The 57,671-nt window shown below is 56.2% G+C and carries 48 protein-coding genes, 2 tRNA genes, 1 pseudogene and 1 riboswitch (1 of these 52 running past the window's edge); of the genes and pseudogenes, 34 read left to right on the top strand and 17 right to left on the bottom strand.

The window, feature by feature from the left end; all coding sequences use genetic code 11:
• Positions 1-242, top strand: the 3' portion of a protein-coding gene (gene pgl / locus GHO41_RS05675) for a 6-phosphogluconolactonase (protein ID WP_153433138.1). Its footprint begins 472 nt before the window's first position; only the last 242 of its 714 coding nucleotides appear in the window; its start codon lies beyond the left edge, outside the window; its stop codon occupies positions 240-242.
• 17 nt (positions 243-259) lie between these two features.
• Positions 260-925: a bifunctional 4-hydroxy-2-oxoglutarate aldolase/2-dehydro-3-deoxy-phosphogluconate aldolase gene (locus tag GHO41_RS05670; protein ID WP_153433137.1), complete on the top strand. Its 666-nt coding sequence runs from the start codon at positions 260-262 to the stop codon at positions 923-925.
• A 149-nt stretch (positions 926-1,074) separates the two neighbouring features.
• Here the strand turns inward: GHO41_RS05670 and GHO41_RS05665 are convergent, their stop codons facing one another.
• Complete coding sequence (locus GHO41_RS05665; RefSeq protein WP_048367925.1) at positions 1,075-1,311, bottom strand: DUF3820 family protein; 237 nt, start codon at positions 1,309-1,311, stop codon at positions 1,075-1,077.
• Between the two features lie 206 nt (positions 1,312-1,517).
• Here GHO41_RS05665 and GHO41_RS05660 point away from each other — a divergent pair, with 206 nt between their 5' ends.
• Positions 1,518-1,985 (top strand): PA2169 family four-helix-bundle protein, encoded by a 468-nt coding sequence (locus GHO41_RS05660; RefSeq protein WP_048367924.1) that lies wholly within the window; start codon positions 1,518-1,520, stop codon positions 1,983-1,985.
• 119 nt (positions 1,986-2,104) lie between these two features.
• On the opposite strand, the gene GHO41_RS05655 is transcribed toward GHO41_RS05660, so the two are convergent.
• Positions 2,105-2,575 (bottom strand): MaoC family dehydratase, encoded by a 471-nt coding sequence (locus GHO41_RS05655; RefSeq protein WP_048367923.1) that lies wholly within the window; start codon positions 2,573-2,575, stop codon positions 2,105-2,107.
• Positions 2,576-2,650: 75 nt separating this feature from the next.
• Entirely contained in the window at positions 2,651-3,595 is a 945-nt protein-coding gene (locus GHO41_RS05650; protein ID WP_153433136.1) for an alpha/beta hydrolase, read from the bottom strand.
• Between the two features lie 199 nt (positions 3,596-3,794).
• Between GHO41_RS05650 and fadD2 the strand changes: the two genes are divergently transcribed.
• Together fadD2 and fadD1 are read left to right on the top strand one after the other, a co-directional pair.
• Entirely contained in the window at positions 3,795-5,483 is a 1,689-nt protein-coding gene (gene fadD2 / locus GHO41_RS05645; RefSeq protein ID WP_153373732.1) for a long-chain-fatty-acid--CoA ligase FadD2, read from the top strand.
• A gap of 361 nt (positions 5,484-5,844) precedes the next feature.
• A complete protein-coding gene (fadD1, locus tag GHO41_RS05640) occupies positions 5,845-7,536 on the top strand; it encodes a long-chain-fatty-acid--CoA ligase FadD1 (protein ID WP_153433135.1) in 1,692 nt (563 codons plus the stop codon).
• A gap of 151 nt (positions 7,537-7,687) precedes the next feature.
• Here the strand turns inward: fadD1 and GHO41_RS05635 are convergent, their stop codons facing one another.
• The gene (locus tag GHO41_RS05635; protein ID WP_153433134.1) at positions 7,688-8,068 is read right to left on the bottom strand and encodes a hypothetical protein; all 381 of its coding nucleotides are present in this window, start codon (positions 8,066-8,068) and stop codon (positions 7,688-7,690) included.
• Positions 8,069-8,266: 198 nt separating this feature from the next.
• On the opposite strand from GHO41_RS05635, the gene GHO41_RS05630 reads away from it, so the two are divergent.
• From GHO41_RS05630 to def, 3 genes are all read left to right on the top strand, one after another.
• Positions 8,267-8,458, top strand: a complete 192-nt coding sequence (locus GHO41_RS05630; RefSeq protein WP_048367915.1) for a CsbD family protein — start codon at positions 8,267-8,269, stop codon at positions 8,456-8,458.
• 178 nt (positions 8,459-8,636) lie between these two features.
• Positions 8,637-9,581 (top strand): YihY/virulence factor BrkB family protein, encoded by a 945-nt coding sequence (locus GHO41_RS05625; protein WP_048367914.1) that lies wholly within the window; start codon positions 8,637-8,639, stop codon positions 9,579-9,581.
• A 2-nt stretch (positions 9,582-9,583) separates the two neighbouring features.
• Positions 9,584-10,123, top strand: a complete 540-nt coding sequence (gene def, locus GHO41_RS05620) for a peptide deformylase (RefSeq protein ID WP_048367913.1) — start codon at positions 9,584-9,586, stop codon at positions 10,121-10,123.
• Here the strand turns inward: def and GHO41_RS05615 are convergent.
• Positions 10,077-10,529, bottom strand: a complete 453-nt coding sequence (locus tag GHO41_RS05615; protein ID WP_153433133.1) for a GNAT family N-acetyltransferase — start codon at positions 10,527-10,529, stop codon at positions 10,077-10,079. The genes def and GHO41_RS05615 overlap by 47 nt on opposite strands.
• Before the next feature lie 391 nt (positions 10,530-10,920).
• On the opposite strand from GHO41_RS05615, the pseudogene GHO41_RS30655 reads away from it, so the two are divergent.
• Positions 10,921-11,688 (top strand): annotated as a pseudogene (locus tag GHO41_RS30655) (PAS domain-containing protein); the annotation flags it as partial.
• Complete coding sequence (locus tag GHO41_RS30650) at positions 11,668-12,240, top strand: methyl-accepting chemotaxis protein (RefSeq protein ID WP_241486389.1); 573 nt, start codon at positions 11,668-11,670, stop codon at positions 12,238-12,240. The pseudogene GHO41_RS30655 and the gene GHO41_RS30650, both read left to right, overlap by 21 nt.
• A gap of 137 nt (positions 12,241-12,377) precedes the next feature.
• On the opposite strand, the gene GHO41_RS05605 is transcribed toward GHO41_RS30650, so the two are convergent.
• Positions 12,378-12,857: a hypothetical protein gene (locus GHO41_RS05605; RefSeq protein ID WP_153433132.1), complete on the bottom strand. Its 480-nt coding sequence runs from the start codon at positions 12,855-12,857 to the stop codon at positions 12,378-12,380.
• A gap of 144 nt (positions 12,858-13,001) precedes the next feature.
• Entirely contained in the window at positions 13,002-14,033 is a 1,032-nt protein-coding gene (locus tag GHO41_RS05600; RefSeq protein WP_153433131.1) for a LacI family DNA-binding transcriptional regulator, read from the bottom strand.
• Between the two features lie 228 nt (positions 14,034-14,261).
• Between GHO41_RS05600 and GHO41_RS05595 the strand changes: the two genes are divergently transcribed.
• Together GHO41_RS05595 and GHO41_RS05590 are read left to right on the top strand one after the other, a co-directional pair.
• The gene (locus GHO41_RS05595; protein WP_048367908.1) at positions 14,262-14,795 is read left to right on the top strand and encodes a gluconokinase; all 534 of its coding nucleotides are present in this window, start codon (positions 14,262-14,264) and stop codon (positions 14,793-14,795) included.
• An 85-nt stretch (positions 14,796-14,880) separates the two neighbouring features.
• Positions 14,881-16,233 (top strand): GntP family permease, encoded by a 1,353-nt coding sequence (locus tag GHO41_RS05590; RefSeq protein WP_153433130.1) that lies wholly within the window; start codon positions 14,881-14,883, stop codon positions 16,231-16,233.
• 186 nt (positions 16,234-16,419) lie between these two features.
• On the opposite strand, the gene alaC is transcribed toward GHO41_RS05590, so the two are convergent.
• The 4 genes from alaC to GHO41_RS05570 all read right to left on the bottom strand — a co-directional run bounded on the left by alaC (position 16,420) and on the right by GHO41_RS05570 (position 20,022).
• The gene (gene alaC, locus GHO41_RS05585) at positions 16,420-17,628 is read right to left on the bottom strand and encodes an alanine transaminase (protein WP_123749785.1); all 1,209 of its coding nucleotides are present in this window, start codon (positions 17,626-17,628) and stop codon (positions 16,420-16,422) included.
• A 202-nt stretch (positions 17,629-17,830) separates the two neighbouring features.
• Positions 17,831-18,328: an N-acetyltransferase gene (locus GHO41_RS05580; protein ID WP_153329595.1), complete on the bottom strand. Its 498-nt coding sequence runs from the start codon at positions 18,326-18,328 to the stop codon at positions 17,831-17,833.
• Position 18,329: 1 nt separating this feature from the next.
• Positions 18,330-19,523, bottom strand: coding sequence for a GAF domain-containing sensor histidine kinase (locus tag GHO41_RS05575; RefSeq protein ID WP_153433129.1), 1,194 nt, complete (start codon positions 19,521-19,523; stop codon positions 18,330-18,332).
• 193 nt (positions 19,524-19,716) lie between these two features.
• Positions 19,717-20,022 carry a PepSY domain-containing protein gene (locus tag GHO41_RS05570; protein WP_048385414.1) on the bottom strand — a complete coding sequence of 102 codons (306 nt, stop codon included), beginning with the start codon at positions 20,020-20,022 and terminating at the stop codon, positions 19,717-19,719.
• A gap of 186 nt (positions 20,023-20,208) precedes the next feature.
• On the opposite strand from GHO41_RS05570, the gene GHO41_RS05565 reads away from it, so the two are divergent.
• Complete coding sequence (locus GHO41_RS05565) at positions 20,209-20,532, top strand: DUF2025 family protein (protein WP_048367896.1); 324 nt, start codon at positions 20,209-20,211, stop codon at positions 20,530-20,532.
• On the opposite strand, the gene GHO41_RS05560 is transcribed toward GHO41_RS05565, so the two are convergent.
• Complete coding sequence (locus GHO41_RS05560) at positions 20,529-21,602, bottom strand: diguanylate cyclase (protein WP_048367894.1); 1,074 nt, start codon at positions 21,600-21,602, stop codon at positions 20,529-20,531. The two genes, GHO41_RS05565 and GHO41_RS05560, sit on opposite strands and share 4 nt — an antisense overlap.
• A 229-nt stretch (positions 21,603-21,831) precedes the next feature.
• Here GHO41_RS05560 and GHO41_RS05555 point away from each other — a divergent pair, with 229 nt between their 5' ends.
• Positions 21,832-22,884: an MBL fold metallo-hydrolase gene (locus GHO41_RS05555; RefSeq protein WP_153329598.1), complete on the top strand. Its 1,053-nt coding sequence runs from the start codon at positions 21,832-21,834 to the stop codon at positions 22,882-22,884.
• Positions 22,885-22,896: 12 nt separating this feature from the next.
• On the opposite strand, the gene GHO41_RS05550 is transcribed toward GHO41_RS05555, so the two are convergent.
• Together GHO41_RS05550 and GHO41_RS05545 are read right to left on the bottom strand one after the other, a co-directional pair.
• Positions 22,897-23,214: a helix-turn-helix transcriptional regulator gene (locus GHO41_RS05550; protein ID WP_048367892.1), complete on the bottom strand. Its 318-nt coding sequence runs from the start codon at positions 23,212-23,214 to the stop codon at positions 22,897-22,899.
• A gap of 402 nt (positions 23,215-23,616) precedes the next feature.
• A complete protein-coding gene (locus GHO41_RS05545) occupies positions 23,617-24,867 on the bottom strand; it encodes a ribonucleotide-diphosphate reductase subunit beta (RefSeq protein WP_048367891.1) in 1,251 nt (416 codons plus the stop codon).
• A gap of 551 nt (positions 24,868-25,418) precedes the next feature.
• Here GHO41_RS05545 and GHO41_RS05540 point away from each other — a divergent pair.
• The gene (locus GHO41_RS05540) at positions 25,419-30,764 is read left to right on the top strand and encodes a dermonecrotic toxin domain-containing protein (RefSeq protein ID WP_153433128.1); all 5,346 of its coding nucleotides are present in this window, start codon (positions 25,419-25,421) and stop codon (positions 30,762-30,764) included.
• Positions 30,765-30,850: 86 nt separating this feature from the next.
• Here the strand turns inward: GHO41_RS05540 and GHO41_RS05535 are convergent, their stop codons facing one another.
• Entirely contained in the window at positions 30,851-31,114 is a 264-nt protein-coding gene (locus tag GHO41_RS05535; RefSeq protein WP_048367889.1) for a DUF2790 domain-containing protein, read from the bottom strand.
• A gap of 417 nt (positions 31,115-31,531) precedes the next feature.
• On the opposite strand from GHO41_RS05535, the gene acs reads away from it, so the two are divergent.
• The 6 genes from acs to argR all read left to right on the top strand — a co-directional run bounded on the left by acs (position 31,532) and on the right by argR (position 38,429).
• A complete protein-coding gene (acs, locus tag GHO41_RS05530; RefSeq protein WP_048390147.1) occupies positions 31,532-33,487 on the top strand; it encodes an acetate--CoA ligase in 1,956 nt (651 codons plus the stop codon).
• A 734-nt stretch (positions 33,488-34,221) separates the two neighbouring features.
• Positions 34,222-35,007 (top strand): ABC transporter substrate-binding protein, encoded by a 786-nt coding sequence (locus tag GHO41_RS05525; RefSeq protein ID WP_048367886.1) that lies wholly within the window; start codon positions 34,222-34,224, stop codon positions 35,005-35,007.
• Between the two features lie 103 nt (positions 35,008-35,110).
• Positions 35,111-35,800 carry an ABC transporter permease gene (locus GHO41_RS05520; protein ID WP_048367884.1) on the top strand — a complete coding sequence of 230 codons (690 nt, stop codon included), beginning with the start codon at positions 35,111-35,113 and terminating at the stop codon, positions 35,798-35,800.
• Positions 35,797-36,495: an ABC transporter permease gene (locus GHO41_RS05515; protein ID WP_048367882.1), complete on the top strand. Its 699-nt coding sequence runs from the start codon at positions 35,797-35,799 to the stop codon at positions 36,493-36,495. The genes GHO41_RS05520 and GHO41_RS05515 overlap by 4 nt, the downstream gene beginning before the upstream one ends.
• A 52-nt stretch (positions 36,496-36,547) precedes the next feature.
• Entirely contained in the window at positions 36,548-37,312 is a 765-nt protein-coding gene (locus GHO41_RS05510; RefSeq protein WP_048367881.1) for an ABC transporter ATP-binding protein, read from the top strand.
• A 127-nt stretch (positions 37,313-37,439) separates the two neighbouring features.
• Positions 37,440-38,429, top strand: coding sequence for a transcriptional regulator ArgR (argR, locus tag GHO41_RS05505; RefSeq protein WP_153433127.1), 990 nt, complete (start codon positions 37,440-37,442; stop codon positions 38,427-38,429).
• Between the two features lie 2 nt (positions 38,430-38,431).
• On the opposite strand, the gene GHO41_RS05500 is transcribed toward argR, so the two are convergent.
• The gene (locus GHO41_RS05500) at positions 38,432-42,601 is read right to left on the bottom strand and encodes a leucine-rich repeat domain-containing protein (RefSeq protein WP_153433126.1); all 4,170 of its coding nucleotides are present in this window, start codon (positions 42,599-42,601) and stop codon (positions 38,432-38,434) included.
• Positions 42,602-42,998: 397 nt separating this feature from the next.
• Between GHO41_RS05500 and GHO41_RS05495 the strand changes: the two genes are divergently transcribed.
• From GHO41_RS05495 to astE, 7 genes are all read left to right on the top strand, one after another.
• Positions 42,999-44,216, top strand: coding sequence for an aspartate aminotransferase family protein (locus GHO41_RS05495; RefSeq protein WP_048367876.1), 1,218 nt, complete (start codon positions 42,999-43,001; stop codon positions 44,214-44,216).
• Positions 44,217-44,338: 122 nt separating this feature from the next.
• On the top strand, positions 44,339-45,358 hold the full coding sequence (gene aruF / locus GHO41_RS05490) for an arginine/ornithine succinyltransferase subunit alpha (RefSeq protein ID WP_153330479.1): 1,020 nt from the start codon (positions 44,339-44,341) through the stop codon (positions 45,356-45,358).
• A 55-nt stretch (positions 45,359-45,413) separates the two neighbouring features.
• Entirely contained in the window at positions 45,414-46,451 is a 1,038-nt protein-coding gene (astA, locus tag GHO41_RS05485; protein WP_153433125.1) for an arginine N-succinyltransferase, read from the top strand.
• On the top strand, positions 46,448-47,917 hold the full coding sequence (astD, locus tag GHO41_RS05480) for a succinylglutamate-semialdehyde dehydrogenase (protein WP_178110087.1): 1,470 nt from the start codon (positions 46,448-46,450) through the stop codon (positions 47,915-47,917). Before astA ends, astD begins: the two co-directional genes overlap by 4 nt.
• A gap of 153 nt (positions 47,918-48,070) precedes the next feature.
• A complete protein-coding gene (gene astB / locus GHO41_RS05475) occupies positions 48,071-49,417 on the top strand; it encodes an N-succinylarginine dihydrolase (protein WP_153433124.1) in 1,347 nt (448 codons plus the stop codon).
• 59 nt (positions 49,418-49,476) lie between these two features.
• Positions 49,477-49,770: a hypothetical protein gene (locus GHO41_RS05470; RefSeq protein WP_048367870.1), complete on the top strand. Its 294-nt coding sequence runs from the start codon at positions 49,477-49,479 to the stop codon at positions 49,768-49,770.
• A gap of 13 nt (positions 49,771-49,783) precedes the next feature.
• Positions 49,784-50,794, top strand: a complete 1,011-nt coding sequence (gene astE, locus GHO41_RS05465) for a succinylglutamate desuccinylase (RefSeq protein WP_153433123.1) — start codon at positions 49,784-49,786, stop codon at positions 50,792-50,794.
• An 82-nt stretch (positions 50,795-50,876) separates the two neighbouring features.
• Here astE and GHO41_RS05460 read toward each other — a convergent pair whose 3' ends face one another.
• Entirely contained in the window at positions 50,877-51,371 is a 495-nt protein-coding gene (locus GHO41_RS05460) for a 6,7-dimethyl-8-ribityllumazine synthase (protein WP_048367866.1), read from the bottom strand.
• 106 nt (positions 51,372-51,477) lie between these two features.
• Positions 51,478-51,650: riboswitch (FMN riboswitch) on the bottom strand.
• A 158-nt stretch (positions 51,651-51,808) separates the two neighbouring features.
• Between GHO41_RS05460 and ltaE the strand changes: the two genes are divergently transcribed.
• The 6 genes from ltaE (at position 51,809) to GHO41_RS05430 (ending at position 57,669) form a co-directional block, all read left to right on the top strand.
• Positions 51,809-52,813, top strand: coding sequence for a low-specificity L-threonine aldolase (ltaE, locus tag GHO41_RS05455; RefSeq protein WP_153433122.1), 1,005 nt, complete (start codon positions 51,809-51,811; stop codon positions 52,811-52,813).
• 213 nt (positions 52,814-53,026) lie between these two features.
• Positions 53,027-55,645 carry an alanine--tRNA ligase gene (alaS, locus tag GHO41_RS05450; RefSeq protein WP_153433121.1) on the top strand — a complete coding sequence of 873 codons (2,619 nt, stop codon included), beginning with the start codon at positions 53,027-53,029 and terminating at the stop codon, positions 55,643-55,645.
• An 83-nt stretch (positions 55,646-55,728) separates the two neighbouring features.
• The gene (locus GHO41_RS05445) at positions 55,729-56,964 is read left to right on the top strand and encodes an aspartate kinase (RefSeq protein WP_048367860.1); all 1,236 of its coding nucleotides are present in this window, start codon (positions 55,729-55,731) and stop codon (positions 56,962-56,964) included.
• Between the two features lie 183 nt (positions 56,965-57,147).
• Positions 57,148-57,336 carry a carbon storage regulator CsrA gene (gene csrA, locus GHO41_RS05440; RefSeq protein ID WP_003175645.1) on the top strand — a complete coding sequence of 63 codons (189 nt, stop codon included), beginning with the start codon at positions 57,148-57,150 and terminating at the stop codon, positions 57,334-57,336.
• A 61-nt stretch (positions 57,337-57,397) separates the two neighbouring features.
• A tRNA-Ser gene (locus GHO41_RS05435) sits at positions 57,398-57,488 on the top strand.
• Between the two features lie 107 nt (positions 57,489-57,595).
• Positions 57,596-57,669 (top strand) — tRNA-Arg (locus GHO41_RS05430).
• Positions 57,670-57,671: the final 2 nt, after the last annotated feature.

Here is a 57,671-nt window from a genome sequence, read left to right as displayed (position 1 = left end):
TGGCCGAAGCGTTGAACCCGGACAATACCCGTCGCTGCTGGCCGATGCTGGCGCCGACTGTGCCGCATCAGCGTTTGAGCATGAGCCGCAGTCTGTTGGCGAGCGCAAAAAACAAGGTCCTGTCGATTAGCGGTCAGGGCAAATTGAACACCCTCAACGATGCGCTGGGAGGCACCGACATTGCCGCCTTGCCGATTCGTGCCTTTCTGCAACCTACGTTAGAGATTTACTGGTGCCCATGAGCCAAGGATCAGCTGCCATGACAACACGCATTGCCAACGTCTCGATGGCGGAAAAAGTCGCCCTGATCGACGATTTGTGCGCCAAGGCGCGCATTTTGCCGGTGATTACCATTGCGCGTAAGCAGGACATTTTGCCGTTGGCCGATGCGCTGGCGGCTGGTGGCCTGACAGCCCTGGAAGTCACCCTGCGTTCAGAGTTCGGCCTGGAAGCCATCCGCGTACTGCGTGATCAGCGCCCTGAGCTGGTGACCGGTGCTGGCACCATTCTGGATCGCCACATGCTGGCGGCTGCCGAAGAGGCCGGTTCGCAATTTATCGTCACGCCGGGCATTACCCGTGACCTGCTCGAAGCCAGCGTGGCCAGCGATATCCCGCTGCTGCCGGGCATCAGCAACGCCTCCGGCATCATGGAAGGCTATGGCCTGGGCTATCGCCGATTCAAGCTGTTCCCGGCTGAAGTCAGCGGTGGCGTCGCCGCCATCAAGGCGCTGGGCGGCCCGTTTGGCGAAGTGAAATTCTGCCCGACCGGCGGCGTAGGCCCGGCGAACATCCGCAATTACATGGCATTGAAAAACGTTATGTGCGTGGGCGGTAGCTGGATGCTCGACAGCGAGTGGATCAAAAACGGTGATTGGGCGCGCATTCAAGAATGCACCGCCGAGGCACTGGCACTGCTGGATTGATGACCTAGTAACGAATTGTTGTGTGTTCTACGGTTTTTGGTGCGCTTGGTCGGCGCACCTTTTTTTTGCCTGTCGATTGGGGCCTTATAACCTTTCGGATCAAGATCAAAAGATCGCGAGGCAAGCTCGCTCCTACAGGATTTGTGGCGTTAATGACGTGGCTTGGGCTTGCCATGTTTGGCCCGCAACGGGTCCAGCAGGTCCGAGAGGCCGTTGTGATCGATCTCTTGCATCAACGCCAGCAAACCACCCAATTCTCCTTTAGGGAAGCCTTCGCGGGCAAACCAGTTCAGGTACTGCCCCGGCAGGTCGGCAATGATTCGGCCTTTGTATTTGCCGAAGGGCATTTCGTGGGTGATCAGCAGTTCGAGTTTTTCGGGGTTCATTCCTGGGCCTTCAGTGCGTGCAGCAACAGGTGGAAAATACAGGCATTTTGCATGCAGGCCAATTGACAGATCATGCAAAACCGCCGGAAGCTAATTTTTGATAAATGGTTAACTTATTGATTTATAAGGTTTTATTTTTATTCAAAAGCTGGCACGAGGACTGCAATCTCTATTGCACGATCCTCAACTCAGCAAGGAATTGAAAAATGACTGACCTTAATAAAGAAGCCATCTCTGTCCTGAACGACCTGATCGAAACCAGCAAAGATGGCCAGGAAGGCTTCAAGACCTGTGCCGAAGATATCAAGAACCCTGAGCTCAAAGCGCTGTTTGTAAAGCGTTCTGCAGATTGCGGCACGGCCGCAGCTGAGCTTCAGGCCGAAGTGCGCAAGCTTGGCGGTGACCCGGAAACCAGCACCAGCGTAGCCGGTGACCTGCACCGTCGTTGGGTCGACGTTAAGTCGATCTTTACCGGCAAAGGTGAAGAGGCTGTGCTCAACGAAGCCGAGCGCGGTGAAGACCATGCGCTGAAAGCTTATAAAGAAGCGCTGGAGAAAATCTCCAAGCACAATCTGGTCGGCATCCGTGATGTGGTTGAGCGTCAGTACTTGAACGTACAGCGCAACCACGACCAGGTTAAAGCACTGCGTAATCAGGCGCGTGCCCGGGCTTAACCTCAGCCCTTAAGCCAATGTGGGAGCGGGCTTACCCGCGATAGCAGCAACGCGGTCTCTAACAGGACCGCGTTGTTTGTATCGCGAGCAAGCCCGCTCCCACTTTTTTTGGCGCTCAATCAGCCAATGCTGATGGCTGGCAACACCGGCAGGTTCACGGTTTGTTGCTTGCGTGGCGCAATGATCTCGGCTTCGCCGTCGACCACGATTTCTTCGCGCTGGTTGAACACACGGGTGGCAATGCGCACGCGAAACTTTGGCAGCTTTTCCAGAATCTCCAGACGCACAGTCAGGGTGTCGCCGATTTTGACCGGCTTCTGAAAGCTCATTTGCTGACCAACATAAATAGTGCCCGGGCCGGGCAGCTCGCACGCTACGGCAGCGCTGATCAGTGCACCACTGAACATGCCGTGGGCAATGCGCTCTTTGAACATGGTGGCTGCGGCAAATTCAGGGTCGAGGTGCACCGGGTTGTGGTCACCAGACATGGCCGCAAAAAGCTGAATATCACGCTCTTCGACGGTTTTGCTGTAGCTGGCAGTCTGGCCGACTTCGAGGGCTTCGTACGGGGTGTTGGTAACCTGGGTCATCTAGCGCATGTCCTGTGACGGGTGATTAGTTTCAAGATTTTGATTTTAAAGTCTTTTTTCTAAAATATGGTTCGATTATTCGCTGCGCGGCGGGCGTGAACAGCTTAGCGCCTGATTCAGCCATGCGATGACATCAGCCGTCACATCGTCGCGGTTGGTTTCATTAAATAGCTCATGACGCGCGTGGGGGTACAGGTTGAGTTGCACCTGTTGAATACCCGCCTTGCGCAAAGCGTCGCTCAGATCTACCAGACGCTTGCCTTCACTGACCGGGTCACAGGTGCCGCCGATAACCAAAACCGGAAGTGAAGAGTCAATCTGGACGAGATTGGACGCTTTGCTGATTTGCTGCAAGCCACCGAGCAGGTCGACCCACAACTGATTGGTGCACCTAAAACCGCACAACGGGTCATTGGCGTAGGCGTCGACCTCGACCGGATCGCGGCTAAGCCAGTCATAACGTGTGCGATTGGGCTTGAAGGCTTTATTGAATGAACCGAACGACAGCCACTCGATCAGCGCGCTGCGACCTTTAGGCCCTTGGCGCCAGCGTTCGAAACGGGCAATCAGGCTGGCGCTGCGATACAGCGCCACCGGCTGAAAATTCGAAGCGCTGAGAATCGCACCCTGCACGCTGGCACTGTGATGCAGCAAGTACGCCTGGGCGATGTAGCTGCCCATGCTGTGACCGAGAATAAACACGGGTGTGCCGGGGTGAGTCTGGCCAATGTGGCGGTTAAGGGTCGCCACATCGCTGACTACGGCGCACCAGCCGTCTTCATCGGCGTAATAGCCCAGTGTGCCACGTTCTGCCGTCTTGCCATGCCCACGCTGGTCGTGGGCATACAGCCCGAAACCGGCCTCACTCAAGGCCTGGCCCAAACGTGAATAGCGCCCACTGTGCTCGGCCATGCCATGGGCCAGCAAGACAATCGCCTTGGGCTTACCTTCAGGCAGCCACTGGTGCACGAAAAGCCCTGTACGGTCATTCGTCTCCAGCCAAAAGGTGTGTGGGTTCATGGCAGTTCCTTTACACGGTGTCGTAGCACTGTATAGCGCATTAACGGCACCACAGGCGAAATCACAGTAATAAGATTCAAGATGTAAATGGCGAAGATCGCCTTATTTGCCTACTACTTGATAACTGTTAACGTCCGGATGCTGTGCTTTTACTGCATCACGATGCAGCCAGACATGCTCAGGTAAGAGGATAAAAACAATGCATCCTGATTTCTGGAACGACAAACGTCCCGCAGGCGTACCGCTGGACATTGATATGACTGCCTTCACCTCAGTGGTGGATGTCTTTGAGCGCTCCTGCAAAAAATTTGCAGACCGGCCTGCCTTCAGTAACCTCGGGGTCACCCTGACCTATGCCGAGCTTGATCGCCATAGCGCGGCGTTTGCCGGTTATTTGCAGCAGCACACCAACCTGGTGCCCGGTGATCGCATCGCGGTACAAATGCCCAATATCCTGCAGTACCCGATTGCGGTGTTTGGTGCGTTGCGTGCGGGCCTGGTGGTGGTTAACACCAACCCGTTGTACACCTCGCGTGAAATGCGCCATCAGTTCAAGAGTGCGGGCATACGTGCATTGGTCTACCTGAACATGTTTGGCAAGCGCGTGCAGGAGGTGCTCGAAGACACCGAAATCGAATACCTGATCGAAGCAAAAATGGGCGACCTGATGCCCACCGTCAAAGGCTGGGTTACCAACCTGGTGGTCGACAAGGTTAAAAAGCTCGTGCCGTCTTACCGGTTGCCGCAGGCCATTCCTTTCAAGCAGGTGTTGCAGCAGGGAGCAGGGCATCCGTTGCGGTCGCTGCAAGTCAGGCTGGACGACATAGCTGTGCTGCAATACACCGGTGGCACCACGGGTTTGCCCAAAGGCGCAATGCTCACCCATGGCAATCTGGTAGCCAACATGCAGCAGATTCGTGGCTGCTTGTCCCAGCATGCCGAAGATGGTTTGCCGCTGCTCAAGGAAGGCCAGGAAGTGATGGTGGCGCCGTTGCCGCTCTACCATATCTATGCGTTCACCGCGAATTGCATGTGCATGATGGTGACCGGCAACCACAACATCCTGATCACCAACCCGCGTGATATCGCAGGCTTTATCAAGGAGCTTAAAAACTGGCGGTTCACTGCATTTTTGGGCCTGAACACCCTGTTTGTGGCACTCATGGATCACCCGGAGTTCAAGACCCTGGATTTCTCCTCACTCAAACTCACCAACTCGGGCGGCACGGCGCTGGTCAAGGCCACGGCTGAGCGTTGGGAAAAACTCACCGGTTGCCGCATCGTCGAGGGCTATGGCCTGACCGAAACCTCGCCGGTTGCCAGTGCTAACCCCTACGGCGGGTTTGCCCGCTTGGGCACGGTGGGCATGCCGGTGCCGGGCACGCTCATGAAAGTCATCAACGATGACGGGGCTGAACTGGGGCTGGGGGAGCGCGGCGAACTGTGTGTCAAAGGCCCGCAGGTCATGAAAGGCTACTGGAAAAACCCCGAGGCCACGGCCGAGGTGCTGGATGCCGAGGGCTGGTTCAAAACCGGCGATATCGCGGTGATTGATCCCGATGGGTATGTGCGCATCGTTGACCGTAAAAAAGACCTGATCATCGTCTCGGGTTTCAATGTGTACCCCAACGAAATCGAAGACATCGTGATGGCTCACCCCAAGGTGGCGAACTGTGCCGTTATCGGAGTACCCGACGAACGGACAGGCGAAGCCGTCAAATTGTTCGTGGTGCCGCGTGCCGGCGGGGTGAGTGTTGAAGAGCTCAAGGCGTACTGCAAAGACAATTTCACCGGCTACAAAGTGCCCAAGCAGATTGTGGTTCGGGATTCATTGCCCATGACGCCGGTGGGCAAGATCCTGCGCCGCGAGTTACGAGATACCGTCTGATTCGTTCAGTCAGGCGACAAATGCCCGTGTGCCTTTGGCACGCGGGCTTTTTTATTGAGTGTTAAATCAACCGGGTCGCGTCTTGAAAAGGCCGTTGATGGCGCTGTAAGCCCTTGTTTAGACGGGTTTTGACAAAAATAGAGTTATGGCTCTAATGGTGACTTAGGATTGTAGGACAGTCAGAAAAGTGACGCTAAGGGCCTTTTTTGGCTCTAGGCGGCCTCTGGCAAAGCTGCTACTCTCGGCGCGCTTTGTGACTTCTCGGTAAGTAAAAAAGCCAGAATTACCATTACAAAAATCAAACAAATAATAACCGCATCAAATGCGGTGAAGAATTCGCGACGCTGAGGAGTGGGCTTCCATGATTGAAGACTTTTGGAAGGATAAGTACCCAGCTGGGATTGCTGCTGAAATCAATCCTGACGAATACCCAAATATTCAGACGGTATTGCGCCAATCTTGCCAACGTTTCGCCGATAAGCCGGCCTTCAGTAACCTCGGCAAAACCATCACCTACGGTGAGCTTTACGAGCTGTCAGGCGCCTTTGCTGCCTGGTTGCAACAGCACACCGACCTGCAACCTGGCGACCGTATCGCCGTACAACTGCCCAACCTGTTGCAATACCCGATTGTTGTGTTCGGAGCCATCCGCGCCGGTTTGATCGTGGTCAACACCAACCCGCTGTACACCGCGCGGGAAATGGAACACCAGTTCAATGACTCCGGCGCCAAGGCGCTGGTGTGTCTGGCCAACATGGCGCACCTGGCCGAAAAGGTCGTGCCGCAGACTTCGGTCAAGTATGTGATCGTCACCGAAGTGGCCGACATGCTGTCGCCGTTCAAGCGTGTGCTGATCAACAGCGTCATCAAGTACGTGAAAAAAATGGTCCCGGCGTACCACTTGCCGAACGCCATCAAGTTCAATGACATCCTGAGCAAAGGTCATGGCCAGCCCGTCAAGGAAGCCAACCCGATCAGCAGTGATGTTGCGGTGCTTCAATACACCGGCGGTACCACCGGCGTGGCCAAGGGCGCGATGCTGTCCCACCGCAACCTGATCGCCAACATGTTGCAGTGCAAGGCGCTGATGGGCTCCAACCTCAATGAAGGCAGCGAGATCCTCATCACCCCGTTGCCGCTGTACCACATCTACGCGTTTACCTTCCATTGCATGGCGATGATGTTGCTGGGCAACCACAACATCCTGATCAGCAACCCGCGCGATCTGCCGGCGATGGTTAAAGAACTGTCGAAGTGGAAGTTCTCCGGCTTTGTCGGGCTAAACACCTTGTTTATTGCGCTGTGTAACAGCGAGGCTTTCCGCAAGCTGGACTTTTCGCACCTCAAGGTCACCTTGTCGGGCGGTATGGCGTTGCAATTGTCAGTGGCTGAGCGTTGGAAGACCGTGACCGGTTGCCCGATCTGCGAAGGTTACGGCATGACCGAAACCAGTCCGGTGGCGTCGGTCAACCCGATCCAGAACATCCAGGTGGGCACCATCGGGATCCCGATGCCTTCTACCTTGTGCAAAGTCATCAACGATGCGGGCGAAGAGTTGCCGTTGGGTGAAATTGGCGAGCTGTGCATCAAAGGCCCGCAGGTCATGAAAGGCTACTGGGAGCGCCCTGACGCCACCGCCGAAATCATGGACAGCGATGGCTGGTTGAAGTCCGGTGACATTGCGGTGATTCAGCCGGATGGCTACATGCGCATCGTTGACCGCAAAAAAGACATGATCCTGGTGTCGGGCTTCAACGTGTACCCGAACGAGCTGGAAGACGTCATGGCCTCGTTGCCAGGTGTTTTGCAGTCGGCGGCGATTGGTATTCCGGATGAAAAAACCGGTGAACTGATCAAGGTCTTCATCGTGGTCAAGCCGGGCATGACCCTGACCAAAGAACAGGTCATGGCGCACATGCGGGCCAACCTGACGGCTTACAAAGCACCCAAGATCATCGAGTTCCGTGAGAGCCTGCCAACGACCAACGTGGGCAAAATCTTGCGTCGCGAATTGCGCGATGAAGAACTGAAAAAACTGGGCCTCAAAAAGTAACCTCGCCCAGACACAAAAAAGCCCCGCATTGCGGGGCTTTGTTGTTTTTGCATGCTTGCTTTGATGTCTCCCTGTAGGAGCTGCCGAAGGCTGCGATCTTTTAAGATCTAAAGATCGCAGCCTTCGGCAGCTCCTACAGAGGGTGTAACAATTACTTCTGCAGGAACTGCGCGAAATTGACGCCGGTGCCTGTCGGACGCACGTCCTGCAGGAAGGAGTCTTTGTCTGCGCTCAGTTCAAGGCTCATGGTCGGCGTGCGCTTGTGCGTCGCGCGGACCACCATGCCTTCGCGTTTTTCACGCAGGAAAGCGGTAGTGACCTTCAAATGCAGCAACTCATCGGTGCTCGGGGTGTGCAACAGCAGGTGCACCCATTCGTATTGACCGATGGCCAGGCGGGCCAAAGGAATATCGAACCACCAGATGTTCTTGTTGGTGTTCAACGTAGCGAGATGGCAGTTGTTGACGCCCAGTACCGCGCCGCCAAGTTCCTGGTTTCTGCGGGCGATGGCCTGCTTTTTATCGAGTTTCATAACCTTCCTACAATTGCGGATCTTCAGCGCCATAGCCTGAATACGTTGCGCATTCTCAGGGGTTAGCGGGCAAACATAAAGCTCAACCTGCGCTGCGCGACGAAATGAGCCACAGAAAATAAATGAAACTCTGCTCGACGTCTGCGGGTCAACCTAGATGTCGAGAATGACATCCGAACTTTCACTAGGAGAAATCCCATGAGCAGCACTGGCGATAAGATCAAAGGCATGGCGAACGAAGCAGTAGGCAATGTCAAACAAGCGGTGGGTAAAGCCACCGACAACGACAAGCTGCGCGCAGAAGGCAAAGCCCAGGAACTGAAGGGCGAAGCGCAACAGACTGTCGGTAAAGCCAAAGATGCAGTGAAGAACACCGTCGATAAAGCGTAATCGGGTACTTCGTCACCAGCCCTGAAAACGGCCATCCTTGAGGTGGCCGTTTTTATGGGTTTTGCGGTTAAGTATTTCCAAAGTCGCCATTTGAACTACTTTTGAGGTAAAACCCCCGTACTGAACCCGTTGCAGAGGGTGTGTCGAACTCAATTTATAAGCGGCGAAAGGAGACGCTATGATTTTTCCGGTCTTGAATGGCCTGCCGTTAGGCAAAGTGTTGGTGCGTACGGTCAAAGAATTTATCGACGATGAAATGTCGACCTACGCCTCGGCTTTGGCCTATCAAATGCTCTTCTCGCTGTTCCCGTTCATCCTGTTTCTGATCGCACTGATCGGCTTTTTGCATTTGCCCGACTTTTTCAGCTGGCTGCGTTTGCAGTCCGAGCTGGTGCTGCCGCCACAAGCGCTGGAGCAGGTAAACCCGGTGATTGACCAGTTGGAGCAATCGAAGGGTGGCTTGCTGTCTTTCGGTATTGTCGTCGCGCTGTGGACCGCTTCGGCGGGCGTGCGCTTGATGATGAGTGCCATGAACGCCGCCTACGACGTGGTGGAAGGGCGGCCGATCTGGAAGCGCTTTCCGCTGTCGATTTTCTACACCATCGGCATTGCCGGGATGCTCCTGGCTGCTGCCGCGTTGATGGTGCTTGGGCCGCAAGTGATGGGCTGGCTGGCGGGGCAGGTGGGGCTTGAGGAGTTTGTGGTCACGTTGTGGACCATCCTGCGGTGGCCGGTGATTATCCTGCTGATGATGGTGGCGGTGGCGGTCATTTATTACGTGATGCCAGACGTTGAGCAGAAGTTTCGTTTTATTACGCCAGGCTCGGTGCTGGCCGTGGTGGTGTGGATCGCCGCGTCGTTGGGTTTTGCGTTTTATGTGAAAACCTTCGCCGATTACAACGCGATGTATGGCAGCATCGGGGCGATCATTGTGCTGTTGCTGTATTTCTATATTTCGTCAGCCGTATTGTTGTTGGGGGCTGAAATGAACGCTGTTATCGAGCACATGTCAGCTGAAGGCAAAGATCCGGGTGAGAAAACCTTCGAAGAGTCCGACGATACACCGCATGTGTCCGGGCTTGGGCGCGACCACTCCCTTAAATCCACTTCAGATGAAGCCTGATTATGATTCGTGAAATTTTGAAAATGGGTGATGAGCGCCTGCTGCGAGTTGCCAAGCCAGTGCCTCCCGAGATGTTTGATACGCCAGAGCTGTGGCAACTGATCGACGACATGCTGCAGACCATGGAGCACGCCGGTGGCGTTGGTCTGGCGGCTCCGCAAATTGGCGTTGATTTGCAACTGGTGATCTTTGGCTTCGAACACAGTGAGCGTTACCCGGACGCCGAACCCGTGCCGCAAACCATCTTGATCAACCCGCTGATCACGCCCTTGAGCCCTGCAGTTGAAGAAGACTGGGAAGGCTGCTTGTCAGTGCCAGGGCTGCGCGGTGTAGTCGAGCGCTTCGAGAAGATCCGTTACGAAGGTTTTGACCCCAAGGGTGATCCCGTCGTACGCGTTGCTGATGGCTTTCATGCGCGCGTGGTGCAGCACGAGTGTGATCACCTGATCGGCCGTCTGTACCCTTCACGCATCAAGGACTTCAGCAAGTTCGGCTTTATTGAGGTGTTGTTCCCGGAGCTGGCGCCGGGCACGCAAGAGTAGGCTCAAGGCCCATCGCTATCATCGCTTTATTGCGTTGATAGCGAACCAGCCGCTCATGCAGCACATAAGGCAAGTCGACTTCCACGCTAAACCCCAGCCTTTCATAAAAGCCTTGCAACTCGGGGTCGCAGAACAGCCACACCGGTCCCTCGCAGGCGGCCACCGACGCCTTCACCAATGCCCCGGCAACCCCTTGCCCACGCAGCGCGGGCGCAACAAATAACCCGGTCAGCCAATAACCATGAGCAATTGAGCGCAGGCACAACCCGCCAATGATGTCTTGCTGACGTGCAACCCACAGTTGTGCGTCTTTACTGGCCTTCATCGACGACTGATGCGCGCGGTAAAACTTGTTCATTAATGGCCACAATGGCGCTTCGAGCGGGGCGTAAACAATGGCGGTCATGTCGTCCACGGGCGTTAAAAATAAGCGCGCAGTATATACACAGCGCTGAATCATTTAAGTCTCTCGATTTGTATTCGTTTGAGTGTTTATTGGTCATTGGAAAGTGCACTTTGCGAGCTTTTTTGAATATTCACCTTTAAACATAAATTAGCCAGCTAACTGAATCGAGCAGATGCGTGCAGCCCGTGCTGTGCGTTTCGTCGCCCCTTGCTGGCAATTTGCTTGCACCCTGTTTAGGCCTGTCTATGCTTGGAACCATAGGGGCCCGAATATGAAGTGGCTTTTCCCCTGATTCGTTGTAATGCAAACAGCAAGCGTTACATGGGCTGAGGTTTTGTTGTGCCTTGAAAATTACACATCATCACAAGAAAGCATCATCAGGGGTTGAGTCATGTTTAATTCGCGTCGTAAAGCCGACCTGCTCGAGAATCAGCGCTTAAGTTGTTCTTTGGAGGACATGAAGGCCAAGGCATTGGCCGTCAGTCGTTCAATGGCCATCATCGAGTTCACCCCTGAAGGGATCATTCTTGAGGCCAATGACAATTTTTGCCGGGTGATGGGTTATACCGTCGACGAGATTCGCGGCAAGCATCACCGGATTTTTTGCGAAGACGCTTACCAGCGCGGCATTGAATACGCGCAATTCTGGAAGACCCTGGCCAGTGGTGCACCGCTGAGCGGGACGTTCACCCGGCTCGACAAAGCAGGGCGTGAAATCTGGCTAGAGGCCAGCTACATGCCGATCACCGACGCCAGCGGGCAGGTGCTCAGTGTGATGAAAGTGGCGGCCGACATCACCGACCGGGTCAATAAAGAGCACGAAAACCAGAGCATCGTGAACGCCTTGAGCCGCTCCATGGCCATGATTGAGTTTTCCCCTGATGGCCGGGTTATCAATGCCAATCAGAACTTTCTCAACACTGTGCATTATTCGTTGCAAGAGATCGTAGGCCAGCACCACAGTATGTTCTGTCGCCGCAGCGAAGCCGAGTCCGCCGAATACAAAGCCTTTTGGGAGTCGCTTAATCGCGGTGAATACCATTCCAGACGTTTCGAACGGGTCGATAAATATGGCCACACGGTTTTTCTGGAGGCTTCCTACAACCCGATATTCGATGCCAAAGGCCGCCTGTATAAAGTGGTGAAGTTTGCCAGCGACATCACCGCACAAGTCAGCAACCTGCAAACCGCCGCTGAATCGGCCCACGCGACATCAGTGCAAAACGACGCCTGTGCGCAGAAAGGTTCGCAAGTGGTTCAACAAACGGTGCAAACCATCGAGGCTATTTCCAAAGACCTCAACGAGGCCGCTAGCAGTATCGATGCGGTGAGCAAGCAGTCGGAAATCATCGGCAAGATCGTCCAGACCATTCGCGGCATTGCCGATCAAACCAACCTGTTGGCACTCAATGCGGCCATTGAAGCGGCCAGGGCCGGTGAGCACGGGCGTGGCTTTGCGGTGGTGGCTGACGAAGTCAGGAGCCTGGCGGCACGCACCAGTGCGGCGACCATTGAGATTGTCGAGGTGGTGCGTAAAAACCATGACCTGTCGTTGAGCGCGGTAAACAGCATGCAATCGAGCTTGAGCCGAACCGGGCTAGGGGTTTCACTGGCCAATGAGGCGGGGGAGGCGATTCTGGAGATCCAGCAGGGCTCCCGGCATGTGGTCGACGCCATCAGCCAGTTCAATTCAACGTTGCAGATCAGTTGAGGCGCGTGCCCGTGGGAACGGGCTTGCTCGTGATTGAATCGGCGTGGTTTAACGGTAAGACCGCGTCGACAGCATCGCGAGCAAGCTCGCTCCCACGATGCCCTTCTGTTACCGGGCTTATGATTCGAGATGTGCGGTCACACCAAGTCGGTTGAGCGCTTCTCAGCAACCTGCTGCTGGGCGGCAGCCTGTTTGATCGCTTCTTTTTGCTGCATGAGCGCGGTGATCTGGTCTGTAATCGCTTGCTGCTTCTCTGGCGGCATGGCTTTAAAATCGTCTTCTGTCAGGCCCATTTCCTTGAGCAATTGCTCGCGAATCCGTTGCGCCGGTGACTTGCTCATGTAGTCCTTGAACTCGTCGGTGGCCGAGGTCTTGGTCGCCGTGCCTGTGCTTGAAGCGCTGGCCTGCAACATGACCCGTGTTTTGGCGAAAGCCGCGTTGACGTTATCCGCTTGCGCATTGCCGGCCACGGATGCCGGGGTTGCCTGGAGGTTGGTCAGTGGCTGAGCATTCTGCTGGGCCGCGCTGTACAAGGCGCTGGCGGCAGCGTTCGCCGGGTCGAGGTCGGTGCGCTGGGTCTTTTGAATTGCAGACGTATGCTGCGTGTTGATCAACATGAATGTGCCCCTCTAAAAGGTGATGACTATTAGCAGGGCAATAACCGTGCCCAGTTGCAATCACCCATTTTTAAAGGGCCGCAGGCTGGGCGAGGGTGGAGGGGGGCACGGCGAGCGGACAATTCTTGCCGCTCGGCGGCGAACTCAGGTGCTTTCGCGCAGCATCAACTCAAAGCCCATGTCTTGCACCGGCTGTTGCACCTTGTTGCCCGCCATCAAGGTGAGCATCTGCTCGGCGGCGCGACGGCCAATGGCTTCTCGTGGCGTACGAATGCTGCTCAGGCGCGGCACCATAAACTCGGAAGAGGGCAGGTCGTTGAAACCCAGAATGGAAATTTGCTCCGGGATTTTAATCCCGATGCGGGCGGCTTCGAGCAAGGCGCCGTGGGCAAGGTCGTCGTTACCAAAAAAGATCGCGTCCACGTGAGGGTGAGTCGCCAGCAGCTGTAAGAACAGCTCGCCGCCCAGGCCCACGGAAGAAGGACGTGGTGTCAGCACTTCCAGGTCCGGGTTGTACAGCCCGGCCTCCTGCAAGGCGCGGCGATAACCTTCGCCGCGCAACAGCGTGCGCTGGTCGAGTTGTGCACCGATGTAGGCAAGGTGTCGACGCCCGCGTGAGATCAAGTGCTGGGCTGCTGTTTCACCAGCTTTTAACTGCGAGAACCCAACGCAATTAAGGCCTGCACCGGCATCCAGTTCCATCATGTACACACAAGGTGTATTGCTCGCTTCAAGCATGCGCCGTGAGCTTTCAGTGCGGTCAAAGCCGGTCAGCAACAGGCCGCGGGGCTGGTACGCCATGTAGTTGCGCAGCAGGTTTTCTTCTTCCTCGCGGGAGTAGTGATAGTTACCGATCAGCACTTCAAAACCTTTGGGGCGTAAGACCTCGTGGATGGCTTCGAGGGTGTCGATAAACAGCAAGTTGGATAACGAGGGCACCAGCACCACTACCGAGTGGCTTTGTGCCGAGGCCAGTGCCCGAGCGGCAGGGTTGACCACGTAGTTCAGTTCGTCGGCAGCCTGGCGTACTTTTTCGGCCAGCTCTGTGGCCACGCTGCTGATACCGCGCAAGGCGCGGGAGGCGGTAATCGGGCTGACACCCGCCAGTCGGGCGACTTCATTAAGGGTCGGGCGGCCCGTGGTACGGGGGTTTTTATCGTTTTTAGAGGAGGTCATCGGGGCGGCTTGCCAAACAAAAAACAAGTCACTAAGGTAGCGCTGTCCTTGTCTGTCGGCAATTGCCTAATTGTCTGTGGGATTATTCAAGATCTTTGTATGTCGAGAGCGTCACGGCGTCTCCCCATAAAAATGAGAAATAGACGTCGGTAGCCTGGTCTTTGTGCTTTGCTTTCAGCTAGTGAACGCTTTGACTCAGACAGCGCTGTCTACGGACTGAGGTGTTTCATGAACCAACCTATCACTGCCCTGGTCATCATGGGTGTTGCCGGCTGCGGCAAATCCAGTGTGAGCCAGGCGTTGTGCCATCTTAATGGTGCAACGCCGATTGAAGGCGATGCCTTTCACCCGGCGGCCAACATTGAAAAAATGAGCGCCGGCATTCCCCTGACCGATGAAGACCGCTCTGGCTGGCTGGACAGCTTGTGCGATGAACTGCGCACGGCGATTGCCCGTGGCCAGCGCCCGGTGCTGACCTGTTCGGCGCTTAAACTGCGTTACCGCGAGCGTTTGCGTGCCGCCGTTGATGGCCTGGGTTTCGTGTTTCTGGAACTGACGCCGCAAGTGGCCGCTGACCGTGTGGCGCATCGCCCGGGGCACTTTATGCCCAAGACGCTCATCGACAGCCAGTTTGCGGCTCTCGAATCGCCGAGCAAGGAACCCTTGGTGCTGACGCTGAATGCGGCGGCCCTGAACATTGACCAGTTGGCGCTCGCTTCTCATGAGTGGTGGCGTGAACATTCTTTACTGGCAACGTCATGATTTTGTTTCAAAAAGACAGCGCTGTCTGTTTGACCCCAGGCTGTTTATTCGTCGTTGATAACAAAAACAAGGCAGGAGACGCCCCATGCTAGGCATGTCCCAACACACCTTTCTGCTGCTTGATGCAGTGGTGACGATCATCGGGCTGATCGTGCTGATCACTCGGTTCAAAATACATCCCTTTATTGCCCTGATTATCGCGTCGGCCTTTTTGGGCCTGACCACCGGTATGCCGGCCGACCAGATCCTCAAGTCGTTCCAGGAAGGTTTTGGTGGGGTACTGGGCTTTGTCGGGATCATTTTGGCGCTGGGCACGATGCTCGGCAAAATGATGGCCGACTCGGGCGGCGCCGATCAGATTGCCCGCACCCTGATCCGTGCCTTCGGCAAGGAGCGGGTGCAGTGGGCTATGATGTTTGCCGCGTTCCTGGTCGGCATTCCGCTGTTTTTCGAGATCGGTTTTGTCTTGCTGATTCCTCTGGTCTTTATCGTGGCGCGGCGTACCGGCGTGTCGCTGATCAAGATCGGTATTCCGTTGCTGGCCGGTTTGTCGGCGGTGCACGGTCTGGTTCCGCCGCACCCTGGCCCGTTGCTGGCGATTGGCGTGTTCGGGGCGGATATCGGTAAAACCATCCTGTACGGTCTGATCGTGGCGCTGCCAACAGCGATCATTGCCGGTCCGATTTACGGCACGTTCATCTCCAAATACATCCCCGGCAACCCGTCTCAGGAACTCGTCGACCAACTGGCCAGCGAGCCGGAGTCCAGCAGCCTGCCGAGCTTTGGCATCACCCTGGCCACGGTGCTGTTGCCGGTGTTCCTGATGTTGCTGAAGACATTTGCCGACGTGGCGTTACCCACGGGCAACTTCTTCCGCGGCTGGATGGACATGATCGGCCACCCGATCAGCGCGCTGTTGCTGGCGTTGCTGTTGTCGCTCTACACCTTTGGTGCGCGACAGGGGATCGACTCCAAGCGCGTGCTCAAACTGCTCGACGCGAGCCTGGCGCCGACGGCTGCGATCGTGTTCATCATTGGCGCGGGCGGTGGCTTCAAGCAAATGCTGGTGGCCAGCGGCGTGGGTGACGTGATCGGTCACATGGCGGTGCACGCCAACATCTCGCCTATTTTGCTGGCGTGGCTGGTGGCGGCGGTGATTCGTATCGCAACCGGTTCGGCAACCGTGGCGACCATTACCGGGGCGGGGATTGTGTTGCCGGTGGTGGATATGATTCCGGGCGTGAACCGCGAACTGCTGGTGCTGGCAACGGGCGCAGGCTCGTTGATCCTGTCGCACGTCAACGATGCGGGTTTCTGGCTGGTCAAGCAGTACTTCAACATGACCGTGGTTGAGACCTTCAAGACCTGGACCGCGATGGAAACCATCCTTTCGGTGGTCGGCCTGATCTTCATCATGCTGCTGTCGTTGGTGGTTTAAGACGTTCGTTGAGGCCTTCGGCGGCTGTGTAGCAGTTGCCGAAGGCTACGTCCGGCGGCGTAGCCGTCGTAGAGTCAGGCGACTCGATTCTACCAATAAATCGCGTGTCCGGACTTTACGATCGCTTCGCAATCGGACGCAGCCTCGCTCGGCTCGTCAGCTGCTACATAGGCGTAATTGGCTTGTTTAGCTGGCGCTCAAACCGTCCGCGCGGAACATCGCGCGGATACCGCGCAAGGCCTGACGGATACGGTCCTGGTTTTCAATCAGGGCAAAGCGCACATGGTCGTCACCATACTCACCAAAGCCTACACCCGGTGAGACACACACCTTGGCATCGGCCAGCAGTTTCTTGGCAAACTCCAGCGAGCCCATCTCGGCGTAAGCCTTGGGGATCTTGGCCCAGACGTACATCGAGGCTTTCGGGTTTTCGACCATCCAGCCCAACTCGTGCAGCCCTTTGACCAACACGTTACGACGCTGGCGGTATTGCTCGGCAATGTCTTTGACGCACTGCTGGTCGCCTTCAAGTGCGGCAATGGCCGCCACTTGCAGCGGGGTGAAGGTGCCGTAGTCGTGGTAGCTCTTGATCCGCGCCAAGGCGTTGACCAGTTCCGGGTTGCCGACCATAAAGCCGATGCGCCAGCCCGCCATGTTGTAGCTTTTGGACAGGGTGAAGAACTCGACGGCGACGTCTTTGGCGCCAGGCACCTGCATGATCGAAGGCGCTTTCCAGCCGTCATAGACGATGTCGGCGTAGGCCAGGTCGTGAACCACCAGCACGTCATACTGCTTGGCCAGGGCCACCACGCGCTCAAAGAAGTCCAGTTCGACGCACTGCGCCGTCGGGTTCGACGGAAAGCCCAGAATCATCATTTTGGGTTTCGGGATCGAGCCGCGGATAGCTTTTTCCAGCTCTGCAAAAAAGTCCACGCCCGGAATCAAAGGCACCGAGCGCACCTGTGCGCCAGCAATCACGGCGCCGTAGATGTGAATCGGGTAGCTGGGGTTCGGCACTAGTACGGTGTCGCCCTGGTCGAGGGTGGCGAGCATCAAGTGCGCCAGGCCTTCTTTGGAACCAATGGTGACGATGGCTTCGCTTTCCGGGTCGATCTCCACGTTGTAGCGATCGGCGTACCAGCGAGAAATAGCCCTGCGCAGTCGTGGGATGCCACGCGAAGTCGAGTAGCCGTGAGTGTCCTCACGCTGTGCGACAGTGCAGAGTTTTTCAACGATATGGGGCGGCGTCGGGCCGTCAGGGTTGCCCATGCTGAAGTCGATGATGTCTTCGCCACGACGTCGGGCGGCCATCTTCAGCTCAGCAGTGATGTTGAACACGTAAGGGGGGAGTCGATCTATGCGCGCAAAGCGGCGCGGCGAACCTTGGTCTGCCATGTATGCCTCTGATACGTAAGCGCCCGGAACCGTCCGAGCGACGTTGACCACTGCGGTGGTCTGCGGCGAGACAATAAACGGCGTAATGGCCTTTTGTCTAGATGTCTGGCGAGAGAATTTTCTGAAAAATAAGGTTTATTTAGGCGTTTTTCCTATTACCAACTTCGCGTTTTGCCAAAGGCTCGTTTTAACGGGGGGCCGGTCAAGCCGCAGGCTTTGCCTGCAAGGGCGTGAGAGGCAACACCAAACGCCGCTCACCCCGATAGGCTTCGCCGCGCTCAGACCAGCCCTGGCTTAAGTAAAAAGCCAGGGCTGACGTGTTGTCCGGGCTCACCGACAACATCAACTGACTGACGTCGGGCCAGTAGTGCTGGATGTCCTGCGTGAGCAAGCGCAAACAGATTTTGCCCAGCCCTTGGCCTTGCACTTGCCTGTGCACCTGCAAGGCGTGCAGCGTGGCGCTGCCGGCGTCAGCCCAGTGCGCCAACAGCGGATGCCGCTTGAGCAGCATAAAGGCCACAGGGCGTTCATCGATTAACAGGGCAAAGCCTCTGATCCCCGGATGGCATTGCGCGGGCAATGAGTACAAGGCGCATGCGATGTCACCACTGAACGGTAACTGTTCTGGCAGCACCTCAATGCCGAGCAGTTGCTCGCGCTGCTCAGCGTTAAGGTCTTCGTAGGGGCAGAGGCGGGTCATGCTAGGCGTCAGGGGGCAGGGAAAGCGGCATGGTAAAGGTGAACGTGGTGCCGTGCAGTTCGTCCGACATCACACTCAAGCGGCCATTGTGAGACAGGGCAATCTGGCTGGCAATGTACAAACCCAGGCCAAGACCGGCTTGCGGGGTGTTGCTGGCAGGGCGCGAGTAAGGCTGAAATAAATGCTGCAGCGCTTCAACTGGAATCGGCTGGCCCTGGTTAGTCACGCTTAGCGCAAACAGTGCGTTTTGCGTCGTCCCGGTGATGTGCACCGGACCTGTGGCAGAGCCATGGGCGATGGCGTTTGCAAGCAGATTGGATAGCAGCTGAGCCAGGCGGCTGCTGTCACATTCAATGCTTTCTAGCGAGCCGATTGCCGAGTCGATCTGCCGCTCAGGGTAAATATGGCGGACTTCCGAGATCACGTGTTCTAGCACTTGCGCGAGGTCCGGGCACGGGCTCAGTAGCACCGGGATCCCGCTGCCGAGCCTTCCACGGGCGAAATCCAGGACATCCTCGACCAACTGCGAGGCGCGCAGGCCGCAGGTTTTGATGTGTTGCACAAGATCGTGGGTTTGAGGGTTCGGGTACTTGCAGAGCAAGCGATCAGCCGCAGTCGTCATGGCGAACAACGGGTTGCGCAGGTCATGGCCGAGCACTGCAATAAACTGCTCGCGCAGCTCTGCGTGCTCACGGGCCAGAGCCAGCTCTGACTGCGCCTGTTCCAGGTTTTCTTCGGCTTCGATCTGCAGCGAGAGCAGGCGCGAAAAAGACTCCAGTGTGGCCTGGATGGAGGTGTTTTTAAGGGTCGCGGGTTCAGGATCCAAGGCGCACAGCGAGCCAAAGAAGCGGCCGTCGGTGCGGTACACCGGTATCGTGAAGTAGCTCTCGAACCGGTAGATTCTGGGCGTTGGGTGGTCGTGGTACTGCGGGTCTTCGCTGGCTTTGTCGATGAGAATGGGCTGCTGCGAGTTCATGCTTTCAAAGCACAGCGTCGTGACCAGATCCAGTTCGCCACCGGGTTTCAAGCCAAACCCCAAGTTGTCGAGCACGGCGCAGGCTGTCCAGCTGTTAGGTGTCACCCGGGCAACGGCAGCAAAGCGCATGCCGGTCATTTCAGTAACGACTTGAAGGATTGCCGGGACTGCGCTGATCCGGTTAATCGTGGCGATATCCGCAGCGGCACTTGGCCTCATAGAAGAGAATCTCGGCTTGAATGTTATAAAAAGATGATTCTAGCCAGTCTGGGAATACCGGTACAAATTTGTATAAATATTGTATGCATTTGCTCGCCTGACCCCTGTAGGAGCCAACTGCCTCGCGATCTTTTAAAAGGTCAAAAGATCGCGAGACAAGCTCGCTCCTATAGCAGGCGATGGACAGCGGGAATCAGGTGTCTTGTTTGTCTTGCAGGACTTCGGCTGTTTTGGCGTCCATGTCTACATCCCACTTCACGCCTTTGGTGTCGCGCAATTCAACTTCATACACCAGCTTGCCGTAGGAATGGTCCAGCTCGGTGTCGAGGATGGTCGCGCCGGGGTGCTTGTCCAGCGCCGCTTGGTTGAGTTTCTCAAAAGCGGCAATTTCGCCCGACTTGAGCAAGCCCGGAATATGGTCAGGGCGCACATCGGCTTGAGCCAGGCCGGCAGTCAGGGTCAGGGCGGTAGCGGCGAAGATGACGTTAAGTGCTTTCATGGTTAATCCCTCTGGGGTGATCTGTTTAGGTGGGATCAGAGTAACCATGGCAACTTAACTCATCCTTAATTTTGCCCTTTGCCTGAAACCAAAGGTGTGACGTACCCTTTGAGTCATTAGCGTCCCCGTCAGAGGGATGAGCATTCACCTTGTGTGTAAACCATCGTTTCCAGAGAGAGGTTTACCATGCGCATCACTTCGCAACTCATCTGCCAGGCCGCCGACGATCTCCACGGTTTTGTCGGATTCAATCGCAAGACGCAGCAGTACATCGTACGTTTTAGCGAGGACTCATTCGGGATGGATGTTGCCGACGACGCCATCACCCCCACCAGCGAGTTTGTCTGGCAAGCCGTCGGGGCCGACACCATGACCCTCAAGCGCGAGTTGATTCAGTTGTTGCTGGATCAAAATATCGACGATCGCCTGAACATCACAGAACCCTTGCGGGTGTACATGCGGCGCGAAGATGTACCGGAAATTTCAGCGGTGCGTCGCTGCCTCAGCTAAGGCTCGCCCAGCACGGTGTTTGCCAGCAGGTCGCCAGAGCCAATGCTGATTTTATTGCGGCCCGTGTTCTTGGCGATGTACAGCGCCTTGTCGGCCTCGTTGAGCCACATCGAGGCGTCGGTGAAGGCCGCCTGGCATGAGGCCAGCCCGATGCTCAGGCTAAAGCGCAGCTCGGGTGCATCGGGGTAGCGAAAGTCGCAGCAGCGGTGGCGCAGACGCTCCATGATTTCTTGCGTCTGCGCCAGCGAGCGGTTGGGCAAAATCACGCAAAACTCATCGCCGCCATAACGTCCGGCCAGATCTTCTGCGCGCAGGTTTTCCTTGAGTGCAATGCTGAACTGGCGCAGCACGCTGTCGCCGACAATGTGCCCGTAAGTGTCATTGATACGCTTGAAGTGGTCGATATCAATCAGCGCCAGCGTGGCGTCTGCGTGAGTGTGCTTGCAGGTATGGAAGCTGAGTTGCAGCAGGTCTTTCCAGGAGCCGTGATTGAGCAGGCCGGTCAGGCTGTCGGTACGGCTGAGGGCGCTGAAGGCGCGCTTGTGCGCGGCCAGGGTGGTAGCCATTCGATAACTGATCATGCCCACGGTAAACGGGTAGAGGATCAGAATGGGCAGGCACGCATAGAGTTGTATCGATGTGGTCTCAGGGTTGAAGGCAATCCCGAACATCAGCCATGAGATGACAATGCCCACGCATTGCGCCACGAGCCCGCGGAGCAGCATTTTTGCACCGCCGACCGCCACGTTGTTCATGGTCATCATCGACACAATAATGATGGCCGGCAGAGGATTGAACTGCAGGGTGGCAGCCCAAAAGCCGCCCAACACAGAATCCATCAATATGTTGCGGCGTTCAGCACGATACGGGTATGGCGAGCGGGAAGAGCGCAAGTAGGCCAGTTGTGGCCAGGCAAAACCCGAGGCGAAGAACAATACCCAGACCCAGGTGGGCATGTTCAATGGGTACAGAGCAGGCATCACGCACAGGCAACCAATTCCCAGGCCAAAGGTTCGCGGCACATAAATGCGCCGTGAAAATGACAAACCTTTACCTCTTTGAGTGTTCATAGGTATCTGCGCAAGGTGTTGAGGCACGGAATGCCACACCCGCTCGTTAAACACAGACGTGTCGGTTTAACGTGCAGGTAATGTCGATCATCGATGCTGGCATTCTGCCTGAGCTTTAAGGGGAATAACCTTAAAACTAACACTTGGATGTTAGAAAATGACGATTGACCTTCTACCGCCCAAAAAACCAGCGTAATAATTGCACTTTGTCTTCTGGAGTCTTTGAAGCATGCCAATCGAGTCTTCGACAAAGTCTGAGCTTAAGCCTGCCGAGCAGCATCAAGGTAAGTTTCGAAATCAGGGTGTCAGGCCCGCCGCAAGCTTGGGCAAAACCTTGGGCATTTTTTGGAAGATGCTGTTCCAAAAACCTTCAAACACTCGGCCCGCCGCAGCGATCCCGGTCACCCCGTTGAGCCGCGAAGCGTTGGATAAAGCGCCTGACTTCAGTGTGTTCCGGCTGGGGCACTCCACCTTGTTGCTCAAGCTCAAGGGCAAATTCTGGCTGACCGACCCTGTGTATGCCGAGCGTGCTTCGCCGTTTCAGTGGGCGGGGCCCAAGCGTTTTCACGCACCGCCGATCACCCTGGATGAACTGCCACCGTTGCAAGGCGTAATCCTGTCGCATAACCACTACGATCACCTTGACCAGAAAACAGTGCTGCAACTGGCGGCCAAGACCGAGCACTTTTTGGCCCCGCTAGGGGTGGGCGACCTGCTGATCAAGTGGGGCGTGCCTGCAAACAAAGTACAGCAACTGGATTGGTGGCAAGAAACACAACGTGACGGCATTCGATTTATCGCCACACCGTGCCAGCATTTTTCGGGTCGAGGGTTGTTTGACCACAACGAGACCCTGTGGGTGTCGTGGGTCATGATTATTGATGACGTGCGGATTTTCTTCAGCGGCGACTCTGGCTACTTCGACGGTTTTAAACTGATCGGTGAGCAGTTTGGCCCCTTTGATCTGACCCTCATGGAAACGGGGGCCTACAACGTTGACTGGCCCGATGTGCATATGCAGCCTGAACACAGCCTGCAAGCCCATATCGACTTGAAAGGCCGATGGTTGCTGCCGATTCACAACGGCACCTTTGATTTGGCCTTTCATGCCTGGTACGAACCGTTTGAGCGCATTGTGGCGTTGGCAGCAGAACGTAATGTGCTTATCTCGACGCCTGCCATGGGTGAAGCCTTTAACCTGATGCAACCCCACAAAGGCCGCGCCTGGTGGCTTGGCGTGCAAGCCACCGACGAAGTGCCGGCCAAACAGGCCAGCCTCTGAGGTGCGGGCGGTTTACTCGATCAGGGCAAAGTCCTCCCGGCCCATTGGGTCGGGCGTGGTGCCGCGAAAGTTACTGGCCCAACTTGGCGCAAAGCCCGGGAAAAACACCAGGCCTTCGGCTTCAAGGGAGTAAGCCAGGGCCAGGAGAGTGACATCGCGCACCCGTTCGGAGGCTTCAAACCGTTGAATGGCCGGCACCGAGACCTTTGACTTGTCGCTCAGTTGTTCGAGGCTCCAGCCGAGCAGTTCCCGGGCTTGCGCACAGTGCAGCGGGGTGAATTGGTTAATGATGATGCGTTCAAACGTGTTGCGCATGGCTGAGTTGGGCATGGGGAGATCTCCAGGGCTGAGTCAGTGCTTGAAAATATACTGTGTTTTTATACAGTTGTTTTCGAGGTCGATCAAACTCATTTTTTGAATCAGTGCGGTCGCAGAGAACCCGTGATTCAAGCCCGTTTGCGCGGTAAGCAACGGTCGAAAACTTCGATATAAACCATTCTGCGCAGCCGGTGTTGCCTCGCAAGGCTCTTCAACAACGACAGGGCGGGCGATGTTTTTGTAGGAGCGAGCTTGCCTCGCGATCTTTTGATCTGGCCTTGAGGTTTTACGACTGCTGCGCAGTCGGACGTAGCCTCGCAGGCTCGTCAACTGCTACAGGGGGCGACATCTTGAAAACAAAAAAGGGCCACCTCGCGGCAGCCCCTTTTATCAGCAGTCAGTTCAAGCCAGGGATCAATCCCAGCTCAACGCGCCGCCAGTCTGGTACTCGATCACCCGCGTCTCGAAGAAGTTCTTCTCTTTCTTCAAGTCCATGATTTCGCTCATCCATGGGAATGGGTTGGTGGTGCCCGGGTATTCTTCTTTCAGGCCGATCTGCGACAGGCGGCGGTTAGCGATGAACTTGAGGTAGTCCTCCATCATGGCCGCGTTCATGCCCAGTACGCCGCGTGGCATGGTGTCACGCGCGTATTCGATCTCGAGCTGAGTGCCCTGCAAGATCATCTGGGTCGCTTCTTCCTTCATTTCAGCGTCCCACAGGTGCGGGTTTTCGATTTTGATCTGGTTGATCACATCGATGCCGAAGTTCAGGTGCATGGATTCGTCACGCAAGATGTACTGGAACTGCTCGGCAACGCCGGTCATCTTGTTGCGGCGACCCATCGACAGGATCTGGGTGAAGCCGCAATAGAAGAAGATGCCTTCCAGAACGCAGTAGTAGGCGATCAGGTTGCGCAGCAGTTCTTTGTCGGTTTCAACGGTGCCGGTTTCGAACTTCGGATCGGAGATCGAACGGGTGTACTTCAGGCCCCAGGTTGCCTTTTTAGCGACCGACGGGATCTCGTGGTACATGTTGAAGATCTCGCCTTCATCCATGGCCAGCGATTCAATGCAGTACTGGTAGGCGTGGGTGTGGATCGCCTCTTCGAACGCCTGGCGCAGGATGTACTGGCGGCATTCCGGGTTGGTGATCAGGCGGTACACGGCCAGCACCAGGTTGTTGGCAACCAGGGAGTCAGCAGTAGAGAAGAAGCCCAGGTTGCGCATCACGATGCGACGCTCGTCGTCAGTCAGGCCTTCCGGGTTTTTCCAGAGGGCGATGTCGGCGGTCATGTTGACTTCTTGCGGCATCCAGTGGTTTGCGCAACCGTCCAGATACTTCTGCCAGGCCCAGTCGTACTTGAATGGTACGAGCTGGTTAAGGTCGGCACGGCAGTTGATCATCATTTTTTCGTCAACGGCAACGCGAGCGCTGGCGCCTTCGAGTTCTGCCAGGCCTTCAGCGATGTCGAGCTTGTCCAGGGCTGCTTTGGCGCGCTTGATCGCTGCCGAGTCGGTAGCGGTGACAGCACGGGCTTCCTGGGCCGCAACGCCGCCAGCTGCGTCCAGGCGGTCCATGTTGGCTTCGGTTGCGTGGCCTGCGTTGGCGCCTTTAACAGCGACTTCGCCTTCGTCTTCTTTGTCGAATTCGTCCCAGCTCAGCATGACGTGTCGTCTCCTGCGTGAGGGCCTTGTGCCCGTGTGGTAACACTGATGGTTTGGTTTGCACACGGCCCATAGGCCACTTGGATCTAAGAAATGTTGCTGCAGTAGCGGTTTACGCACGCATAAACATGAATGTGTTCGGGGCCGACCCGCTGTCGCTCGGGGGATGCAGTAACGATAGCATCTCGCCCTGGCCTTTAAAGCCGGAGCAGCTTGGTGGGCAGCCCGCTCAGGGTGTTAGCACCCTTTGGAGGGCCGAAGTATACGGGGTTTGTACAGGGTATTTCAGCCAGTTTTTTTTCGGCCGATGCGACGAAATGACCTAAATTTGGCCTGGACTTCAACGCAGTGGCGGCCGGGCACGGCTTTCCCGGCTGAGGACCGGTCGCCCGTTTTTTTCATGAGCATGTGCGTAAGCGTGGGAGGGGGCAGCCGATATCTGTATAGATCTATGTAGTGCCTGTCCAGGCGGTAAGACTCGTAAGGTCTTTTTCATCAGGGCGCGTGACGTGGATAACGCGTAACTGCCCATCCATGAGACGGTCGCCAAGATGAGTCAAACAGTACCGTTAAAGTATTACTCGGAAAATTTTATAAAATCGGACTTTGAGCGATGTACGAATTCGGCGCTTGCTGATGGACTGATCACCGGCGTTGAAAAAATCTGGCTTCAACAGGCCTTGGGGACTTATGCGGTCAATACAGTGCCTGCGATTGCCCCGCTGTATGTGAGTCAAGTAGCGTTAGCGCGAGCAGATGACCAACCGGAATATTTACGCGGGGCATTTGTACTTGCTACCGGGGTGCTACCTTCGGACACTTATTATTTTTATACTTTAATGACGGGGCTTCATAAGTTTCTGAGCTGGGCTGATTTAGTCAGGGCTATAAATAAACAGTTTATTATGAATGATAAATCCCCTCTTTTACACTGTGTTCCTTTGGCCAGTCGGCATGCTTTATTGGGCGACGATGTGATAAATGTAACGTTGTTGCCGCTGGAGCTACCCATTTTCAAGACTCTCAGCCAACTCTTTGAACGCTCATTGGGAAATGATCAGTTTGTCGTCCATCAAGTGGTGTCGTACATACCTTCAATTCGATCTGTTCTATTTGACAGACTGAAGTTTAAGCAGGAAGAAAGAAGGCAGGCTACTCCGGCAGACTGTGCAGGGAGTGTTATTACGAGTGAAATGACAATTAATAGCTCTTTGGTGGATTGGGCGTTCGAATATTATTTGAAAAAAGCGCTGCCCAAGCATGAGGGCTTTAGCTATGCGCCCCGTTTGCCCTGCGGCAGTGAACGTGGCAAAAGCAGTGCTGAGATAGAGTTAGAGTTTGTCAGTTTTCTCCACGACTCTACCCATGATCTGGTGAGCACGTTTAGTAAGGCCATAGGCCAATACTGGAATGAGTCACGAGGATTTTTCCCCAGCTTAAAGGTATGTGTGCATGACACTTTGAGTGAGCGTCTATATAGCAGTCTTATGCAGGCGCAGCATGATGGAACACTCTCTGCCCTGGACGTAAAACAGTTGCAAGAACGTATGCAAGGCGTTGATGTGTCACACGTAGAGCTTGCGTTGATACACCTTAAGCAAGCAGCGGATGCCCCCGTTGAGTTGGTAGCTTGGTACGGTCTTTTTATTGGCGGTGTCGATGGTCGATTCGTTGTGATGGGGGACCGGGGGCTGGAAGTATTTAACAATTGGTCGCATTTTCAGCGTGTCACATCCCCTCGCTTCAACGTGTTGCTCCCCAAGGAAGCCGAGAGCGGCCCGCCGTTGCCTGATGATTATCTGAGTCGGTATGTAGCGCGAGCGGACAGTGTTCGGTGGAGCGCTTCAAACCCTATCAGCATGGGGTATACCGTGTTGCATGACGATTTGTACGCAGCACTGGAATCTCAGATTTATAAAAAAGTGCTATCCGATATGGAGTACTTAATTGAGTGGTTAGAAGTTAAGCGTATTTATGTAGACTCTTTAACATCTGCGGATTATGCAAGTACCGCATTGGCCGTGCTGGACGATGCGCTCAATATAAAGACATTGCTGAATCCTGATCAATCCATCCCCTTTGACAGTTATCGTTGGAGTTCCCGATTTTCACTGGGTGAAACCATGGCTGAAACAACCGGTGAATTGCTTGATCAGCTTAACGTTCCGATTGATCTCATTCGGCTGCGTATTGAGACGTTGGAGCAGGCGGTAACAACAAAGCTATCAATGTTTCCCACCGTGAGCGACTTCTGCAAAAAAAAGTTGGCTGAGCTTTGGCAGCTTAGTGGGCGAGACTTACTTGACCCTGGCAATGTTTCGGTAAGCATTATGGGTCCAGAATCTAACGCATCCTCAGCAGACGTGCCTGCCATGCCGTTGGTTGATGCATTTTTAGAGCATGTGACGGGAAAACAACCTTTACCTGCCGAACCCGCGCGAGTCCGGTTTGAGCGGGCAGCAGGGGCGGCAGGGCAGGTCGCGTATTTTGCTGCGGATGAAAATCTTGTTCTTCATGGTGTCTTGCTTAAGTTGGCCGGTGATTTTGCCAGCCAATTTGAACTGTACCTTGAGCGGTCCGTCTTTAAAGATCAGTTACCAGCGGGTAATACGTTGCTGGATGATCTGGTGCAACTGAAGTCTCAGCTGTTATGGGCGGGTGGATACTACTTTTTTGGTCATGACAAACGGCTTGGTCAGCAGGACGTTGGTTGTTTGACAGCGCTGCAGACGTATAGAGTCCGATCGAACCGACCGTCCTATTATTATTTTGTGCCTGATGTCTACCGGATATCGGTGAATGTTAAGAGCACCAATTTTACGGCGTTTCTAGAAAACTGTTTTTTGATTACCGAGAGGGGCGGGCTCCAGCCAGCCTGCGCGGGACATGCTATTTTTTGGTCCCCTGCACGACAGTATGAAGCATTTAATTCAGTTGATGAATGTCGCGCTGTATTACGACAACGTATTCTGGATCCTGTTGATTATGTAGAGTTGACAGGCACTATTAATAGTCTTCAGCGCGCCGCTATTCTTGAAAGCAAAGCGTTGTTGAGTACGACCGATGATTTGTTTTATTTTTCTGTTGTTGAGGGGGACTACTTGCTTGAACTGGAGAGTAGCCGTCTGCAACACCATCTTGATGACGCGCGACGTGCTTATCATCAGGGCGTTGTTGCGAAGGTTTCAAGTCAAGAACTTCAAGACCGTGTCGACAACTATATTGTCGCCGTTGAGGCCGGTTTTAACGTGGCATCGTTACTGCTGCAAGCCGATACTGTGCTGTTTGAATCCGCCCTGCCTGAGGTGCTGGCCCACGCCACAATGAAAGAAAAATATGACTATTCGCGTATTTTGCAACGTTATCGTAATGCGGTGGTTGATGATCGCGATTATTTGCATGGCATTGTGGGCATTGACGAGTACACGTTCAAAGCGCTTAAAAAGCAACTGGCTCTGGACTTTCCAATGCAGTCGTTGGACCCGGAGGCCGTTAATGTCATTATCACTCAAACGAGTTCGCCTGGCTGGTCAGGAGAAATTGCATCGCTGGGTAGTGCAGTGTCCAGTACAAGTCAAACATTAAGCGCGTATGCCTTGCGCGGGTTCGGGCAATTGACAGGCCATCTGACTTTTTCGGTGTCGGGGAACGTTTCACTGCCAAATGGCTTTAATGAACACTATGTAAAATCGTTAGTCCGAAAATTAAACGTAGGTGAAGAATATCGCACCTTGCTTGAGAATAAGTTAATAGTGGATGCGGAGGAGTCTAGCGGTCGCTTTAAGTTATTTTGTGCTCAGTTACCGCCACAGATGCTGGAAATAGCATTTCGGGATAAGTTAAAAGGGGTGCTCAGTGAAAAGGCTTACTGCTACCTGGAGCATGTTCTCAATATGCCTGATGCAATGGCGCGGGAATTGTTTGAAGGTCATCGTATCGTTATGCGCCCACTTGCTATCCGGTCCAGTCCCGATGCAGTGCCTGATGAGGTCAGTGGGGTATACCTGGTCGGGCCTGATGCCAAGGCGGTTGGCCCACTGATTGTGGTCGTCATGTACAGTCGTGAATATTCAATTAAAGAGTACCCTGATGAGGCGAGCTTTATAGCGGATATCATCAATCGGGAAGTTCTGCAAACTCAACTATTAGGTCGCCTGAAACCGTGGCAACGCAAAATATACGCGAATGGCGGTTTTAAAGAGCCGCATATTAATTATATTAGCCAAGATTTTTTCAGTGTTGATCTGTTCGTGACGCCGGCACCCGTGACGATTTCGCAGGCTGACTACACGGGGAATTTACTCTCAAAAATGTATAAGGATAATTGCCAGCAGTTACTGGGCATGGCGAAATCTCAATCGGTCACCACAGCTGAGAAAGATTGGGCTTCTTTCAAGGAGCTGCTGTCATTGGTTATGGCAACTGCGATCCAGTTTATGCCCGCGCGGTTGGCTATCCCTTTGACAATATGGCAAACCCGAGACACCTTGAAAGCGGCAGCCAGTGCTGCGTCCCAGGCCCACTGGGGGGAGGCCGTGACCGAATTTGTGACCAGCCTGTCGATGCTTTTGACGTCAAGACAGCCCAGAGCATCAGAGCGCAATGCGGGCACTACTGAAGTCAAGTCCTTAGACTCAGTTTATGGAGCACCTGCCGTATCCGAGGGGGCGGGTGGGCAATCACGGTGGACGGCACAGTATGAATCAGCACTTGAGCCCTACATAGAGCATGCCGTTTCATTATCAGAGTTAAAGCATGACCCGCTAACCGATATCTATCAGAGTGTATTGACTGAAAAATATTACGCGGTCGTTCTCGGCAGAGTATTTCAAACACAGCTTTTGGAAAGGCGCTGGCGGATTTACATCGGTGCTGATCAGGACGGACCTGCCTTGCGTCGCGACAGCGCATCTGGCCGTTGGGATGTCGACGTCAGGGAGCCGCTGGCTGGCGGCGGTCCGATACTCAGCAGGCATGCACCACCGCGTGGTGGGTATGGCTTCATTAAAGATGCTGTTGGCATGGCCCAGATTAGAGCGCTTTATCCAGGCAAGGCAACGGCCCTCCAGGAGGCCCATCAACGGGCGATTGCTTATCTGAATGAGGGGCGCGATGTGCTCAGGCATATTTTTGAGAATGACGTGACTTCGCTGGCGCATGCTGCGTGGTTGAGAGATTTTCTCGGCGTTTCTCGCTTGAGCTTGGTCCAAACCCGAAAAATAGATTCAGTAATCGGTCTTATTTTTAACCGCTTGATCAAACCCTCCATGAGCCCGATAAGTTCAAAACGGTACGTAGTAGGGCGTGGCCATATTTATGGCGCTGAGCGCATTGCTTTTGTGAATATGCTGGATAAACGTAAATATATTTATTTATCAGACGCTTTTTTTAATACCCCATTGGATACCCGTCTGGCCGGGACGATGGACGAGCTTAAAACGACTGTGCCGCCCTTTGATTTCAATGGTCACTTCAGAGCGGTTACGATGATTCACGAATTAAGCCATCAAGTCGCGGGTTCAGAAGATATTGCTTACATGAACTCGGCTCTTCCGTTTGTTGAACTGTTGAAGGATGTTGTGCCAGTAACGTTCAGTTCGGCAAGCAGAAACAGGATCATGCAGGCCCGGGCCTTGTCTGCACTGACTCCCCGTCATGAGTTGTTCAAGATGCAAGATTCACAACTTATGCCCAGGCAGGATGTCGGCTTGCGAGTGTCTGAACATATTATGAAATTGACGGGCGCACTGACGCTGGATAATGCGCGGGACATATTCATCAATGATGAGTTAATGCGCGCAGAAGTCATTCTTTCGAATGCCGACTCGTTGGCGCTGATCATCAGTCGATTGGGCGGGGGGCGGGAAAACTATAGCGTGATCGGGCTTGTGCCTTAGTATCTCTCGCTGAACAAAAAGCCGCGGCGGGCTGCACTGTATTCAATGTGCGCCCTGCCGCATATCGCTGGGGGATAATATGTTCTTTAACCGTTGGAGCAACCGTTACCCATGACACGGTATTCGAGAGTGTGCTTGATGCCTTGCGAGTCTTCGTAAACCATGCGGGCCGGTACTACTTCGCAAACATTAGGGATTTCGCTCATGGAAATCACTTTGGCAATATCAAGTTCGGAAGAGTAGGAATAGTGTTCTACAACCGGTTGCTGGTGCGAGACCTGAGTACTTGCTTCATCAGCAAACGCGCTAACACACACACTGCTGAGGGCCAGAACTAACAACGCTTTCATTTCGTATTTACCTGTCTAGGGTCGAATGGGGTCACGCGGCCTTTGTGAGGCTGCGTGTGAAACTTGGTTTAAGTAAGAGCGATTAAACATGCCTTCGTGGGGGCTGTAACTTGCGTTAATCGCGGTGCCTTGGTTGGCGAGGTGAATTTTAGGCCGCTGCCGGGCGGGCATATAGAGGGGCTTTTGATAAAGACTGTTGACAGATTCTGCAACAATCGTCGAAAACAGACGGTGTTTACAGGTATTTCAAATCCGTCGGCGCGGGGTAAAGCGCTGTAAGCATCGGTCTTGAGCCTTGCACGGAAAAACCATGGTTTTTCTGGGGGGTTCTTACTACCAACGTCGAATGGATCTCACGCCAAGGCCCGGCTAAAACAGGGTCATAAAACAACAACTACAAATATAGAGGTATGAAACATGAGTGCCGCTTCCCTGTATCCCGTACGCCCTGAAGTTGCAGCCAATACGCTGACTGACGAGGCGACCTACAAGGCGATGTACCAGCAATCGGTCATCAACCCGGATGGCTTCTGGCGTGATCAGGCCAAGCGTCTGGACTGGATCAAGCCGTTCACCACCGTGAAGCAAACCTCTTTTGACGACCACCATGTCGATATCAAATGGTTTGCCGACGGCACTCTCAACGTTTCCTACAACTGTCTGGACCGCCACCTTGCCGAGCGCGGTGATCAGGTCGCGATTATCTGGGAAGGCGACGATCCTTCCGAACAGCGCAACATTACCTACCGTGAACTGCACGAAGAAGTGTGCAAGCTGGCCAACGCCTTGCGCGGCCAGGACGTTCACCGTGGCGACGTTGTGACTATCTATATGCCGATGGTGCCAGAGGCGGTTGTCGCCATGCTGGCCTGTACTCGCATTGGCGCGATCCACTCGGTGGTGTTCGGCGGCTTCTCGCCCGAAGCGCTGGCCGGGCGGATTATCGACTGCAAATCGAAAGTGGTGATCACCGCTGACGAAGGTGTGCGTGGCGGCAAACGCACGGCATTGAAAGCCAATGTCGACGTGGCGCTGACCAACCCTGACACCTCCAGCGTGCAGAAAATTATCGTGTTCAAGCGTACCGGCGGCGACATCGCCTGGTATAAGCACCGCGATATCTGGTACCACGATTTGATGGCCGTGGCTTCGACCCACTGCGCACCCAAAGAAATGGGCGCCGAAGAAGCCCTGTTCATCCTTTATACCTCGGGCTCCACGGGCAAGCCAAAGGGTGTGCAGCACACCACCGGTGGCTACCTGCTGTATGCCGCGCTGACCCACGAGCGCGTGTTCGATTACCGTCCGGGCGAAGTCTACTGGTGCACGGCAGACGTGGGCTGGGTCACCGGCCACACCTACATCGTCTACGGCCCGCTGGCCAACGGCGCGACCACCGTGTTGTTTGAAGGGGTGCCGAACTACCCGGACATTACCCGCGTGTCGAAAATCGTCGACAAGCACAAGGTCAATATCCTCTACACCGCGCCCACCGCCATTCGCGCCATGATGGCCGAAGGGCAGGCGGCGGTTAAAGATGCAGACGGCTCAAGCTTGCGCTTGCTGGGTTCGGTGGGTGAGCCGATCAACCCTGAGGCCTGGAACTGGTACTACACCACGGTCGGCAAAGAGCGCTGCCCGATTGTGGATACCTGGTGGCAAACCGAAACCGGCGCGTGCATGATGAGCCCGCTGCCGGGCGCCCATGCGCTCAAGCCGGGGTCTGCTGCGCGTCCGTTCTTTGGTGTGGTGCCGGGGCTGGTGGACAACCTGGGCAACCTGATCGAAGGTGCGGCCGAAGGCAATCTGGTAATTCTGGATTCGTGGCCGGGCCAGGCACGTACCCTGTACGGCGATCACGACCGTTTCGTCGACACCTACTTCAAGACCTTCCGCGGCATGTACTTCACTGGCGACGGTGCGCGCCGCGATGAAGACGGCTACTACTGGATCACCGGTCGTGTGGACGACGTGCTCAATGTGTCTGGCCACCGTATGGGCACGGCAGAAATCGAGAGCGCGATGGTTGCCCACTCCAAAGTGGCTGAGGCGGCTGTTGTCGGCGTGCCCCATGACATTAAAGGGCAGGGCATCTATGTCTACGTCACCCTTAATGGCGGCGAAGAGCCGACCGAGGCGCTGCGTCAGGAGCTGAAAAACTGGGTGCGCAAGGAGATCGGCCCGATTGCCTCGCCCGATGTCATCCAGTGGGCGCCGGGCTTGCCGAAAACCCGCTCGGGCAAAATCATGCGCCGTATCCTGCGCAAAATTGCCACGGGTGAATATGACGGCCTGGGCGATATCTCGACCCTGGCGGATCCGGGCGTGGTGCAACACCTGATCGACACCCACAAGAGCATGAAGGTCGCCTGACGCCTCCTTCGTTGTAACAAAGCCCCGCCTGACGCTGTCAGGCGGGGCTTTTTATTTGGCCGATCAAATCCCCGCCCAACCATCGGCGGCTCCTATCAAACACAAATAAGTGATTGATTCCTAAGGCCCTGTAGGAGCGAGCTTGCCTCGCGATCTGTTGATCTTGATCTAAGAGCCCCCTCACCACGCCTCTCCCGTAGGAGAGGGAGCTGATTGGGGGATGCTGACGATTATCGGCGGCCTGTTTGCTGCGCGACAGCGCGGCGTCGAAGACGGGGCCACTCCTGCGGGGTACGGGGTTTGTTCAAGTGTTACCCCGTGTGTAACCGTGCGCCCAAAAACGGGGCTATGTGACACCAAAGGCACCGTTTTAGAGCGCTCGGGCGGCCCTTAAAAAATTAGATTAAAGGCTACACTTGCCGGAATAGAAGGGTTTGCGAATAATAGGCCCGCTATTTGCAACTCATATAGGTTCTATATCTTTTGCTCTTTCACGAATTCGAAGAGCTGTCAATGCTTGTAGCCGCCTTTCTCGGTGCATTTGTAATATGTTGTCGCATTGAAGAAATAACGGCTTGAAGCCTGTCGTTAGAATGCCGATCACTCGCTCGTTGTCGTAGTGCTGAACTCGTTTCAACACCAACAGGACGTGGCGCCGCATTCCCGGTTTAACCTCCGCATATTGGGCTCAGGCTCACTCTGCATTTATTGCCCTTTACCGATGGAGTCCTAAGATGAAGAAACTCGTGCTTCTTGGCGCCCTGGCACTGTCCGTGCTGTCCTTGCAGGCGTTTGCTGATGCAAAGCCGCTCAAAATTGGCATTGAAGCCGCTTACCCTCCGTTTGCCTCCAAGGCACCGGACGGCAGCATTGTGGGCTTTGACTATGACATCGGTAACGCTCTGTGTGAGCAGATGCAGGTCAAGTGTGTGTGGGTCGAGCAAGAGTTCGACGGTCTGATCCCGGCACTTAAAGTGCGCAAGATCGACGCCATCCTGTCCTCAATGTCGATCACCGACGACCGCAAGAAGTCGGTGGACTTCACCAACCGTTACTACCTGACCCCGGCTCGCCTGGTGCTGAAGGACGGCACAACCGTTTCTGATTCGCTGGAAGAGCTCAAAGGCAAGAAGATCGGCGTGCAGCGCGGTTCGATTCACGACCGTTTCGCCAAAGAAGTCTTTGCTCCTAAAGGCGCCACTGTTGTGCCTTACAGCTCGCAGAACGAAATCTACCTGGACATCGAAGCCGGTCGTCTGGACGGCACCGTGGCTGACGCCACCCTGTTGCAGGAAGGCTTCCTCGATACCCCGGCTGGCAAAGGCTACGCGTTTGTAGGTCCTTCGTTCACTGACGCCAAGTACTTCGGTGACGGCATCGGTATCGCCGTGCGTAAAGGCGACAAAGAGCTGAAAGACAAAATCGACCGTGCAATCACCGATATCCGTGCAAACGGCAAGTACGACGAAATCCAGAAAAAATACTTCAACTTCGATATTTACGGCCCAGAAGCCAAGTAAATCATCGCGGCTGTAAGTCTGAAATGGCGCAAGCGACAGAGTCCCTGAAGTTTGCGCCATTTTTTCATCCTAATTTTCACGCTTTTTTTCGAGGGCCTGAATCATGTTGAAAGGCTACGGGGCTGTCATCCTCGATGGCGCTTGGCTGACGCTACAGCTCGCCTTGTCGTCCATGGCCCTGGCCATTGTTCTAGGTCTGATTGGTGTTTCAATGCGCCTGTCGCCAGTGCGCTGGCTGGCTTGGCTGGGCGATCTGTACTCTACGGTCATTCGTGGGATTCCCGATCTGGTGCTGATCTTGCTGATTTTCTACGGCGGTCAGAACCTGCTCAACAACGTCGCCCCGCTGGTGGGCTACGACGACTACATCGACCTTAACCCCTTCTCGGCTGGCGTGTTCACCTTGGGCTTTATCTTTGGTGCGTACCTGTCCGAAACCTTTCGCGGTGCCTTTATGGCGATCCCCAAAGGTCAGGCGGAAGCGGGTGTGGCCTACGGCATGAGCCGTTTCCAGGTGTTTTTCCGGGTGTTGGTGCCGCAGATGATCCGTCTGGCGATTCCGGGCTTTACCAACAACTGGCTGGTGTTGACCAAAGCCACGGCCCTGATTTCGGTGGTCGGCTTGCAAGACATGATGTTCAAGGCCAAGCAGGCGGCAGATGCCACCCGCGAGCCTTTTACGTTCTTCCTCGCGGTGGCCGCGCTGTACCTGGTAATGACCAGTGTGTCGCTGCTGGCGTTGCGACAACTTGAAAAGCGCTACTCGGTCGGCGTAAAGGTGGCTGAGCTATGATCTTCGACTACAACGTCATTTGGGACAGCATGCCGCTGTACCTCAGCGGCATGGTTGAAACCCTCAAGCTGCTGGGCATTTCACTGTTCTTTGGTTTGCTGGTGGCGCTGCCGCTGGGCCTGATGCGGGTGTCCAAGCGCCCGTGGGTCAATTTCCCGGCGTGGCTCTACACCTACGTGATTCGCGGCACGCCGATGCTGGTGCAGCTGTTTTTGATCTACTACGGCCTGGCCCAGTTTGAAGTCGTGCGCGAAAGCTTTATGTGGCCTTTGCTGTCCAGTGCAACCTTTTGTGCGTGCCTGGCGTTTGCGATCAACACCAGCGCCTATACCGCCGAAATCATTGCGGGCAGCCTCAAGGCCACGCCCCATGGCGAGATCGAAGCCGCCAAGGCGATGGGCATGTCCCCGAGCAAAATGTATCGCCGTATTTTGCTGCCGTCGGCCATGCGCCGGGCGCTGCCGCAATACAGCAACGAAGTGATCATGATGCTGCAGACCACCAGTCTGGCGTCCATCGTGACCCTGATCGACATCACCGGCGCTGCGCGTACCGTTAACGCGCAGTATTACTTGCCGTTTGAAGCCTACATCACCGCAGGTGCGTTCTACCTGTGCCTGACCTTCATTCTGGTACGCCTGTTCAAATTGGCAGAACGCCGCTGGCTGGGCTACATGGCCCCGCGCAAGGCCTGAGTGTTGAGCCGCGCTCAACGTCTGACCCACTGTTTTTGTGAGAACCGACAGCATGTACAAACTTGAAGTCCAAGACCTGCATAAGCGCTACGGCAGTCACGAGGTGCTGAAAGGCGTATCTCTGGCTGCAAAGGCAGGTGATGTAATCAGCATCATCGGTTCCAGCGGTTCAGGCAAAAGTACCTTTTTGCGTTGCATCAACCTGCTTGAGCAGCCGCATGCCGGCAAGATTTTGCTCAACAACGAAGAGCTCAAACTGGTTGCCAAAAAAGACGGCGCCCTGGTAGCGGCAGACCCTAAACAGTTGCAGCGCATGCGTTCGCGCCTGTCGATGGTGTTCCAGCATTTCAACCTGTGGTCGCACATGACCGCGCTGGAAAACATCATGGAAGCGCCCGTGCACGTACTGGGCATGTCCAAGGTCGAAGCGCGGGAAAAAGCCGAGCACTACCTCAACCAGGTCGGTGTGTCCCATCGTAAAGACGCCTACCCTGGGCATATGTCCGGGGGTGAGCAGCAGCGTGTGGCGATTGCCCGTGCGTTGGCGGTGGAGCCAGAGGTCATGCTGTTTGACGAGCCGACCTCGGCGCTGGACCCGGAGCTGGTCGGTGACGTATTGAAGGTCATGCAAGACCTCGCCCTGGAAGGCCGGACCATGGTGGTGGTGACTCACGAAATGGGCTTTGCCCGCGAAGTGTCCAACCAGTTGGTGTTCCTGCACAAAGGCGTGGTTGAAGAAAGCGGTAACCCGCGTGAAGTGCTGGTGAACCCGCAGTGCGAACGCTTGCAGCAGTTCTTGTCGGGCAGCCTCAAGTAATTTAATGGATTGTGAGACTGCTTTTTGCACCAATTTAGTGCATGCTTCCCGGAAAAAGCGGTGGCGGATCTAGCTTGGTTGTTGCCACCTTCGGCATTAACACTGTTTACGTTTCGGACTGCATGCCATGACTGCCCATCGAATAGGTTTCCTGATTTGGCCCAGCACCAAAGCATTGACGCTGGCGCTGGCCGAGGAGGCCTTGCGGGTCGCCCAACGGGTGCACCCCGAAGTGGCTTACGAACTGGTGTTTCTGCAGGCAGAAGCACCGACCGACGTCGTGGCAGGGGGTTGGCAATTACCCGGTGAGCCGTGGGTCGGGAAGCTTGAGGGGTGTCAGAAGTTGTTTTTGGTGGCCGATGAGCCGCCCGCCGCCATTGCTCCGGCACTCAGCAGTGCACTCAAGCAATTGGTACGTGCCGGGTGCGTGATCGGCGGGTTGTCGGCCGGGGTGTACCCGCTGGCACAACTGGGCTTGCTCGATGGCTACCGCGCAGCCGTGCACTGGCGCTGGCAGGATGACTTCGCTGAGCGCTTCCCCAAGGTGATTGCCACCAGCCACTTGTTTGACTGGGACCGTGATCGCTTGAGCGCCTGTGGTGGCATGTCGGTACTGGACCTGTTGCTCGCCTTGCTGGCCCGCGACCACGGTGCCGAGCTGGCGGGCGCGGTGTCTGAAGAGCTGGTGGTTGAGCGAATCCGAGAAGGCGGTGAGCGCCAGCGCATTCCCTTGCAAAACCGTTTGGGTTCCAGCCACCCGAAACTGACCCAAGCCGTTTTGCTGATGGAAGCCAACATTGAAGAGCCGCTGACCACGGATGAAATCGCCCAGCATGTGTGCGTCTCCCGTCGGCAGCTGGAGCGCATCTTCAAGCAGTACCTCAATCGCGTCCCTAGCCAGTACTACCTGGAGCTGCGCTTGAACAAGGCGCGTCAGATGTTGATGCAAACCAGCAAATCGATCATCCAGATCGGCTTGTCGTGCGGGTTCTCCTCGGGGCCGCATTTCTCCAGCGCCTACCGCAACTTCTTCGGTGCCACGCCCCGCGAAGACCGCAACCAGCGCCGCAGCAGCAGCCCGTTCGAATTGTCCTCGGTGCCTGCTGAGCGAGGCTGAAGCTACTGTTCAGGTTCGACGACATCGACAGCGATGGGCTCCAGATCGTCGAATGTAAGATTCATATCAATACCGGTCTGACTGAAATATAGGTGCGCCTGGTTCAGGCTCGCTTCGGACAAGGGGTTTCCTGCCAAGTCGAGCGCTTCGGTGATAAATGCCGGGGCCTCGTAAAGTTCTGACGGTAAATCAATGATGAGATTGTCACTCAGATCTATCGTTTCAATTTCGGGCAACCCCAAAAGGGATGTGGGGAACTCGCTGAGTTCAGTGTTGCTCAGGAACACTGAATTCAAGTGTTGCATATTGCTGAAGTCAGGCGTGAGGTTAAGCGGGTTGCCATCAAGATCGATGTGTTCCAGGTTTTCCAGTCCGGATAAGGCCTGGGCTGCTGTGGGGGTGAGCGTGATGTTGCTGTCTTCGAGATACAACTCAGTTAAGTTCTGCATTGAGGGCAGCGACTCTGGCACTGCATCAAGAGCAAAGCCTTGAAGTTTCAATACGCGTAATCTTGGGAAGTTTTGCAAGAACTCGTTAACGCCAGTAACGGGGCCGGATCCTCTCAAGGACAGGTAAGTTACGTGGCTGAAGTCGGCATCAATACTCGGCATGTTATCTAATATTGTTCGTGTAAACGTCAGCTCAAAACCATCTCGGGTAGGGTCTGCGTAGTGATTGTCGAACGCTGTTTGTCTGCGCCAGCATCTTTCGAGTTCTCTGCTGAATGCACGTCGGTCTTGAACAATCGCCATTCTTGCAACTGGCGGTATTAACTCGCCGGTTCGCTGGTTAGTTGCGGGTGCGTCGACAGTCCACACTTCCAAATCATCACGCAGCCTTTCCAGTGATTGTCCCAGATCGGTCAAGGTTTGATCTGCCGCGGCCGGGTTAGCGGGCAGGTGACGAATGACTCTTAGCCGCTCTTGCCGATTCAGGCTGGGGTAAAGCTCGTTCACGCGGCGCTCGAGTGCGCTGGGTGGCTGGCCTGGGGCGTCGGCACCTAATAAAGGGTAAGCGGTGGCTTTGAGTCGTGGGCGGGCCTCTGGGTTTATATCTAGCGCAGTGCGCGAGGGTTCTACGCGTGCTCTGACGAGTTGACGTTGCAGCAGAGGATGCTCGCGTACAGCGGCTTTCAGGGCTTTACCCTGGTAAGTATGGGGAAATCCCAATTGAGCACGCTCTGCATCCGGCAGTGCGTGCAATAAAGCCGCATACAGATCATCTGGCCCATGCAGCTCCAGGCCCTGCGCATCCCGTGCGCTATAGAGGTTTTGTGACTTGATCAACACTTTGCGTATCGGGGCTTGCTCGTCTCCAAGGCTGTTGAGCAGTGGGCCGTCAAAGCTGGCGTCGCGAATTTCAAGGCGCAGGTTGTCTGACCAGCCAGGTAGCGATTCAATCGTTTTCAGCGTGAGCCACTCGCTGTCTGCGCTATGCGTAGAGTCGAGAAAAAGGCCTTCGAAGGCGCGGTTGACCCTTGATTCGTAGACCTGTTCGAGTGCGAGCTCTTGCAGGCGTTCGGGGATGATTCGCTCATTAAGCAGTTGCAGGATTTCATCGCCCTGGGCATTCCAGATCAGTTCTTGCGCTGCCGGTGTCGGCAGTTGCGCAAAGCTCGTCTGCAGCAATTTGACCTCTGCATTAGCGCTGTTTTGCAACGAGGCATAACGTGATGCGAACAAGTCGTTGCGCTTACTGTGTGCCAGGCGTGCCAGTCGGTTGCAGAGCCGGGTCATTTGTTCGGTGGGATTAGGTAGCGGGTCGGCCATCGCAGGACTAACACCGAGCAGGTGCTTTATGTCTTTTTCATCCAGTGCCTGGAGGACGGTTTTCAGTAATTGGCCCCCTCGTACCTGCTCATCTGTGATTTCAATGTGCTCGGCTGTAGAGAACTCGGAAGGATAGTGCACCACGGTTTCACCGTGTTCATTGACGACCCGTAAGTTTTTGGACGCGCTCCACATCTCATCACTGATTAACAGTTGCAACTGGGTTTGAGGGTCTGCCAGTTGCTGAACCAAAGGGTCACGGCTTTGCATGTGCTCGATGAAATACTGCAGGTCCTGGTCAATTTTGAAGCGTTGGATGCTGTCGGCAAGCAAGCCGGGTGTGGGTAGCCCATCGACATGCAGGCTGCGCAGCGCAGCCGTATCGGTCTGAGTGATGGCCAAAAGGCGTGAGGCGGTGATGTCAGAGAAAGAGGCTGCGGTTCGGTTCAAGCGTTTGAACAGTCTCAAATCGTCCCAATTGAGCGGTTGCTCTGTTTCGACTGTCCAGGCACCTGACCCGTTATGCCGCAATCGTGGCGAGTAGGCCTGTGTTCGAGAAGGATGCTTGATGCGGTATCGCAGTGTTTGGGGTTCTTGTTCAACGCGGTAAGTGCGGTCTTCGAGAGATAGAAACTGTGCGTCTTCATGCAGCATTAACCCGAGGTCGTTGGCGGGCGTGCTGGAGGGCAGTTCTGTCGGATGTTGGTAAGGCGTCAGGTCCGGATCCCACAGGCGCTTTTCACCCGTATGGCGTGTGACGGGTTTTAAACCCTTGACGAAAGAGGGCGTGGGTTTGAGGGCGTCAGCGATTATTTTGCTACCAATGCTCAGGGTTGCAATTTGGACGGTGCTGGACAGAACGTTGAATAAATGGTCCCAGGCCTCAATGGTTTTGCCCTGTGTCCAGTCCCTGATGCCCTCGTAGGTGTCATCAAGGATCTGATACGCCATTTGCAGCATCATCAACTCACCCAGAGCCGGGATGAAAAAAGAGCCCACAATCTCAATGACGTTGACGGCCCACTCACCGATTTTTTTCAGGCGTTGCTGGCGATCATGGCGTGTTTTCTGATCTTCCGTATCGGTACTGACAGCCAGCAAGGGGGCATCTTCAAGCAACTTTCGTCGCTTTTGAATGAACAGGTATTCGCTATAGTCCTGATAGATGTTGAGCAGCGTGAAATTGAGAACAGGATGCTCAATAAGGCTTGATCGAATAACAAGAGGGAAGTCTTCAGGCCGTCCTTCTCCTTTAGGCACTTGTGCCGGGTCGATCTGGGTAATGAAAAGTTTGCTCCTGAGGGTCGTTAAAAACGGCTCTAGTTCCTTGTGGTCAATAAAACGACTGAAGTATTGCTGGTAGCTGTCATCGCGTAATTTTATTGCCAGGTCACTGGCGAAAGCGGTCATTGAAGCGTGACGCTTTACAGGCTGCTGCGGGTCGTCAGGGAGGTAGGCGATGACCTCTCCTTGCAGTGACGCAGGGGCCGTTTGGGTAGAAAAAACCAACACCCCGGTCAGCGCGCTGCCCAGTAGCGTCATGCTGTGAGGATAAAGTGTCGGTGGGTTCTGGTTCGTCCAGCCCGGCGCCTGGGCAGGATTGCAAAGCGCATCATGGATGTTTTGTGTGATCTGTTTGTGTGCGAGCGCTTGATGCGATGCCGCGACAAGCGCCGTTCTCAAGTGCTGGCGAACAGCTGTTTTGATACGCAGTGCTTTGTCAGGCTCACAAAGGATCAGCTCATTGTCCAGATGAGCCTTGTACAGTTTGCCGATATCCAGCTGGCGGCACAGCGTGATGAAAGCCGGGATCGGCACTTGTCGGGTCAGCGTATCCATGATCTGGTATTGCCCGCCTGCGCTTGGGCGAGTAATAAATCCGGAATCAGGTGAGTGAGCGTCTGGCTGTGCTTCAAAAGCCTCAAAGTTATGCAGGGCGGCATCCAGCATGGATACGCGCCAGTTTTTAGATGCCCCGGTTTTAAGGCCCAACAACGGTATTGTCAGGGGGAGGTAGAGGTTGATGAAGGTGTTTTTCAGATTGAGCGCTGGGTCCACCTGAAAGCGCTCGACCAGCGCTTGTAAGAGCAACGGTTCGGCGAAGGCGTAAACATCTTTGAGGTTTTCAAGTTCCTGCTCAGCATCCTGGTGGGTTTTCCAGCTATTAATGTGCGCGTGATCAAGGGCGTTTTGCTGTGAGATCGAAAGCCCTTTCGGCCAGTGCGTCGGTTTAGGCCTGAGAGCCTTGAGTGCTTGCTGTTTGTGAGAGGGCGCCCGTGTTAACCACTGAGGTAGCGTGTGGGTGATCTGGGCATGATGGGACAGAAAGTGCGCCTCTCTAGGGGGTGTGTTTTGCGTGAGCGGTGGCTGTGCGGGCAGATGTTCTAGATCGCTGTTGGGCATGAAAGCACCTGATTAATCAATGAATTAGAGCGATTAAGATCAGCCGCCGCAGCGTTTTTAAAAAGCGCAAATACCTGCTGGAAGAGGGGGCAGAGGTATCGTAAATATGCCCCGTTGCAATAAATAAATAGCCCCCGCTCAAGCGTTTGGCCGCAGGTGCTGGATCGCCCTGCCAGGCACGGCATAAATCAACCTGATGTCGTGCTGCCGTTTGGCGCGCTCAGCGTTTAAACTGCGTCTTTGCGACGCAATATGTCGCATTGCTATAAACCCGGTTAAGCCGGGGTTTGGCGCTATAAGAAGTTGTCGCTTGGCGGCAAGGCCGCATCACCATCTGTCCTTACAATCCCCCCATCGCTCGCCATTTTAGGCAGGCGTTTCTCATCAGGAGACTCCGATGTCCGTTGAGCAAGCCCCGGTGCAACGCGCCGATTTCGATCAGGTCATGGTTCCGAACTACGCACCTGCTGCTTTCATTCCTGTGCGTGGCGCCGGTTCCCGAGTCTGGGATCAGTCGGGGCGCGAACTCATCGACTTCGCAGGCGGCATCGCGGTTAACGTGTTGGGCCACGCCCACCCGGCGCTCGTAGGCGCACTGACCGAGCAGGCCAACAACCTGTGGCACGTGTCTAACGTGTTCACCAACGAGCCTGCCTTGCGCCTGGCTAAAAAGCTGGTAGACGCCACCTTCGCTGAGCGCGTGTTCTTCTGTAACTCCGGCGCCGAAGCCAACGAGGCTGCCTTCAAGCTGGCCCGTCGCGTGGCGTTCGACCGTTTCGGTGATGAGAAATACGAAATCATCGCGGCCCTCAACAGCTTCCACGGCCGTACGCTGTTCACCGTCAACGTGGGCGGGCAGTCGAAGTACTCGGACGGTTTCGGTCCAAAAATCACCGGCATCACGCACATCCCGTTCAACGACCTCGACGCGCTCAAAGCGGCGATCTCCGACAAAACCTGTGCCGTGGTACTGGAGCCCATCCAGGGCGAAGGCGGCGTATTGCCAGCCGAGCAGGCTTACCTGCAAGGCGCGCGCGAACTGTGCGACCAGCACAATGCCTTGCTGGTGTTTGACGAAGTGCAAACGGGCATGGGCCGTACCGGCCACCTGTTTGCCTACCAGCACTACGGCGTGACCCCGGACATCCTCACCAGCGCCAAAAGCCTGGGCGGCGGTTTCCCGATCGCGGCCATGTTGACCACCGAAGACCTGGCCAAGCACCTCGTCGTCGGCACTCACGGCACCACCTACGGCGGCAACCCGCTGGCGTGCGCGGTGGGCAATGCCGTGTTCGACGTGATCAACACCCCGGACGTATTGCAGGGCGTTGAGGCTAAGCATCAACTGTTCAAAACCCGCCTTGAACAAATCGGCCAGCAGTACGGCGTATTCACCCAAGTGCGTGGTTTGGGCCTGTTGCTGGGCTGCGTCTTGAGCGATGCCTGGAAAGGCCGCGCCAAAGACATATTCAATGCGGCTGAAAAAGAAAACCTGATGATCCTGCAAGCCGGCCCGGACGTGGTGCGTTTCGCCCCAAGCCTGGTGGTTGAAGAAGCAGACATCACCGAAGGCCTGGATCGTTTTGAGCGTGCCATCAAACACCTGACCGCCTGATCCACGCCATAACCCTGTAGGAGCGAGCTCGCCTCGCGATCTTTTAATCTTTTAAAAGACTGTGAGACAGGCTCGCCCCCACAGGGCCCCATTTTTTATTTTCTGGATTAAGGAGTGACACCATGCTGGTGATGCGCCCCGCGCAAATGGCTGACCTGAGCGAGGTACAGCGTCTGGCTGCGGACAGCCCGATTGGTGTCACTTCATTGCCGGACGACCTCGACCGTCTGCGCGACAAGATCGCCGCCTCCGAAGCCTCGTTTGCCGCTGAAGTCAGCTTCAATGGCGAAGAAAGTTACTTCTTCGTCCTTGAAGACACCACCGCAGGCAAGCTGGTGGGCTGTTCGGCCATCGTCGCGTCGGCCGGGTACTCCGAGCCTTTTTACAGTTTTCGTAACGAGACCTTCGTTCACGCCTCGCGCGAACTGAAGATCCACAACAAGATCCACGTGCTGTCGCAGTGTCACGATCTGACCGGCAACAGCCTGCTGACCAGCTTTTACGTGGTCCCGGATCTGGTGGGCACGGCCTGGTCCGAACTCAACTCCCGAGGCCGCCTGCTGTTTGTGGCCAACCACCCGGAGCGCTTCGCCGATTCGGTGGTCACCGAGATCGTCGGCTACAGCGATGAAAACGGCGACTCGCCGTTTTGGGACGCCATCGGCCGCAACTTTTTCGACTTGAACTACGCCGCCGCCGAGCGCCTGTGCGGGCTGAAAAGCCGCACCTTCCTCGCCGAGCTGATGCCGCATTACCCGATTTACGTGCCGCTGTTGCCCGACACTGCCCAGGAAGCCATGGGCCAGGTGCACCCGCGTGCGCAAATCACCTTCGACATTTTGATGCGTGAAGGTTTTGAAACCGATCATTACATCGACATTTTCGACGGCGGCCCGACCCTGCATGCGCGGGTCTCGGGCATCCGCTCGATTGCTCAAAGCCGCGTGGTGCCGGTCAAGATCGGTGAGCCGATTCGCGGGGGCGGTCGCCCGTACCTGGTGGCCAATACCCAGTTACAGGACTACCGCGCCGTCTTGCTGGAGCTCGACTGGGCGCCGGGCAAGCCGGTCACGCTGGATCTGGAAGCGGCCGAAGCGCTCGGCGTTGGCGAAGGCGTCAGCGTACGAGTGGTTGCGGTTTAACGCGTTTGAGCGAGTGTCACGGGGTTCGCCCGCGAGCCCTGTTTAAGGAGATAGCATGATCGTTCGTCCTGTACGCAGTAGTGATTTAACGGCCCTGATTGAACTGGCCCGCAGCACGGGCACCGGCCTGACCACCTTGCCGGCCAATGAGCAGCGCCTGTTGCACCGTGTCAGTTGGGCTGAAAAAACCTTTCGTGGCGAAGCTGAACGCGCCGATGCCGACTACCTGTTCGTGCTCGAAAACGACGACGGCAAAGTGGTGGGGATTTCGGCCATTGCCGGTGCCGTCGGCCTGCGTGAGCCTTGGTACAACTTCCGGGTTGGCCTGACCGTCAGCGCCTCCCAGGAACTGAACATATACCGCGAAATCCCGACCCTGTTCCTGGCCAACGACCTGACGGGCAACTCTGAGCTGTGCTCGTTGTTCCTCAGTGCCGATCACCGCAATGGCCTTAACGGCCGCATGCTGGCCAAGGCGCGGATGCTGTTTATCGCTGAGTTCCCCGATCTGTTTGGCAACAAGATCATTGCCGAAATGCGCGGCATGTCAGATGAGAACGGCCGCTCGCCTTTCTGGGAAAGCCTGGGTCGACACTTTTTCAAAATGGAATTCAGCCAGGCCGATTACCTGACCGGCGTGGGCAACAAAGCCTTTATTGCCGAGCTGATGCCCAAGTTTCCGGTGTACACCTGCTTCTTGTCCGAAAGCGCCCGCGCCGTGATCGGCAAGGTGCATACCGACACCGAACCTGCGTTGAACATGCTCAAAAGCGAAGGCTTCAGTTATCAGGGTTACGTCGATATTTTCGACGCGGGCCCGGCGGTGGAATGCGAAACCACCAAGATTCGCGCGGTGCGTGACAGTGAGGCGCTGGTGCTGGCCATCGGCACACCGGGCGATGACGCCCCGGCGTACCTGATTCATAACCGCAAACGCGAAGAGTGCCGCATTACTGCCGCCCCGGCACGTTTGGCGGCGGGCACGTTAGTGGTCGACAAACTGACCGCCAAGCGTCTGCAGCTGAGTGCAGGCGACCAGGTGCGCGCCGTCCCGTTATCTGCCCAGCCAGCCACGTCGCGGGAGTCCAAATAATGAGCACGTTGTATATCGCAGGCGCCTGGCAGAACGGTCAGGGCGAAATCATCGAGTCGCTGAATCCGGTCACCCAGCAGGTGCTGTGGACGGGCCACGCGGCCAATGCCGAGCAGGTGAGCGAAGCAGTCAAAGCTGCGCGTCAGGCGTTTCCGGCCTGGGCCAAACGGTCTTTCGAAGAGCGCCTGACGGTGCTCGAAGCCTTCGCCGCGAGCCTGAAAACCCACGCCGATGAACTGGCCCGCTGCATCGGTGAAGAAACCGGCAAGCCGCTGTGGGAGTCGGCCACCGAAGTCACCAGCATGATCAACAAGGTGGCAATCTCGGTACAAAGCTACCGTGAGCGCACCGGCGAAAAAAGCGGCCCGCTGGGCGATGCCACGGCGGTGCTGCGCCACAAGCCCCACGGCGTGGTTGCGGTGTTCGGCCCGTACAACTTTCCGGGTCACTTGCCTAACGGGCATATCGTCCCGGCGTTGCTGGCGGGTAACAGCGTGGTGTTCAAGCCGAGCGAGCTGACCCCTAAAGTCGCTGAGCTGACGGTCAAGTGCTGGATCGAAGCCGGTTTGCCGGCGGGCGTGCTGAACCTGTTGCAAGGTGCGCGCAAGACCGGTGTCGCGTTGGCCGCTCATGCAGGCATCGACGGGTTGTTCTTCACCGGCTCCAGCCGTACCGGTAACAGCTTGCATCAACAGTTCGCCGGGCGCCCGGACAAAATCCTGGCCCTGGAAATGGGCGGCAATAACGCGCTGGTGGTCGATCAGGTGGCAGACCTGGACGCCGCGGTGTACACGATTATTCAGTCGGCCTTTATTTCGGCTGGCCAACGTTGCACCTGTGCGCGGCGTTTGCTGGTGCCGCAAGGCGCGTGGGGCGACCGCCTGCTTGAGCGTCTGGTCGAGGTCAGCAAAGACATTGAAGTGGGGGCGTTTGACCAGCAACCGGCACCGTTCATGGGCTCGGTGATTTCGTTGTCAGCGGCGCGAGATCTTCTGGCCGCACAGACGCTGCTGATCGACAGCGGGGCGCAGGTCTTGCTGCGCATGACCCAGCCAAGCACCACGGCGGCGTTGCTCACGCCGGGCATTATTGATGTGACGGACGTGAGTGAGCGCTCGGACGAAGAGCTGTTCGGGCCGTTGCTGCAAGTGTTTCGTTACAGCGATTTTGACGCGGCGATTGCCGAGGCCAACAACACCGCGTTCGGTTTGGCCGCAGGTTTGCTCTCGGACTCCGAAGCGCGCTACCAGCAGTTCTGGCTTGAGAGCCGGGCCGGGATTGTGAACTGGAACAAGCAACTCACGGGCGCCGCCAGCAGCGCACCGTTTGGCGGTGTCGGCGCGTCCGGCAACCACCGTGCCAGTGCGTATTACGCCGCTGACTATTGCGCTTACCCGGTCGCGTCACTGGAAACCCCGACCCTGGCGCTGCCCGCCGCCCTGACCCCGGGCGTGCGATTGTCTTAAGGCCCCATGTCGTCACTGTGGGAGCGGGCTTGCTCGCGATGCAGGCTGCGCGGTTTTACGGTTAAGCCGCGTTGATGTCATCGCGAGCAAGCCCGCTCCCACAGGTCAAGTGCTCTACCTTGTCTATTACCACCGTTTGCCGGAGCCTCACCGATGAAATCCTTTGAAGTCAACTTTGACGGTCTAGTGGGGCCGACCCATAACTACGGCGGTTTGTCGTTTGGCAATGTCGCGTCCCAGAGCAACAGCCAGCAGGCGTCCAACCCCAAGGAAGCCGCGCTGCAAGGCCTGGAAAAAATGAAAGCGCTGATGGACATGGGCTTTGTCCAGGGCGTGCTGGCGCCGCAAGAGCGCCCGGATGTCGCCGCCTTGCGCAGCCTGGGCTTTAGCGGTACTGACGCACAAGTGATTGAGCGTGCTGCCAAAGACGCCATGCCGTTGCTGGTTGCCAGTTGCTCGGCCTCCAGCATGTGGGTGGCCAACGCCGCCACGGTCAGCCCAAGCGCAGACACCGCCGATGGCCGTGTGCATTTCACCGCTGCCAACCTCAATTGCAAGTTCCACCGCAGCATCGAGCACCCGACCACCAGCCGCGTGCTGGGCGCGATGTTTGCCGATCAGCAGCACTTCGCGCACCACGCGGCCTTGCCGGCAGTGGCGCAGTTTGGTGATGAAGGCGCCGCCAATCACACACGCTTTTGCCGTGACTACGGCGAGGCCGGGGTCGAGTTTTTTGTCTACGGGCGCAGTGCGTTCGACAGCCGTTACCCCGCGCCGCAAAAGTACCCGGCACGCCAAACCCTCGAAGCTTCACAAGCCGTGGCGCGTCTGCATGGTTTGAGCGAGGAGGGCGTGGTGTTTGCCCAGCAAAACCCGGCGGTGATCGACCAGGGCGTGTTCCATAACGACGTGATCGCGGTGGGTAATGGCGAGCTGCTGTTCCATCACCAGGATGCCTTCCTCAATACCGAAGCCATGCTCGACGAGCTGCGTCGCAAGCTGGCCGCGCGCGGAGCCACGTTTGAGTCCATCAGCGTGCCGCGCGATCAAGTGACCGTCGATGACGCAGTGCGTTCTTACCTGTTCAACAGCCAACTGCTCAGCCGTGCCGATGGTTCGATGCTGCTGATCGTGCCCGAAGAGTGCCGCGCCAATCCGCGTGTGTGGAGCTACCTGCAAGGCCTGACCAGCGCTGGCGGGCCGATCCGCGAAGTGAAGGTGTTTGATCTCAAGCAGAGCATGCAGAACGGCGGTGGCCCGGCGTGCCTGCGCTTGCGGGTGGCGCTTAACGAAACAGAGCTGGCGGCGGTCAACCCTGGGGTTATCATGTCGGCCCCGCTGTACGACACGCTGACCGGCTGGGTGAACAAGCACTACCGCGATGCCTTGCGCGAAAGCGACCTGGCAGACCCGCAATTGCTGCTTGAATGCCGGACGGCACTGGATGAACTGACGCAAATCCTTAAACTGGGCTCGGTTTATCCGTTTCAGATCAATTGACCCTGCGCGTGTTTGCCTGTTGCGCACGCGCCACCTGATTTTCCAATGAGAGCGAAATTATGAGCGATTCCCTGCAGCTGATCCTTGAAGACACCGACGGCACGCAACTGCAAACCTCCTGCACCCGCGTCGCGGTCCTGTGGCAGGGTAAAGAGCTGTGGATCCAGCAAGACGGCCGTGGCCAGTTGCTGATTGGTGTAGACGTAGAAGAGGGCGACGCTGAATACGCCAACCTGTTGTTGCGCCCATTGGCCACTAACCTTGTTAGTCTGCAACTGGAAATGGAACCGGCTGACATGAGTGACGAAGATGGCGAAGACGGTCACGTGCACGGCCCGGACTGCAATCACTGATTAAGGATGCCCTATGCTCGCTCTCGGCAAACTGCTTGAACTGACCTTGACCGGACGTGAACCGGCCCAGAAAACTCAACTGACTGTCGATGGCGTGCGTTTGCGCTGGCTGGCCGAGGGCGCGCTTGAGGTGCGCCCCCCTGAGGCGCGCGACAACGGCATGGACGTGCTGCTGTCGGCCGGTATCCACGGTAATGAAACAGCGCCGATCGAATTGCTCGATCGCCTGATCCATGCCATTGCTCGCGGTGAGATCAAGCCGCGAGCGCGCATTCTGTTTTTGTTCGGCAACCCGGGCGCCATGCGCACGGGCGCACGGTTTGTCGAAGAAGACCTCAATCGTCTGTTTAACGGCCGCCATGAAAGCAGCAGCGGGCCAGAAGCCCTGCGTGCCTGCGAGCTTGAACACCTGGCCGAGACGTTTTTCAATGCCCCCGAGCGTACCCGTTTGCATTTCGACCTGCACACGGCCATTCGCGGTTCCAAGATTGAGCAATTCGCCTTGTACCCCTACAAAGAGGGGCGCAAACATTCCCGCGATCAACTGGCGCGCCTGCGGGCCGCTGGCATGGAAGCGGTGCTGTTGCAGAACAAACCTTCCATTGTGTTCAGCGCTTACACCTACGATCAGTTGGGTGCCGAGGCGTTTACCCTGGAGCTGGGCAAGGCCAGGCCGTTTGGGCACAACGACGGGGTTAACGTCGAGCGTCTGGAATTGCGCTTGCAGCAGATTATCGAAGGCACTGAGCCGTCGCTGGAAGGCGCGTCGCTGGACGGCTTGCAGATATTCAGCGTGGCGCGAGAAGTGATCAAGCACAGCGACGCGTTCCTGCTGCACTTGCCGCCGGAAATCGAGAATTTTTCTGAGTTGCCCAAAGGTTATTTGCTGGCGCAAGACACGCCAAAAACCCGCTGGGTCATCGAGGAAGAGGGCGCGCGGATCATCTTTCCCAACCCCAAGGTCAAGAACGGCCTGCGGGCGGGGATCATCATCAAACCGGTGAAAGCAACAGCGTTTGCTTGAAGCTGTAGGAGCGAGCTTGCCTCGCGATCTTTTTGAAGATCAAAAGATCGCGAGGCAAGCTCGCTCCTACATGGGCAATTAGTTACACCGCGCGCTTTTGCTGGCTGTCCAGACGCTTGATAGCGCGGATTTTCTGCAGGGTGTCTACGCAGGTTTTCGCCGCTTCCTGACCTTTGTGCACGAAGTGGTCGAAGAAAAACTTCTGGTGCTCTTCGCCCGCGTGGAAGTGGTGCGGGGTCAGGCTGACCGAGAACACCGGCACTTCAGTTTCCAACTGCACTTGCATCAGGCCGCTGACCACGGACTGAGCCACGAAATCGTGACGATAAATGCCACCGTCGACCACCAGTGCGGCACCGACGATACCGGCGTAGCGGCCAGTCTTGGCCAGCAGTTTGGCGTGCAGCGGGATTTCGAACGCACCGCCGACTTCAAAGAAGTCGATGTCACTTTCCTGATAGCCCTGCTCGAGCATCTCGGCCAGGAAGCCTTTACGGCTCTGATCGACGATCTCTTTGTGCCAGCTGGCCTGGATGAAAGCGACGCGTTCGTTGTGGTGAATAGCGGTAGGTTGCATGTTCTGACTCCTGTTTGTGTGAAAAACAGGGCATATGAATCGAATGGGATTTAAGGGTACGTGCAGGCGGGGAGTCCCCCTCTGGTTAACGGCCCTTTGGCGCCAATCCCGTTCTCTCTTCATCCGGACTATGACCGTCGGCCCCGGGATCACACCGGGTCTGCTGACCTTGCCCCATCATCAGCCTACAAGCTGTCTGATGCGCCAAGCGCTCGCGGGCTATACGCATTGCGCGTAATTACCGCCGGTGGGGAGTTACACCCCGCCCTGAGAACGTTGCCGCCCGTGTTTCAGGGCAGCGGGCATTTTGTATCACAAATGTTTCAAAGATGCATCGCTGCTTTTTGCTAATAGCCATCGTATTTTCTGATGCCTGTATAAGGCTATTCTTGCGCCACAAGGATTTCTTTGATGAGCCGACGGCCGAGGACTTTTGCATGAGTGTTATCGATCTGCGCAGCGACACCGTAACCCAACCCAGCACTGGCATGCGTGACGCCATGGCGAGCGCGCCGCTGGGCGACGATGTATACGGTGAAGACCCGACGGTAAACAAGCTGGAGTCTGAGCTCGCCTCGCGCCTGGGGTTTGCACAAGCACTGTTTGTGCCCACCGGCACCATGAGCAACTTGCTGGCGCTGATGGCGCATTGCGGGCGTGGTGACGAATACATCGTGGGGCAGCAGGCGCACACTTATAAGTACGAAGGCGGCGGTGCGGCCGTATTGGGCTCTATTCAGCCACAACCGCTGGAGGTGCAGGCCGACGGCTCGCTGGATTTGCAACAGGTGGCGGCGGCAATCAAGCCTGACGACTTTCACTTTGCCCGCACCCGCTTGCTGGCCCTGGAAAACACCATGCAGGGCAAGGTGCTGCCGGTCGAGTATCTGGCGCAGGCCAGCCGCTTGACCCGCGAACACGGCCTGGCGCTGCACCTGGACGGCGCGCGGTTGTACAACGCGGCGGTGAAGCTGGGGGTGGATGCGAGCGAAATTGCCCGGCATTTCGATTCGGTGTCGGTGTGTTTGTCCAAGGGCTTGGGCGCGCCGGTGGGTTCTGTGCTGTGCGGCACCGTTGAATTGATTGGTAAGGCCCGGCGCCTGCGCAAAATGGTGGGTGGCGGCATGCGCCAGGCCGGGCAACTGGCCGCGGCGGGCTTATATGCGCTGGACCATCAAGTGGCGCGCCTGGCAGATGACCATGCCAATGCGCAACGGCTGGCCGATGGCCTGCGTGAGGCCGGTTATCGCGTTGAGCCGGTACAGACCAACATGGTTTACGTGCAAGTTGATGGGCAGGCGGCAGCACTTAAAGCCTTTGCGGGGGAGCGGGGCATCAAGCTCAGTGCCGCGCCGCGCTTGCGCATGGTGACCCACATGGACGTCAGCCGCAGCCAAATCGAGCAAACCATCGAGGTTTTCCGCGACTTTATCCGTCATTAAGCTTGCAATCTGTCCAATTGCTTGCAGCTATCGTATAAACACACTGTACCCAAGGCGAAGGGCCGATATAATGCGGCCCTTTGCGAGTCATTTGTCAATTGATGAGAATTGTTTGCCTGGGCAGGAAGGGTTCCGATCCGTCCCGCTTCTGAGCAATAGCCATCAATTGACAGCAATGATTTGCCTCTGGCCGCAGCCTCCGTGGAAGAACCTATGAAAAGCGCAGAAATCCGTGAAGCCTTCCTTCGCTTCTTCGAGGAGCAAGGTCACACCCGTGTCCCTTCGAGCTCCTTGGTCCCGAATAACGACCCAACCCTGCTGTTCACTAACGCGGGGATGAACCAGTTCAAGGACTGCTTCCTGGGTCAAGAAAAACGTGCTTACACCCGTGCAACCAGCAGCCAGAAGTGCGTGCGTGCCGGTGGTAAGAACAGCGACCTGGAAAACGTCGGTTACACCGCACGTCACCACACCTTCTTTGAAATGCTCGGCAACTTCAGCTTTGGCGATTATTTCAAGAAAGACGCGATCAACTTCGCCTGGACCTTTTTGACCGGCGTATTGAAGCTCCCTAAAGAAAAGCTCTGGGTCACGGTGTACGCCAGCGATGACGAAGCCTATGACATCTGGACCCAAGACGTGGGCGTGCCGGCCGAGCGCATGATCCGCATTGGCGACAACAAAGGCGCGCCGTACGCGTCCGACAACTTCTGGACCATGGGCGATACCGGCCCGTGCGGCCCCTGCACCGAGATTTTCTACGATCACGGCCCTGAGATCTGGGGTGGCCCACCGGGCTCGCCAGAGGAAGACGGCGACCGTTACATCGAGATCTGGAACAACGTTTTCATGCAGTTCAACCGCACCGCCGACGGCGTGTTGCATCCATTGCCAGCGCCGTCGGTAGACACCGGCATGGGCCTGGAGCGGATCAGCGCGGTGATGCAGCACGTGAACTCCAACTACGACATCGACCTGTTCCAGAGCCTGTTGAAAGCCGCCGCCCAAGCGATCGGCTGCGCCAACGAAGGCCAGGCGTCGCTCAAAGTCGTGGCTGACCACATCCGTTCGTGCAGCTTCCTGATTGCTGATGGCGTGTTGCCTTCCAATGAAGGCCGTGGCTACGTGCTGCGTCGCATCATTCGTCGCGCTTGCCGTCACGGCAACAAGCTGGGCGCAACCGGTAACTTCTTTTACAAGATCGTCGCGGCCCTTGTGGCCGAGATGGGCGAGAGCTTCCCGGAGCTGGTGCGCGAGCAGGCCAACATCGAGCGCGTACTTAAAGCCGAAGAAGAGCAATTCTCCAAGACCCTGGAGCAGGGCCTGAAAATCCTTGAGCAGGATCTGGCTGAGCTTAAAGGCACCGTGGTGCCGGGCGACGTAGTGTTCAAGCTGTATGACACCTACGGCTTCCCGATGGACCTGACCGCCGACATCGCCCGCGAGCGCAACCTGACCGTGGACGAAGAAGGCTTCGAACGCGAAATGGAAGCCCAGCGTGTGCGTGCGCGTTCGGCCAGCTCGTTCGGTCTGGACTACAACACTCTGGTTAAAGTTGACGTGCCTACCGAGTTTATCGGCTACGGCGCGACCCACAGCTCGGCCAAAGTGATTGCCCTCTATAAAGAAGGCCAGTCAGTTACCAGCCTCAATGAAGGCGACGAGGGCGTGGTCGTACTCGACCGCACGCCTTTCTACGCTGAATCCGGTGGCCAGGTTGGCGATTGCGGTTACCTGCAAGCCGGTGCTGCGCGTTTTGACGTGCGTGACACCACCAAAACCGGCGGCGCGTTCCTGCACCACGGCGTTGTGGCAGCAGATGGCCTGAAGGTCGGTGAAACCGTTGAAGCGCACGTAGATGCCGATGTGCGTCACGCCACGTCGCTGAACCACTCGGCCACTCACTTGCTGCACGCCGCCTTGCGCCAAGTGCTGGGCGAGCACGTTCAGCAGAAGGGCTCGCTGGTCGACAGTCAGCGCATGCGTTTTGACTTCAGCCACTTTGAAGCCATCAAGCCTGAGCAGATCAAGGCACTGGAAGACATCGTCAACGCCGAGATTCGCAAGAACACCCCGGTCGAGACAGAAGAAACCGACATCGAAACCGCCAAGCAAAAAGGCGCCATGGCGCTGTTTGGTGAGAAATACGGCGACAGCGTGCGCGTGCTGAGCATGGGCGGCGATTTCTCGGTAGAGCTGTGCGGTGGTATCCACGCGCAGCGCACCGGCGACATCGGCCTGATGAAAATCACCAGCGAAGGCGGTGTGGCCTCGGGCGTTCGTCGTATTGAAGCGGTCACCGGCGCTGCGGCGCTGGCTTACTTGAACGCCGCCGAAGAGCAGCTCAAAGAAGCCGCAAGCCTGGTTAAAGGCTCGCGTGACAACCTGGTCGACAAACTGTCGGCCGTGCTGGAGCGTAACCGCCAGCTGGAAAAACAACTGGAACAATTGCAGGCCAAGGCCGCAAGCGCTGCGGGCGATGATCTGTCATCCTCGGCAGTCGATGTAAAAGGCGTGAACGTGTTGGCCGCCCGCCTGGACGGTCAAGATGGCAAGGCGCTGTTGGCGCTGGTAGATCAGCTGAAGAACAAGCTCGGCCGCGCAGTGATCCTGCTCGGCAGTGTTCATGAAGATAAGGTCGTACTGGTTGCAGGCGTGACCAAAGACCTGACTGGCCAACTCAAAGCCGGTGATTTGATGAAGCAGGCCGCTGCAGCAGTGGGCGGGAAGGGCGGTGGTCGTCCGGACATGGCGCAAGGCGGCGGTGTTGATGCCGCAGCCCTGGACGCCGCGCTGGCCCTGACTGTGCCATTTGTCGAGCAGGGTATCTGAGGTCCAGTACGCGCCGTCGTCTAGTGGCGGCGCGTCGTTTGAATGATAAATGGGCGCCCTTTATGGGCTGAGGCTGCTTTGAAATGGCTTTGATCGTACAAAAATTTGGAGGCACCTCGGTCGGCACTGTCGAGAGAATCGAGCAGGTCGCCGATAAAGTTAAGAAGTTTCGCGAAGCCGGCAACGACCTGGTTATTGTGCTGTCTGCGATGAGCGGCGAGACCAACCGTTTGATTGATCTGGCCAAACAGATCAGCGATCAGCCGTTGCCTCGTGAGCTGGACGTGATTGTCTCCACCGGCGAGCAAGTCACCATTGGCTTGCTGGCCATGGCGCTGAATAAGCGCGGCGTCCCAGCGGTGTCTTACACCGGTAGCCAGGTGCGCATCCTGACCGACAGTTCGCACACCAAAGCCCGCATTCTGAAAATTGACGACCAGAAAATTCGCGCCGACCTGAAGGAAGGGCGCGTAGTGGTAGTTGCTGGTTTCCAGGGCGTGGATGAAAACGGCAACATTACCACCTTGGGCCGTGGTGGCTCGGACACGACCGGCGTGGCGCTGGCGGCAGCCCTGAAGGCTGACGAATGCCAGATCTACACCGATGTTGACGGCGTCTACACCACCGACCCACGGGTTGTGGCCAAGGCTCAGCGCCTGGAAAAGATCACCTTCGAAGAAATGCTGGAAATGGCCAGCCTGGGCTCCAAGGTGTTGCAGATCCGTGCCGTTGAGTTCGCTGGCAAGTACAACGTTCCGCTGCGCGTATTGCACAGCTTTAAAGAGGGTCCGGGCACCCTCATTACTATCGATGAAGAGGAATCCATGGAACAGCCGATCATTTCTGGCATCGCTTTCAACCGCGACGAAGCCAAGCTGACCATCCGTGGCGTGCCAGATACCCCGGGTGTTGCATTCAAAATCCTCGGCCCGATCAGCGCGGCCAACATTGAAGTCGACATGATCGTGCAGAACGTTGCGCACGATAACACCACCGACTTCACCTTTACGGTGCACCGTAACGACTACCAGGCCGCTTTTGAGGTCCTGGAAAACACCTCTCGCGAGATCGGTGCCCGTGAAGTGGTCGGCGATACCAACATTGCCAAGGTGTCGATTGTCGGCGTGGGCATGCGCTCGCACGCAGGCGTTGCCAGCCGCATGTTCGAATCGCTGGCCAAAGAGAACATCAACATCCTGATGATCTCGACCTCCGAGATCAAAGTGTCGGTGGTGATCGAAGAGAAGTACCTGGAGCTCGCGGTGCGTTCCCTGCACACGGCTTTTGATTTGGACGCACCTGCCCGGCAGGGCGAGTAAGCGTTGCCCAGAGGGCGCGGTGAACCCGCGCCCTTTGTTTTTTTGATGGATGTGGCACAGGGCTTTATCTTTTGCCATGTTGGTCAATACTAAGGGCGCAGGGTTTTGTCGCTATATAGCCGCAAGCCCAAGCCCTTTTTTTTGCAGACTGTTGTCCCTGAATGTAAGTGTGAGGAGAAACGTATGCTGATTCTGACTCGCCGGTGCGCAGAAAGCCTGATCATAGGCGATGGTGAAATTACTGTGACCGTGCTCGGCGTCAAAGGAAACCAAGTGCGAATTGGTGTGAATGCGCCCAAGGAAGTGGCCGTGCACCGCGAGGAAATCTACCTGCGGATCAAGAAAGAAAAGGACGAGGAACCAAGTCTTTAATTTTATTTAAGTTTTTAGTTGCATACGGGGAAAAGGCTGGTTATTATACGCCCCGTGTTGCGGAGAGGTGGCCGAGTGGCCGAAGGCGCTCCCCTGCTAAGGGAGTACACCTCAAAAGGGTGTCGGGGGTTCGAATCCCCCCTTCTCCGCCATTATTCATGTAGCACGTTAGAATCTAGCCACTTCAGTAAGTTGTTGAATTTATTGAAAAAAACACTTGGCAGAGAGATTCAACGGTCTATAATACGCAGCTTCAAATGCACTCGTAGCTCAGCTGGATAGAGTACTCGGCTACGAACCGAGCGGTCACAGGTTCGAATCCTGTCGAGTGCACC

It is taken from the genome of Pseudomonas sp. FSL R10-0399, assembly GCF_009600165.1.
In the GTDB taxonomy this organism is placed as follows: domain Bacteria; phylum Pseudomonadota; class Gammaproteobacteria; order Pseudomonadales; family Pseudomonadaceae; genus Aquipseudomonas; species Aquipseudomonas helleri.
Note: the sequence above shows the minus strand (reverse complement) of the source record. Positions and strands in the feature narration are given on the sequence as shown.

Bases quoted from the DNA above. Each gene is read 5' to 3' on its own strand.
- GHO41_RS05590 (WP_153433130.1), top strand. From the start codon at position 14,881: ATGCTAGGCATGTCCCAACACACCTTTCTGCTGCTTGATGCAGTGGTG.
- GHO41_RS05575 (WP_153433129.1), bottom strand. From the start codon at position 19,523: ATGAGGCCAAGTGCCGCTGCGGATATCGCCACGATTAACCGGATCAGC.
- acs (WP_048390147.1), top strand. From the start codon at position 31,532: ATGAGTGCCGCTTCCCTGTATCCCGTACGCCCTGAAGTTGCAGCCAAT.
- fadD2 (WP_153373732.1), top strand. From the start codon at position 3,795: ATGCATCCTGATTTCTGGAACGACAAACGTCCCGCAGGCGTACCGCTG.
- GHO41_RS05625 (WP_048367914.1), top strand. From the start codon at position 8,637: ATGATTTTTCCGGTCTTGAATGGCCTGCCGTTAGGCAAAGTGTTGGTG.
- GHO41_RS05545 (WP_048367891.1), bottom strand. From the start codon at position 24,867: ATGCTGAGCTGGGACGAATTCGACAAAGAAGACGAAGGCGAAGTCGCT.
- GHO41_RS05655 (WP_048367923.1), bottom strand. From the start codon at position 2,575: ATGACCCAGGTTACCAACACCCCGTACGAAGCCCTCGAAGTCGGCCAG.
- GHO41_RS05595 (WP_048367908.1), top strand. From the start codon at position 14,262: ATGAACCAACCTATCACTGCCCTGGTCATCATGGGTGTTGCCGGCTGC.
- GHO41_RS05660 (WP_048367924.1), top strand. From the start codon at position 1,518: ATGACTGACCTTAATAAAGAAGCCATCTCTGTCCTGAACGACCTGATC.
- fadD1 (WP_153433135.1), top strand. From the start codon at position 5,845: ATGATTGAAGACTTTTGGAAGGATAAGTACCCAGCTGGGATTGCTGCT.
- GHO41_RS05510 (WP_048367881.1), top strand. From the start codon at position 36,548: ATGTACAAACTTGAAGTCCAAGACCTGCATAAGCGCTACGGCAGTCAC.
- astB (WP_153433124.1), top strand. From the start codon at position 48,071: ATGAAATCCTTTGAAGTCAACTTTGACGGTCTAGTGGGGCCGACCCAT.
- GHO41_RS05565 (WP_048367896.1), top strand. From the start codon at position 20,209: ATGCGCATCACTTCGCAACTCATCTGCCAGGCCGCCGACGATCTCCAC.
- GHO41_RS05635 (WP_153433134.1), bottom strand. From the start codon at position 8,068: ATGAAACTCGATAAAAAGCAGGCCATCGCCCGCAGAAACCAGGAACTT.
- GHO41_RS05495 (WP_048367876.1), top strand. From the start codon at position 42,999: ATGTCCGTTGAGCAAGCCCCGGTGCAACGCGCCGATTTCGATCAGGTC.
- ltaE (WP_153433122.1), top strand. From the start codon at position 51,809: ATGAGTGTTATCGATCTGCGCAGCGACACCGTAACCCAACCCAGCACT.
- GHO41_RS05470 (WP_048367870.1), top strand. From the start codon at position 49,477: ATGAGCGATTCCCTGCAGCTGATCCTTGAAGACACCGACGGCACGCAA.
- GHO41_RS05570 (WP_048385414.1), bottom strand. From the start codon at position 20,022: ATGAAAGCACTTAACGTCATCTTCGCCGCTACCGCCCTGACCCTGACT.
- GHO41_RS05665 (WP_048367925.1), bottom strand. From the start codon at position 1,311: ATGAACCCCGAAAAACTCGAACTGCTGATCACCCACGAAATGCCCTTC.
- GHO41_RS05605 (WP_153433132.1), bottom strand. From the start codon at position 12,857: ATGTTGATCAACACGCAGCATACGTCTGCAATTCAAAAGACCCAGCGC.
- alaC (WP_123749785.1), bottom strand. From the start codon at position 17,628: ATGGCAGACCAAGGTTCGCCGCGCCGCTTTGCGCGCATAGATCGACTC.
- GHO41_RS05460 (WP_048367866.1), bottom strand. From the start codon at position 51,371: ATGCAACCTACCGCTATTCACCACAACGAACGCGTCGCTTTCATCCAG.
- GHO41_RS05535 (WP_048367889.1), bottom strand. From the start codon at position 31,114: ATGAAAGCGTTGTTAGTTCTGGCCCTCAGCAGTGTGTGTGTTAGCGCG.
- GHO41_RS05600 (WP_153433131.1), bottom strand. From the start codon at position 14,033: ATGACCTCCTCTAAAAACGATAAAAACCCCCGTACCACGGGCCGCCCG.
- GHO41_RS05650 (WP_153433136.1), bottom strand. From the start codon at position 3,595: ATGAACCCACACACCTTTTGGCTGGAGACGAATGACCGTACAGGGCTT.
- GHO41_RS05540 (WP_153433128.1), top strand. From the start codon at position 25,419: ATGAGTCAAACAGTACCGTTAAAGTATTACTCGGAAAATTTTATAAAA.
- GHO41_RS05445 (WP_048367860.1), top strand. From the start codon at position 55,729: ATGGCTTTGATCGTACAAAAATTTGGAGGCACCTCGGTCGGCACTGTC.
- astE (WP_153433123.1), top strand. From the start codon at position 49,784: ATGCTCGCTCTCGGCAAACTGCTTGAACTGACCTTGACCGGACGTGAA.
- astA (WP_153433125.1), top strand. From the start codon at position 45,414: ATGATCGTTCGTCCTGTACGCAGTAGTGATTTAACGGCCCTGATTGAA.
- GHO41_RS05555 (WP_153329598.1), top strand. From the start codon at position 21,832: ATGCCAATCGAGTCTTCGACAAAGTCTGAGCTTAAGCCTGCCGAGCAG.
- alaS (WP_153433121.1), top strand. From the start codon at position 53,027: ATGAAAAGCGCAGAAATCCGTGAAGCCTTCCTTCGCTTCTTCGAGGAG.
- GHO41_RS05615 (WP_153433133.1), bottom strand. From the start codon at position 10,529: ATGACCGCCATTGTTTACGCCCCGCTCGAAGCGCCATTGTGGCCATTA.
- GHO41_RS05670 (WP_153433137.1), top strand. From the start codon at position 260: ATGACAACACGCATTGCCAACGTCTCGATGGCGGAAAAAGTCGCCCTG.
- GHO41_RS05560 (WP_048367894.1), bottom strand. From the start codon at position 21,602: ATGAACACTCAAAGAGGTAAAGGTTTGTCATTTTCACGGCGCATTTAT.
- GHO41_RS05630 (WP_048367915.1), top strand. From the start codon at position 8,267: ATGAGCAGCACTGGCGATAAGATCAAAGGCATGGCGAACGAAGCAGTA.
- GHO41_RS05500 (WP_153433126.1), bottom strand. From the start codon at position 42,601: ATGCCCAACAGCGATCTAGAACATCTGCCCGCACAGCCACCGCTCACG.
- csrA (WP_003175645.1), top strand. From the start codon at position 57,148: ATGCTGATTCTGACTCGCCGGTGCGCAGAAAGCCTGATCATAGGCGAT.
- GHO41_RS05525 (WP_048367886.1), top strand. From the start codon at position 34,222: ATGAAGAAACTCGTGCTTCTTGGCGCCCTGGCACTGTCCGTGCTGTCC.
- GHO41_RS05515 (WP_048367882.1), top strand. From the start codon at position 35,797: ATGATCTTCGACTACAACGTCATTTGGGACAGCATGCCGCTGTACCTC.
- aruF (WP_153330479.1), top strand. From the start codon at position 44,339: ATGCTGGTGATGCGCCCCGCGCAAATGGCTGACCTGAGCGAGGTACAG.
- argR (WP_153433127.1), top strand. From the start codon at position 37,440: ATGACTGCCCATCGAATAGGTTTCCTGATTTGGCCCAGCACCAAAGCA.
- def (WP_048367913.1), top strand. From the start codon at position 9,584: ATGATTCGTGAAATTTTGAAAATGGGTGATGAGCGCCTGCTGCGAGTT.
- GHO41_RS05550 (WP_048367892.1), bottom strand. From the start codon at position 23,214: ATGCCCAACTCAGCCATGCGCAACACGTTTGAACGCATCATCATTAAC.
- GHO41_RS05580 (WP_153329595.1), bottom strand. From the start codon at position 18,328: ATGACCCGCCTCTGCCCCTACGAAGACCTTAACGCTGAGCAGCGCGAG.
- GHO41_RS05520 (WP_048367884.1), top strand. From the start codon at position 35,111: ATGTTGAAAGGCTACGGGGCTGTCATCCTCGATGGCGCTTGGCTGACG.